56 protein-coding genes (1 of these 56 running past the window's edge) are annotated in these 55,028 nt (G+C 68.3%); 33 read left to right on the forward strand and 23 right to left on the reverse strand.

What is annotated here, in order from left to right:
* Window positions 1-169: 169 nt before the first annotated feature.
* The 3 genes from trpS to DSX2_RS15715 form a co-directional block, all read right to left on the reverse strand.
* Window positions 170-1,159: a tryptophan--tRNA ligase gene (gene trpS / locus DSX2_RS15705; RefSeq protein ID WP_020881981.1), complete on the reverse strand. Its 990-nt coding sequence runs from the start codon at window positions 1,157-1,159 to the stop codon at window positions 170-172.
* Window positions 1,160-1,170: 11 nt separating this feature from the next.
* Window positions 1,171-1,815, reverse strand: a complete 645-nt coding sequence (locus DSX2_RS15710) for a site-2 protease family protein (RefSeq protein ID WP_020881982.1) — start codon at window positions 1,813-1,815, stop codon at window positions 1,171-1,173.
* Window positions 1,816-1,918: 103 nt separating this feature from the next.
* Entirely contained in the window at window positions 1,919-2,302 is a 384-nt protein-coding gene (locus tag DSX2_RS15715) for a response regulator (protein ID WP_020881983.1), read from the reverse strand.
* Window positions 2,303-2,505: 203 nt separating this feature from the next.
* On the opposite strand from DSX2_RS15715, the gene DSX2_RS15720 reads away from it, so the two are divergent.
* Genes DSX2_RS15720 through DSX2_RS15730 form a run of 3 tightly spaced genes read left to right on the forward strand, consistent with a single transcriptional unit; the run spans window position 2,506 to window position 4,685 of the window.
* On the forward strand, window positions 2,506-2,703 hold the full coding sequence (locus DSX2_RS15720; protein ID WP_020881984.1) for a hypothetical protein: 198 nt from the start codon (window positions 2,506-2,508) through the stop codon (window positions 2,701-2,703).
* Window positions 2,704-2,717: 14 nt separating this feature from the next.
* Window positions 2,718-3,680, forward strand: coding sequence for an ATP-binding protein (locus tag DSX2_RS15725; RefSeq protein ID WP_020881985.1), 963 nt, complete (start codon window positions 2,718-2,720; stop codon window positions 3,678-3,680).
* A 3-nt stretch (window positions 3,681-3,683) separates the two neighbouring features.
* Window positions 3,684-4,685, forward strand: a complete 1,002-nt coding sequence (locus DSX2_RS15730; protein WP_020881986.1) for a bile acid:sodium symporter family protein — start codon at window positions 3,684-3,686, stop codon at window positions 4,683-4,685.
* 30 nt (window positions 4,686-4,715) lie between these two features.
* Here DSX2_RS15730 and DSX2_RS15735 read toward each other — a convergent pair whose 3' ends face one another.
* Genes DSX2_RS15735 through nth form a run of 4 tightly spaced genes read right to left on the reverse strand, consistent with a single transcriptional unit; the run spans window position 4,716 to window position 9,842 of the window.
* Complete coding sequence (locus DSX2_RS15735) at window positions 4,716-5,297, reverse strand: hypothetical protein (protein WP_020881987.1); 582 nt, start codon at window positions 5,295-5,297, stop codon at window positions 4,716-4,718.
* Window positions 5,294-7,885 carry a DNA internalization-related competence protein ComEC/Rec2 gene (locus DSX2_RS15740; protein ID WP_020881988.1) on the reverse strand — a complete coding sequence of 864 codons (2,592 nt, stop codon included), beginning with the start codon at window positions 7,883-7,885 and terminating at the stop codon, window positions 5,294-5,296. Before DSX2_RS15740 ends, DSX2_RS15735 begins: the two co-directional genes overlap by 4 nt.
* Before the next feature lie 16 nt (window positions 7,886-7,901).
* The gene (gene murA / locus DSX2_RS15745) at window positions 7,902-9,152 is read right to left on the reverse strand and encodes a UDP-N-acetylglucosamine 1-carboxyvinyltransferase (protein ID WP_020881989.1); all 1,251 of its coding nucleotides are present in this window, start codon (window positions 9,150-9,152) and stop codon (window positions 7,902-7,904) included.
* A 45-nt stretch (window positions 9,153-9,197) separates the two neighbouring features.
* On the reverse strand, window positions 9,198-9,842 hold the full coding sequence (nth, locus tag DSX2_RS15750; RefSeq protein WP_020881990.1) for an endonuclease III: 645 nt from the start codon (window positions 9,840-9,842) through the stop codon (window positions 9,198-9,200).
* Window positions 9,843-10,046: 204 nt separating this feature from the next.
* Here nth and DSX2_RS15755 point away from each other — a divergent pair, with 204 nt between their 5' ends.
* Genes DSX2_RS15755 through DSX2_RS15765 form a run of 3 tightly spaced genes read left to right on the forward strand, consistent with a single transcriptional unit; the run spans window position 10,047 to window position 11,697 of the window.
* Window positions 10,047-10,379 (forward strand): hypothetical protein, encoded by a 333-nt coding sequence (locus DSX2_RS15755; protein ID WP_236615130.1) that lies wholly within the window; start codon window positions 10,047-10,049, stop codon window positions 10,377-10,379.
* A gap of 27 nt (window positions 10,380-10,406) precedes the next feature.
* Window positions 10,407-10,748, forward strand: coding sequence for a divalent-cation tolerance protein CutA (gene cutA / locus DSX2_RS15760; RefSeq protein ID WP_020881992.1), 342 nt, complete (start codon window positions 10,407-10,409; stop codon window positions 10,746-10,748).
* 1 nt (window position 10,749) lies between these two features.
* A complete protein-coding gene (locus DSX2_RS15765) occupies window positions 10,750-11,697 on the forward strand; it encodes a carbohydrate kinase family protein (RefSeq protein ID WP_020881993.1) in 948 nt (315 codons plus the stop codon).
* Between the two features lie 338 nt (window positions 11,698-12,035).
* On the opposite strand, the gene DSX2_RS15770 is transcribed toward DSX2_RS15765, so the two are convergent.
* Window positions 12,036-12,989, reverse strand: a complete 954-nt coding sequence (locus DSX2_RS15770; protein WP_020881994.1) for an aldo/keto reductase — start codon at window positions 12,987-12,989, stop codon at window positions 12,036-12,038.
* A gap of 340 nt (window positions 12,990-13,329) precedes the next feature.
* On the opposite strand from DSX2_RS15770, the gene DSX2_RS15775 reads away from it, so the two are divergent.
* The 5 genes from DSX2_RS15775 (at window position 13,330) to DSX2_RS15795 (ending at window position 18,326) form a co-directional block, all read left to right on the forward strand.
* Window positions 13,330-14,553: an ABC transporter substrate-binding protein gene (locus DSX2_RS15775; protein WP_020881995.1), complete on the forward strand. Its 1,224-nt coding sequence runs from the start codon at window positions 13,330-13,332 to the stop codon at window positions 14,551-14,553.
* A gap of 339 nt (window positions 14,554-14,892) precedes the next feature.
* Complete coding sequence (locus DSX2_RS18640) at window positions 14,893-15,660, forward strand: alpha/beta fold hydrolase (RefSeq protein WP_020881996.1); 768 nt, start codon at window positions 14,893-14,895, stop codon at window positions 15,658-15,660.
* A gap of 52 nt (window positions 15,661-15,712) precedes the next feature.
* Window positions 15,713-16,423: an alpha/beta fold hydrolase gene (locus DSX2_RS15785; RefSeq protein ID WP_020881997.1), complete on the forward strand. Its 711-nt coding sequence runs from the start codon at window positions 15,713-15,715 to the stop codon at window positions 16,421-16,423.
* A 164-nt stretch (window positions 16,424-16,587) separates the two neighbouring features.
* A complete protein-coding gene (locus tag DSX2_RS15790) occupies window positions 16,588-17,313 on the forward strand; it encodes a GTP-binding protein (protein WP_020881998.1) in 726 nt (241 codons plus the stop codon).
* Window positions 17,310-18,326 (forward strand): ATP-binding cassette domain-containing protein, encoded by a 1,017-nt coding sequence (locus DSX2_RS15795; RefSeq protein ID WP_020881999.1) that lies wholly within the window; start codon window positions 17,310-17,312, stop codon window positions 18,324-18,326. The genes DSX2_RS15790 and DSX2_RS15795 overlap by 4 nt, the downstream gene beginning before the upstream one ends.
* A gap of 66 nt (window positions 18,327-18,392) precedes the next feature.
* Here DSX2_RS15795 and DSX2_RS15800 read toward each other — a convergent pair whose 3' ends face one another.
* A complete protein-coding gene (locus DSX2_RS15800) occupies window positions 18,393-18,839 on the reverse strand; it encodes a VOC family protein (protein ID WP_020882000.1) in 447 nt (148 codons plus the stop codon).
* Window positions 18,840-19,136: 297 nt separating this feature from the next.
* Here DSX2_RS15800 and DSX2_RS15805 point away from each other — a divergent pair, with 297 nt between their 5' ends.
* From DSX2_RS15805 to pal, 14 genes are all read left to right on the forward strand, one after another.
* Complete coding sequence (locus DSX2_RS15805) at window positions 19,137-19,562, forward strand: molybdopterin-binding protein (protein ID WP_020882001.1); 426 nt, start codon at window positions 19,137-19,139, stop codon at window positions 19,560-19,562.
* 138 nt (window positions 19,563-19,700) lie between these two features.
* On the forward strand, window positions 19,701-20,795 hold the full coding sequence (locus tag DSX2_RS15810; RefSeq protein WP_020882002.1) for a phosphotransferase family protein: 1,095 nt from the start codon (window positions 19,701-19,703) through the stop codon (window positions 20,793-20,795).
* A complete protein-coding gene (locus tag DSX2_RS15815; RefSeq protein ID WP_020882003.1) occupies window positions 20,792-21,436 on the forward strand; it encodes an adenylyl-sulfate kinase in 645 nt (214 codons plus the stop codon). Before DSX2_RS15810 ends, DSX2_RS15815 begins: the two co-directional genes overlap by 4 nt.
* Before the next feature lie 253 nt (window positions 21,437-21,689).
* Window positions 21,690-23,069, forward strand: a complete 1,380-nt coding sequence (miaB, locus tag DSX2_RS15820) for a tRNA (N6-isopentenyl adenosine(37)-C2)-methylthiotransferase MiaB (protein WP_020882004.1) — start codon at window positions 21,690-21,692, stop codon at window positions 23,067-23,069.
* Window positions 23,057-23,548, forward strand: a complete 492-nt coding sequence (locus DSX2_RS15825) for a bifunctional nuclease family protein (RefSeq protein WP_020882005.1) — start codon at window positions 23,057-23,059, stop codon at window positions 23,546-23,548. The genes miaB and DSX2_RS15825 overlap by 13 nt, the downstream gene beginning before the upstream one ends.
* A 49-nt stretch (window positions 23,549-23,597) precedes the next feature.
* Complete coding sequence (locus DSX2_RS15830; protein WP_020882006.1) at window positions 23,598-24,254, forward strand: histidinol phosphate phosphatase domain-containing protein; 657 nt, start codon at window positions 23,598-23,600, stop codon at window positions 24,252-24,254.
* A gap of 19 nt (window positions 24,255-24,273) precedes the next feature.
* Window positions 24,274-25,167 (forward strand): hypothetical protein, encoded by an 894-nt coding sequence (locus DSX2_RS15835; protein WP_020882007.1) that lies wholly within the window; start codon window positions 24,274-24,276, stop codon window positions 25,165-25,167.
* 67 nt (window positions 25,168-25,234) lie between these two features.
* The gene (locus tag DSX2_RS15840) at window positions 25,235-25,981 is read left to right on the forward strand and encodes an NAD-dependent deacylase (protein ID WP_236615131.1); all 747 of its coding nucleotides are present in this window, start codon (window positions 25,235-25,237) and stop codon (window positions 25,979-25,981) included.
* 56 nt (window positions 25,982-26,037) lie between these two features.
* A complete protein-coding gene (locus DSX2_RS15845) occupies window positions 26,038-26,721 on the forward strand; it encodes a MotA/TolQ/ExbB proton channel family protein (protein WP_020882009.1) in 684 nt (227 codons plus the stop codon).
* Between the two features lie 19 nt (window positions 26,722-26,740).
* On the forward strand, window positions 26,741-27,190 hold the full coding sequence (locus DSX2_RS15850; RefSeq protein ID WP_020882010.1) for a biopolymer transporter ExbD: 450 nt from the start codon (window positions 26,741-26,743) through the stop codon (window positions 27,188-27,190).
* Window positions 27,191-27,194: 4 nt separating this feature from the next.
* Entirely contained in the window at window positions 27,195-28,163 is a 969-nt protein-coding gene (locus DSX2_RS15855; RefSeq protein ID WP_020882011.1) for a cell envelope integrity protein TolA, read from the forward strand.
* Window positions 28,164-28,165: 2 nt separating this feature from the next.
* Window positions 28,166-28,654 carry an energy transducer TonB gene (locus DSX2_RS15860; RefSeq protein ID WP_020882012.1) on the forward strand — a complete coding sequence of 163 codons (489 nt, stop codon included), beginning with the start codon at window positions 28,166-28,168 and terminating at the stop codon, window positions 28,652-28,654.
* A 2-nt stretch (window positions 28,655-28,656) separates the two neighbouring features.
* Window positions 28,657-29,970, forward strand: coding sequence for a PD40 domain-containing protein (locus tag DSX2_RS15865; RefSeq protein WP_020882013.1), 1,314 nt, complete (start codon window positions 28,657-28,659; stop codon window positions 29,968-29,970).
* A 219-nt stretch (window positions 29,971-30,189) separates the two neighbouring features.
* On the forward strand, window positions 30,190-30,729 hold the full coding sequence (pal, locus tag DSX2_RS15870; protein ID WP_020882014.1) for a peptidoglycan-associated lipoprotein Pal: 540 nt from the start codon (window positions 30,190-30,192) through the stop codon (window positions 30,727-30,729).
* 498 nt (window positions 30,730-31,227) lie between these two features.
* On the opposite strand, the gene DSX2_RS15875 is transcribed toward pal, so the two are convergent.
* Together DSX2_RS15875 and DSX2_RS15880 are read right to left on the reverse strand one after the other, a co-directional pair.
* Window positions 31,228-31,725, reverse strand: coding sequence for a phosphatidylglycerophosphatase A (locus DSX2_RS15875; RefSeq protein WP_020882015.1), 498 nt, complete (start codon window positions 31,723-31,725; stop codon window positions 31,228-31,230).
* A gap of 104 nt (window positions 31,726-31,829) precedes the next feature.
* Complete coding sequence (locus DSX2_RS15880) at window positions 31,830-32,327, reverse strand: DinB family protein (protein WP_020882016.1); 498 nt, start codon at window positions 32,325-32,327, stop codon at window positions 31,830-31,832.
* Between the two features lie 391 nt (window positions 32,328-32,718).
* Here DSX2_RS15880 and DSX2_RS15885 point away from each other — a divergent pair, with 391 nt between their 5' ends.
* Window positions 32,719-33,711 (forward strand): hypothetical protein, encoded by a 993-nt coding sequence (locus DSX2_RS15885; protein WP_020882017.1) that lies wholly within the window; start codon window positions 32,719-32,721, stop codon window positions 33,709-33,711.
* A 263-nt stretch (window positions 33,712-33,974) separates the two neighbouring features.
* Here DSX2_RS15885 and DSX2_RS15890 read toward each other — a convergent pair whose 3' ends face one another.
* The 8 genes from DSX2_RS15890 to DSX2_RS15920 form a co-directional block, all read right to left on the reverse strand.
* Complete coding sequence (locus tag DSX2_RS15890) at window positions 33,975-34,583, reverse strand: hypothetical protein (protein ID WP_020882018.1); 609 nt, start codon at window positions 34,581-34,583, stop codon at window positions 33,975-33,977.
* 264 nt (window positions 34,584-34,847) lie between these two features.
* Window positions 34,848-35,516: a diheme cytochrome c gene (locus DSX2_RS18105; protein WP_152512993.1), complete on the reverse strand. Its 669-nt coding sequence runs from the start codon at window positions 35,514-35,516 to the stop codon at window positions 34,848-34,850.
* Window positions 35,517-35,592: 76 nt separating this feature from the next.
* Window positions 35,593-36,246, reverse strand: a complete 654-nt coding sequence (locus tag DSX2_RS15895) for a nucleoside triphosphate pyrophosphatase (RefSeq protein WP_020882019.1) — start codon at window positions 36,244-36,246, stop codon at window positions 35,593-35,595.
* Between the two features lie 249 nt (window positions 36,247-36,495).
* The gene (locus DSX2_RS15900) at window positions 36,496-37,359 is read right to left on the reverse strand and encodes an ABC transporter substrate-binding protein (RefSeq protein ID WP_236615132.1); all 864 of its coding nucleotides are present in this window, start codon (window positions 37,357-37,359) and stop codon (window positions 36,496-36,498) included.
* 193 nt (window positions 37,360-37,552) lie between these two features.
* Entirely contained in the window at window positions 37,553-39,079 is a 1,527-nt protein-coding gene (locus DSX2_RS15905; protein WP_020882021.1) for an aldehyde dehydrogenase family protein, read from the reverse strand.
* Window positions 39,076-40,740 carry a choline dehydrogenase gene (gene betA, locus DSX2_RS15910; RefSeq protein ID WP_020882022.1) on the reverse strand — a complete coding sequence of 555 codons (1,665 nt, stop codon included), beginning with the start codon at window positions 40,738-40,740 and terminating at the stop codon, window positions 39,076-39,078. The genes DSX2_RS15905 and betA overlap by 4 nt, the downstream gene beginning before the upstream one ends.
* Window positions 40,741-40,812: 72 nt before the next feature.
* On the reverse strand, window positions 40,813-41,625 hold the full coding sequence (locus DSX2_RS15915) for a FadR/GntR family transcriptional regulator (protein ID WP_052014818.1): 813 nt from the start codon (window positions 41,623-41,625) through the stop codon (window positions 40,813-40,815).
* A gap of 411 nt (window positions 41,626-42,036) precedes the next feature.
* The gene (locus tag DSX2_RS15920) at window positions 42,037-42,648 is read right to left on the reverse strand and encodes an arylesterase (protein ID WP_020882024.1); all 612 of its coding nucleotides are present in this window, start codon (window positions 42,646-42,648) and stop codon (window positions 42,037-42,039) included.
* A gap of 54 nt (window positions 42,649-42,702) precedes the next feature.
* On the opposite strand from DSX2_RS15920, the gene DSX2_RS15925 reads away from it, so the two are divergent.
* The 3 genes from DSX2_RS15925 to DSX2_RS15935 all read left to right on the forward strand — a co-directional run bounded on the left by DSX2_RS15925 (window position 42,703) and on the right by DSX2_RS15935 (window position 48,386).
* A complete protein-coding gene (locus DSX2_RS15925; protein ID WP_020882025.1) occupies window positions 42,703-43,458 on the forward strand; it encodes an ABC transporter ATP-binding protein in 756 nt (251 codons plus the stop codon).
* A 52-nt stretch (window positions 43,459-43,510) separates the two neighbouring features.
* The gene (locus DSX2_RS15930; RefSeq protein ID WP_236615133.1) at window positions 43,511-46,039 is read left to right on the forward strand and encodes an ABC transporter permease; all 2,529 of its coding nucleotides are present in this window, start codon (window positions 43,511-43,513) and stop codon (window positions 46,037-46,039) included.
* A 94-nt stretch (window positions 46,040-46,133) separates the two neighbouring features.
* Window positions 46,134-48,386 (forward strand): SpoIIE family protein phosphatase, encoded by a 2,253-nt coding sequence (locus DSX2_RS15935; RefSeq protein WP_020882027.1) that lies wholly within the window; start codon window positions 46,134-46,136, stop codon window positions 48,384-48,386.
* A gap of 136 nt (window positions 48,387-48,522) precedes the next feature.
* Here the strand turns inward: DSX2_RS15935 and DSX2_RS15940 are convergent, their stop codons facing one another.
* The 3 genes from DSX2_RS15940 to rdgC are packed head-to-tail and all read right to left on the reverse strand — an operon-like array spanning window position 48,523 to window position 49,955.
* Window positions 48,523-48,759, reverse strand: a complete 237-nt coding sequence (locus DSX2_RS15940; protein ID WP_020882028.1) for a hypothetical protein — start codon at window positions 48,757-48,759, stop codon at window positions 48,523-48,525.
* Entirely contained in the window at window positions 48,759-49,292 is a 534-nt protein-coding gene (locus DSX2_RS15945) for a hypothetical protein (protein ID WP_020882029.1), read from the reverse strand. Before DSX2_RS15945 ends, DSX2_RS15940 begins: the two co-directional genes overlap by 1 nt.
* 45 nt (window positions 49,293-49,337) lie before the next feature.
* Window positions 49,338-49,955, reverse strand: coding sequence for a recombination-associated protein RdgC (rdgC, locus tag DSX2_RS15950; RefSeq protein ID WP_020882030.1), 618 nt, complete (start codon window positions 49,953-49,955; stop codon window positions 49,338-49,340).
* 462 nt (window positions 49,956-50,417) lie between these two features.
* Here rdgC and DSX2_RS18645 point away from each other — a divergent pair, with 462 nt between their 5' ends.
* The 4 genes from DSX2_RS18645 to DSX2_RS15965 all read left to right on the forward strand — a co-directional run bounded on the left by DSX2_RS18645 (window position 50,418) and on the right by DSX2_RS15965 (window position 53,260).
* Window positions 50,418-50,582, forward strand: coding sequence for a hypothetical protein (locus tag DSX2_RS18645; RefSeq protein WP_172640032.1), 165 nt, complete (start codon window positions 50,418-50,420; stop codon window positions 50,580-50,582).
* A 46-nt stretch (window positions 50,583-50,628) separates the two neighbouring features.
* On the forward strand, window positions 50,629-51,450 hold the full coding sequence (locus DSX2_RS15955; protein WP_020882032.1) for a transporter substrate-binding domain-containing protein: 822 nt from the start codon (window positions 50,629-50,631) through the stop codon (window positions 51,448-51,450).
* A gap of 77 nt (window positions 51,451-51,527) precedes the next feature.
* On the forward strand, window positions 51,528-52,532 hold the full coding sequence (locus tag DSX2_RS15960; RefSeq protein ID WP_020882033.1) for an amino acid ABC transporter permease: 1,005 nt from the start codon (window positions 51,528-51,530) through the stop codon (window positions 52,530-52,532).
* The gene (locus DSX2_RS15965) at window positions 52,529-53,260 is read left to right on the forward strand and encodes an amino acid ABC transporter ATP-binding protein (protein ID WP_020882034.1); all 732 of its coding nucleotides are present in this window, start codon (window positions 52,529-52,531) and stop codon (window positions 53,258-53,260) included. The genes DSX2_RS15960 and DSX2_RS15965 overlap by 4 nt, the downstream gene beginning before the upstream one ends.
* 237 nt (window positions 53,261-53,497) lie before the next feature.
* On the opposite strand, the gene DSX2_RS17775 is transcribed toward DSX2_RS15965, so the two are convergent.
* Window positions 53,498-55,028: the 3' portion of an ATP-binding protein gene (locus DSX2_RS17775; RefSeq protein WP_052014819.1), read on the reverse strand. Its footprint extends 1,388 nt past the window's final position; the window shows 1,531 of its 2,919 coding nt (coding positions 1,389-2,919); its start codon lies beyond the right edge, outside the window; the stop codon is at window positions 53,498-53,500.

The raw sequence follows: 55,028 nt of genomic DNA on the forward strand, positions 1-55,028 counted from the left end.
TCCGGCCCGGCTTTTTTTTGTTTTCTACCTTCCACGCCCAGGCTTCGTCCCGTTCTTTCCCGGACGTTCGGTCGCGAAGCGGGTCAAGGGGTCACCCCTTGCGCAGGAGGGTCCAGGGAGGGGCGCGCAGCCCCTTCCTGGCCGCCGGAGGCATCTCGCCTCGTCTTTCCTAGAAGTCGAAGTTCATCAGCCTGCGCAGGTCGGCCATGGTCTCTTCGGCCAGGGCGCGGGCCTTGGCCGAGCCTTCGTTGATGATGTCCTTCAGCGTGTCCGGCCGGGTCTCGTATTCCTTGCGCCGGGCCTGGATGGGCTCCAGGAAGTCGGCCATCTTCTCGGCCAGGAGCTTCTTGCAGTCGCCGCAGCCGCGGGTGGCGGCGCGGCAGCCTTCTTCGATCTCGGGCAGGATGCCGGTGGGCGCGAGCAGCTCCAGGTAGGGAAAGAGGTTGCAGTCCTTGGGCTCGCCGGGATCCTTCAGGCGCATGCGCTTGGTGTCGGTGAGCATGCTCATGATCTTGGGCCGGACCTCGGACATGGGGTCCTTCAGGTAGATGGAGTTGCCGTAGCTCTTGGACATCTTGCGTCCGTCCAGGCCGGGCAGCTTGGGCGAGGTGGTCAGCCTGGCCTCCGGCTCGGGGAAGAAGTCGCCGTAGAGGTAGTTGAAGCGGCGCACGATCTCGCGCGTGAGCTCGAGGTGGGGCAGCTGGTCCTGGCCCACGGGCACCAGCTTCGGCTTGTACATGATGATGTCCGTGCACATGAGCACGGGGTAGCCGAGGAAGCCGTAGGTGGAGAGGTCCTTGGACGACTCCTCGCGCACTTCCTTGTAGGTGGGGTTGCGCTCGAGCCAGCCGTTGGGCGTGATCATGGAGAGCAGCAGGTGCAGCTCGGCGTGCTCCTTGACCTGGGACTGCTGGAAGAGGACGCAGCGCTCGGGGGAGAGGCCCGCGGCGAGCCAGTCGGCCACGAGTTCGGGCACGAAGGCCTTCACGTCGCGCGCCTCGGCGTAGTTGGTGGTCAGGGCGTGCCAGTCGGCCACGAAGTAGAGGCAGTCGAACTCCTCCTGCATCTGGACCCAGTTGAGCAGGACGCCGAAGTAGTGGCCGAGGTGCAGCGGCCCGGTGGGCCGCATGCCGGAGACGATGCGGTTGTTCGGTTGCATTGCGGGTTTCCTCAGAGAAGCAGTTGCGCAGCGTACATGACCGCGGGCTGGAGAATCTGCCCGAGCACGCCGGTCACGGCGAGCAGAATGATGATGATGAAGCCGTAGCGGCCGAAGGACATGTAGCGCATGGCGGTGCGCGGGGGCATGAATCCGGCCAGAATGTTGGAGCCGTCGAGCGGCGGGATGGGCAGGAGGTTGAAGAAGCCGAGCACGAGGCTGATGAGCACGCCTTCCTTGCAGATGAGGGCCAGGGGGAGGAAGAGGCGCACCTCGAGCGGCGAGGGCTGGGTGAGCAGGACGTGCGCGCAGCCCTTGAGGCAGATGGTGAAGACCACGGCGAGGACGAAGTTGGCCGCCGGACCGGCCAGGCCCACGAGCATCATGCCGCGCTGGGGGTTCTTGAAGAAGCGCGGGTCCACGGGCACGGGCTTGGCCCAGCCGATCATCCTGGTCAGCACGAGGACCAGTGTGCCGACCACGTCCAGGTGCTTGAACGGGTTCAGCGTCAGCCTGCCCGCCATCTTGGGCGTGGGGTCCCCGAGCTTGTAGGCCACGTAGCCGTGGGCCGCCTCGTGGCAGGTGATGGCCAGGAGAAAGCCCGGCAGGAGAAGGACGAGTTTCTGGATGTAGGCGAAGATGTCGAAGGATGGCATGGCAGGGGGCTAGCAGAAGCCGGGGGCCAGGGCAAGAAAAACCGGACGGCCGGGAATCCCGGCCGTCCGGCGAAGCGTCGCGAAAGTCGAGGCGCCGCGGGGATCAGCCCTGGGCCAGGGCCTTCTTCATGGCCAGGTCGACCTTGGACTTGAGCTCCGAGAGGTCCACGGATTTGACCACGTAGTAGTCGGCGGCGATGGACTTGAGATCGTGCTGGAACGAGTCGTAGGCGGTGGAGAGGATCACGGGCAGGTCCTGGTCCTTGCTGCGGATCTCCTGCAGCAGGTCGAGCCCGGAGCGATTGGCCCCGAGCTTGATGTCCAGGATGACCACCCGGGGCCGCTCCCGTTCGATGAGCTCGACGATGTCCTCTTCGCCGTTGGAGGTCACGACGGTCATGCCTTCGGACTCCAGCTCCTCTCGATAGAGCATGCGGATGTGCTTTTCGTCGTCTACGACCAGGACCTTTTTCTCCGGAGCAGCCATGGCGCGTCCTCCTCGATTGGTAATGCCGCCTGAGAGTAGTGTATGGAAGATTTTCCCCCTTCGGTCAACACCCGTTGGCCCATGGAGGTCATTTGCCCTTCAAGCGTTTTTGGGGCAAGAGCGGGGCTGCGGGGTTGATTTCATCCCACCACGCGGGTATGAAACCTCCCCCGCACACAAACCGCCGGACACGAAAAAAAACAATGATCACCGTCATCCGCGAACCGGACGGCGAGACGCTCGAAGTCCACGACGTGAAGAGCGTCAAGAGCCTCCTGAACCGCCTGGGCGAACGCTGCACCTCGGTCCTGGTCATCCGCGGCCGCGAACTCCTGACCGAGGACCGAAAACTCGTGCCCGGCGAGACGCTCGTGGTGCGCTCCGTGCGCTCGCGGGGCTAGGAGGACCGCCGCCCATGAAATGCCGCCGCTGCAAGGCCCCGGCCCAGGTCAAGCTGCCGAGCCACCACACGGGCTTCTGCCCGGACTGCTTCTTCCTCTTCTTTTCCCGCCAGGTGGCCAAGGCCGTCAAGGACCACGACATGTTCGGGCCCGACGACCGCATCCTGGTCGCGCTGTCCGGGGGCAAGGACTCCCTGGCCCTGGCCAACGAGCTCAAGGAGCAGGGCTACGACGTCACCGGCCTTCACGTCTACCTCGGCATCCCCGGCTCGTCCGACGCCTCCCTGGCGCACATCGAGGCCTTCTGCGAACCGCGGAACATTCCGCTGATCGTGGCCTCCACGCCCGAGATGGGCCTCGCCATCCCCGAGGTCAAGCGGGCGCTCACGAGCCGTCCGGTCTGCTCGGCCTGCGGCAAGATCAAGCGCCACGTCTTCAACAAGGTGGCGCGCGAGCAGGGCTTCGACGTGCTGGCCACGGGCCACAACCTGGACGACGAAACCGCGCGCCTCTTCGCCAACGTGCTGCGCTGGGACGCGGGCTACCTCTCGGACCAGGGGCCGAGCCTGCCGGACGAGGGCGGGTTCGCGCGCAAGGTGAAGCCGCTCTACCGTCTGACCGAGTTCGAGACGGCCTGCTACTCGTTCCTGAAGGGCATCGACAACGTCACCGCCCCCTGCCCTTACAGCCCGGGCGCGAGCTTCACGGGCCACAAGGAGCTGCTGGAGAACCTGGAGGCCACGCGCCCCGGGGCCAAGACCCAGTTCTACGAAAGCTTCCTGTCCAACGCCCGGCACATCTTCTCGCAGAACGCTGCGGCCAACCCCGAGCTCGCGCCCTGCACGGAGTGCGGCTCGCCCACCTCGCGCGGGCGCTGCGGCGTGTGCGGCCTGAAGGCCATGGTCCGCGCCGCGCGCGAGGCCCGGGAGTCGGAGAGCGCCGAAGCCGCCGGGAGCGCGGCCGGAGCCGGGGACTAGGCCGTGCTGCTGCGCCTGGCCGGAGCGATCGAGCGGGGCTTCCTGCCCCTGGCCGTGGGCTTCTCCGTGCTGGCCCTCGTCTGGCCGCCGCTCTTCACCTGGATCAGGCCGCACATCGCGCTGGGCCTGGGCATCATCATGTTCGGCATGGGGCTCACGCTGGAGTTCACGGATTTCCTGCGCGTGTTCAGGCAGTGGCGCATGGCGGGCACGGGCGTGCTCCTGCAGTACACGGTCATGCCCGCGGTGGCCTGGACGCTGTGCGCCGTCCTGAAGCTTCCGCCCGAGACCGCCGTGGGCGTACTCCTGGTGGGGGCCTGCCCCTCGGGCACGGCGTCCAACGTCATCAGCTATTTCGCCAAGGCGGACGTGGCCCTCTCCGTGGTCATGACGCTTTGCTCCACCCTGCTCGCTCCGCTGGCCACCCCGCTCCTGATGGAGCTTCTGGCCGGGCAGCGCATCCACGTGGAGTTCTGGCACATGGTCCGCTCGGTCTTCTGGATCGTGGCCTTCCCCCTGCTCGACGGCCTGATCATCCGCCGCCTGCTGCGCGAGCGCATCCGGCCGCTCCTGTGCATCTTCCCGTCGATCTCGGTGCTGACCATCTCGGCGGTCATCGCCTGCGTGGTGGGGCTGAACCAGAAGACCATCATGGCCTTCCCGGCCCTGGTCATGGCCGCGGTCATCCTGCACAACGCCGCGGGCTTCTGGCTCGGACACTACGGGGCCGGGCTGCTCGGCGCAAACAGGCGCGGACGCCGCACCATCTCCATCGAGGTGGGCATGCAGAACTCCGGGCTCGCCGTGGCCCTGGCCGGAGCCTTCTTCGGCCCGGCCGCGGCCCTGCCCGGGGCCATCTTCAGCCTGTGGCAGAACCTGGCGGGCGTCTTCCTGGCGCGGCTGTGGGCCAGGGACGAGGAGTCGTCCTGTCCCACGGGCCCCGACTCGGCGGGTCCGACAGGCGGGGCAGGCCCGGCCGACCGGACCGCGACGCCCAGGGCCTGAGCGCCCGAGGCCACCCCCTGGGCCTTCGGCTCACTGCTTCAGAAACGTCCCCAGATCCTTCTGGAAATCCTGGTCCGCGAAGGGATCCGCGCCGCAGCGCACGCACAGCCTGACGTCGAAGGGCCTGAAGTCGTCCGGGGCCTTGCAGACCACGCGCACCGCGCGCTCGGGCTCGGCCTCGTAGGACTCCACCGCGCCGTGCTTCGTCTCCTTGCCCGCCACCGTGACCCTGACCGGCTCCGACGTGCCGCCGCTGCCGTAGACCACCTCCAGCCTGCACTCGGCCAGCTGGTCCTTGTCGCGCCCGACGATCTCGTAGGTCGCGGGCAGGTCGCGGCAGCTCTCGGGCAGGTCGACCTTGAGCTTCCAGGGCTTGTCCTGCGGTCCGTAGAGGCCCGCCGGGCCCGACTTCCAGCCGTCCTCGCAGCGCTCGAAGTCCTGCGCGCGGGGAGCGGCCGGGGCGGCGACCGAAGAAGAAGAAGAAGAAGAAGAGGAGGAAGAAGCAGCCGGCGCGGCCTTGTCCGGCTGCTTCTCGGCGGCGCGGGCAGGCGCGGCGGGCAGGGCCAGGGCCGCGGCCAGGCAGAGGGCGGTGAGGGCGTGGGAAAGTCTCATGGCGCGGATGCCTCCGTGTCGGCTTCGGTTTCGGACGCGGCCGGTTTCGCTTTCGAAATACGCGCCTGCCGGGCCTCGGGGCAAGGCCCGAGCGGCAGGGGGGCGCCGAGGGCGGTGGCGACCACGGGCCCGGCGTCCGGCGCGTCCCAGGAGACGCGCACCGCGCCGTCGGCTGCCGTGGCGTAGAGCGGCAGGCCGAGGTCGCGCATGGCCGCGCGCGTGCGGCAGCCGGGGAAGTTCCAGCGGTTGAGCCACCCCGCCGAGGCCACGGCCAGGCGCGGGGCCACGGCCCGGTAGAAGCGGGGATTGACGCTGCCCGACGCGCCGTGGTGCGGCAGGACGAGGAGATCGGCGGCCAGGGGAGAATCCTTTTGCACCTCGGCGGCGCGCAGCATGTCGGCGATGGCGGGCTGCTCGGCGTCGCCCGGGATGAGCGCGAGCCCCCGGCCGTTCCAGGTCAGGCGCAGGACCAGGCTCAGGTCGTTCAGCCCCTCGGCCGTAAAGTCCGGCTCCGGATGCAGCGCCGTCAGCGCCACGCCGTGGCCGAGGTCCAAGGTCTCGCCCGTCTTCATGGCGTGCACGGGCACGCCCGCGGCCGCGCAGTCCGTAAGCAGCCGCTCGCCCGTCTTCGTGCCCTGCTCGAGCCCGCTCCACACGAACGAGTCCACGCGAAGCGCCCCGAGCACGGCCGGGACGCCTCCGGCATGGTCGGTGTGCGTGTGCGAGAGGAGCAGCGCGGTGAGCACGGGGTCGCGGCCGAGCGTCAGGCGCGGCACCACCACGGCCCGGCCCATGTCGAAGCCCGAGGCCGAGAGCCCGCCCGCGTCCACCAGCACGCGCCTGCCGCCCGGCGCCGTGACCAGCACGGCCTGCCCCTGCCCCACGTCCAGGACCTCCACGGCCACGCGCGGCCGCGCGTCCTCCCAGGCGTTTGCCGCGACGGGCCCGGCCAGCAGGCAGAAGGCGAGGCCCGCGAGCACGAGATCCTTCCTTCCCCCGTTCCGGTTGCGCCGCGCGAGCCACCAGACCCAGAGCAGCCAGTAGCCGAGCATGGCGGGCCAGAGCGGACGCACGCCCGTGAGCGTGCGCAAGAGCCCTGCCCCCTCCGCACGGGCGAGGAGGTCGAGCAGGAGCGACGCGGGCAGGGACGCGCAGTGCAGCAGAAAGGCCGCGGGGCCGGGAAGCCCGAGCCCCAGGGGCAGGAGGGAGAGGAGCGCCGCGGGCATGAGCCAGAACTGCATGAGCGGCAGCCAGAGCAGGTTCCAGAGGAGCCCGGCGGGCACCTCGCCGAAGACGCGAAGGGAGAGCGGCAGCAGGGCCAGGTTGGCCGCGAGGCTCACGCCCAGCAGCGAGAGCGGCCAGCGCAGCACGGGGCGCAGGCGCGGCGCGGGGATGAGCCGCTCGGCCGCGCGGCGGGCCAGGGAATCGAAGGCCGGGGCCAGGACGATGATCCCGGCCACGGCCAGGGCGGACATCTGCAGGCCGAGGTCGTAGAGCGAGAGCGGCGAGACGAGGAGGATGGCGGCCAGAGCCAGGAAGAGGCCGTCCAGGAAGGCCCCGGCCCGGCCGCGCCACAGCGCCGCGCCCCAGGCCGCGAACATGCAGGCCGCGCGCAACAGGGAGTAGCCCGCCCCGCCGAGCCAGAGATAGAGCAGCACCAGCGGCGCCCCGAGGAGCACGGAGAGGCGCGGCAGGGGGATGCGCAGGAAGAGGGAGGGCCGCGCGCGGCCGAGGAGCCAGGCGAGGATCAGGCCGAGCCCGGCGGCCATGGCCAGGTGCAGGCCGGAGAGCGCCAGGGTGTGCGACAGGGCAGCGGCGCGCATGCGCTCCACCGTGGCCCGTTCGAGGCCGGAGCGGTCGCCCGCGAGCACGGCGCGCACGAGGGCGCCGGGCTGGTCCGGCGGCGCCAGGGCGGCCAGCCTCTCCACCACCCGCGCGCGCGCCGCGGCCAGGGTCTCGCCCAGGGACGACCCGGCTCCGGATATTCCACCGCCGGGCTCGGCCCGTGCCTGCCCGGCCATGGCCCAGGCGCGCCAGAACACGCCGCGCGCGATCCAGGAAAAGGAGAAGTCGTAGCCGCCGAAATTGACCAGCCCGCCTTCGGGGTAGACGCGCGTCTGCGCCGTCACGCGCTCGCCCGGGCGGGGTGGTGTTTCGGGCTTGACCCAGGTCAGGACGAGGCGGCCGGGGAGCGTCTCCTCGCGCCCGTCGGGCAGGCGGCAGGAGACGCCGTCGAGCACCGCCCGCCAGCTCTCCTCGGGCCGCGACTCCACGTCCGCGACGCGGCCGGAGAGCACGACCCTGTCGCGCTCGAGGATCCATTGTGGGATGTGGGCGGGCGGCGCGGGCAGGCGCCGGGAGGCGAGGCCGAGCCCCAGGCCGAAGGCCGCGGCCAGGAGGAGCAGAAGGACGGGACGGAAGCGGGGTGCGTCGTAGAGGCCCAGGAACAGGACCAGGACGAGGAGGCCGACACCCGCGGGCACGGGCGCGCGAAGCGCCAGGATGCCCGCGGCGTAGGCCAGGAGCAGTATCTGCCAGGAGAAGAGGCCGCGCGCGCCTCGCGGCGGTGCCGTCCCCTCCCCTGCCAAGAGTCCTCCGGCGTCCTCAGGCCCGCACGCGGGTTATGCGCGCGCCCACCGCGGTGAGCTTGTCTTCCATCTTCTCGTAGCCGCGGTCCAGGTGGTAGATGCGCTGCACCTCGGTCTTGCCCTCGGCCACGAGGCCCGCGAGCACGAGCGAGGCGCTGGCGCGCAGGTCCGAGGCCATGACCGGGGCGCCCACGAGCTTGCGCATGCCCTTGATGATCGCGGTGTGGCCCTTGACCTTGATGTCGGCGCCCATGCGGTTCAGCTCCATGACGTGCATGAAGCGGTTCTCGAAGATGTTCTCCTCGACCATGGACAGCCCCTTGGCGCTGCACATGAGGGTCGTGATCTGGGCCTGCATGTCCGTGGGGAAGCCGGGATAGGGCATGGTCTCCACGTCCACGCCCACGAGGTCGTCGCCGCAGGCCACGCGCACGCCGCCCGCCACCTCCTCGATGCACACGCCCATCTCGCGCAGCTTGACGGCCACGGCATCGAGCTCCGGCAGGGGACAATGCTCCAGCAGCAGCTCGCCGCCGGTGAGCGGCGCGGCCATCATGAAGGTGCCCGCCTCGATGCGGTCGGACATGACGCGGTACGTGGTGCCGCGCAGCCCGTTCACGCCCTCGATGCGGATGACGCTCGTGCCCTGGCCCTCGATCCTGGCGCCGCAGGCGTTCAGGAAGTTCGCGAGGTCCGCGACCTCGGGCTCACGGGCGGCGTTCTCGATGACCGTCTCGCCCTCGGCCATGGCCGCGGCCATGATCAGGTGCTCGGTGGCGCCCACGGAGGGGAAGCGCATGACGATGTGCGCGCCCTTGAGCCCGTCCGTGCGGCCGATGATGTAGCCTTCCTCCAGCTCGAAAGTGGCGCCGAGCTGCTCGAGCCCGGTGAGGTGGATGTCCACCGGGCGGGCGCCGATGGCGCAGCCGCCGGGCATGGAGACGCGGGCCTCGCCGAGCACGGCGAGCAGCGGCCCCAGGCAGAGGACCGAGGCGCGCATGGTCTTGACCAGTTCGTAGGGCGCGTGCGGATTCAGCTGGCCGCACTCGATGACCACGGTGTTGCCCTCGAAGCTCGTGTTGCAGCCGAGGATATTCAGGAGCTTGCACGAGGTGCGGATGTCCGCCAGGCGGGGGACGTTCTGCAGCTCGATGCGGCCCGTGGGCAGGATGCAGGCCATGAGGATGGGCAGGGCGGCGTTCTTGGAGCCGCTGATGGTGACGGTGCCGCTGAGCGGCCCGGATTTTTCGACGATGAGCTTGTCCATGAAATAAACCTTCCTTGCGACGTATCGCCGGGCGCATCCTAGCGGCTAGGCCGATTTTGTCACCCCCTTTTTTGGGCAGATGTCCACCACCGCGCAGGCGGAACAGCGCGGCAGCCTTGCGATGCAGACGTTCCTGCCGTGCTGGATGAGCAGGTGGTTTATCTCGCCCCAGACCTCGCGCCTGAAGGCCGCGCAGAGGTCGCGCTCGATGACCTCGGGACGGTCGGTATCGGAGAGGCCGAGGCGCTGCGCCAGACGGCGCACGTGGGTGTCCACGGCGATGCCCTCGACCTTGCCGAAGCCCTGGGTGAGCACGATGTTCGCGGTCTTCCTGGCCACGCCGGGAAGCTGCAGGAGCCTGTCCATCTCGTCGGGCAGAACGCCGCCGAGCTCCTCGGCCACGATGCGCGCGGCCTCCTTGATGTTCCTGGCCTTGTTGCGGAAGAACCCAGTGGAGCGCACGGCCTCCTCGAGCTCGGCGATGTCCGCCGCGGCCAGGTCCTTCGGCTCGGGCCAGCGGGCGAAGAGCCCGGGCGTGACCATGTTCACGCGCTGGTCCGTGCACTGCGCGGAGAGGATGGTGGCCACGAGGAGCTGCCAGGGGGTGGTGAAGTCGAGGAAGGAACGCACCGGGGGATAGAGGGGACAGAGCCTGTCGTAGACGGAAGCGGCGCGTTGCTGTAGCGTCATCGCGAACCTCTCATGTGATGGACGGCGGCTGCCGTCGGCGCTGCATCGCGGGATGCATCGCGGGATGCGTCATCCGATGGCGCACAATGCTCCATCGGGTCCGGAAAGTACACCCGTTGCGGGTGCCGCGGTTTGCGTTTAGAAGAACCCAGGCCCCCGGCCCAGTTGCGCCCTTTCGGCGCCTCCCGCGTCCGCGCAGGACGCATGAAGATCAGCAAGGAGCGAGACGTGTCGACCATGATGAAGTTCCTCTGCCTGCTGGCCTTCGTCCTCGTCTTCATGGCCTCGGCCGAGAACCCGGGCAGAGCCACCGACACGGTGGACGCGGCCACGGGCGAAGCGCTGCTGCACCGGGCCTGCACCGTCTGCCACACGTCCGAGAACGTCTGCGCCAATCTCGGCCGCGACGAGGCATGGTGGCAGAGCACGCTGACCCGCATGCGGCAGCAGGGCGCGGCCCTCTCCGCAGACGACGTGAACAGCGAAAGCGCCTATCTGGCGGCGCAGGCCCCGGGGGCCGCGCCCATCTGCAAATAGACCCCTGACCTCACCCAAGGAGCCAGCATGTCCCTCGCAACGATCTATCTGACCGCTCCGGACAAGGAGACCGCCCTCTCGCTCGCCCGCCAGCTGCTCGAACGCCGCGCCGTGGCCTGCGTGAACGTCGTGGACAACGCAACCTCCCTGTTCTGGTGGAAAGGCAAGATCGAGCAGGAGAACGAGGCGGTCATGTTCTGCAAGACGCGCATGCGCGACGTGAACAGGGCCATCGAGATCATCAAGGAGCTGCACCCCTACGAGCTCCCCGTGATCACCACCACCCCCATCCTCAAGTCCAGCCTCGAGACCATCGAGTGGGCCGACTCGGTCCTCGACGCCGGCAGCGACGCCGAGAAGGAAGCCTAGCATGCGCATCTTCGTCAACGGTTCCCTGGCCTACGACCGCATCATGACCTTTCCGGGCCGCTTCCAGGACCACATCCTGCCCGACAAGCTGCACATCCTGAACGTCTGCTTCCTGGTGGACGGGCTGGAGGAGAAGTTCGGCGGCACCGCGGGCAACATCGCCTACTCCCTGCGCCAGCTGGACGAGGACCCGATGATCATCGGCAGCGTGGGCAAGGACTTCGACGCCTACGCCCAGTGGCTGCGCGGCCTCGGCCTGTCGCTTCGCGGCATCCACACCTTCGACTCCGAGTTCACGGCCGGGGCCTACATCACCACGGACAAGGCGGACAACCAGATCACCGGCTTCAACCCCGGGGCCATGCGCCACGGATCGCAGTTCGACTGGAACCTTGTGCCGCCCGAGGACGCCCTGGCCATCGTCTCGCCCGGCAACGTGGGCGACATGACCGAGTACCCGGCCAAGCTCAGGGAGCTGAAGATCCCCTACCTCTTCGACCCGGGCCAGCAGACCACGGCGCTCTCGCCCGAGCAGCTGCTCGGGGCCATAAACGGCGCGGCCATCCTGATCACCAACGACTACGAGCTCGAGCTGATCATGAACGTCACCGGCAAGACGCGCGAGGAACTCCTCACACTCGCCGGGGCGATCATCGTCACCCTGGGCGAGAAGGGCTCGGTGATCTACATCGGCAAGGGCGGCAAGACGCCCGGCCACGAAATCCCCATCCCGGCCGCCAAGGCGCGCAAGGTGGAGGATCCGACGGGCGCGGGCGACGCGTATCGCGCCGGGCTTCTGAAAGGCCTGGCCATGGGCAGGGAGCTCGCGGACGCGGCCCTCCTCGGCGCCACCTGCGCCAGCTTCTGCGTGGAGCACAAGGGCACCCAGGAGCACGCCTTCACCAGCGAGGAGTTCTGGGCCCGGCACAAGGAGAACTTCGGGGTGTGAGACTGCAGGCCGCTGAAAAAACGCCGTCTGTTGCGTCGCCGCGAAAGGTCCGCCCCCTCGCGTAGGAGGACTGCGCGTCGGGCCCGGACCTTTCTTGCGCCTTGCATCTGACGTCTTTTGAGCAGCCTTGGCGGATAGTTGGGATCAATCTAGGGGGAGCCCTTGAAGGGCTCCCCTTTTTTGCGTCCGTCGTGCCCCGAACATCCCGATCCCGGGCGCTCAAAAAGCGTCGGATGCAAGGAGCAAGAAAAATGCAGGCCCGACGCGTAGCTTGGCCTACGCGAGGGTCTGCATTTTTCGCAGCGACGCCGCAGACGGCGTTTTTTCAGCGCCCGGGATCAGGCGGAAGCGTCGTTCAGCCGCGCCATGTCCTCAGCGCTCAGCTCGATGCGCGCGGCCTGCAGGAAAGCCTGCACGTGCGCGGATTTGGTGGCGCTGGCGATGGGCGCGGTGACGCCCGGCCGGGCCATGAGCCAGGCCAGGGAGACGGCCGCCGGCGCGACCTCGTGGCGCGCCGCGACCTCGTCCAGGGCGGCCAGGATGCGCATGCCGCGCTCGTTCAGGTACTTCTTCACGCCGCTGCCGCGCGCGCTCTGCCCGAGGTCCTCGGCCGAGCGGTACTTGCCGGTGAGGAAACCGCTGGCCAGGGAATAGTAGGTGATGACGCCGAGCCCGTGGCGCGCGCAGACCTCGGCCGCGCCCTGCTCGAAGCCCTTGCGCTCGCAGAGGTTGTACTCCGGCTCGAAGACCTCGTAGCGCGGCAGCCCGCCCTTGGAGCTGGCCTGGATGGCCGCTTCCAGGCGCTCGGCCGGGAAGTTGGAGGCCCCGATCCAGCGGACCTTGCCCGCGCGCACGAGCTTGGCGTAGGCGGAAAGGGTCTCCTCGACCGGCGTGCTCTCGTCGTCCCAGTGCGAGAGGTAGAGATCGATGCGGTCCGTCTGCAGGCGACGCAGCGACTCCTCCACCGCCTTCATGATGTACTTCTCGCTCAGGTCCTTCTTTCCCTGCCCCATGTCCGAGCCGACCTTGGTGATCAGCACGACCTTGTCGCGATTGTTGCGGCTCTTCATCCATTTGCCGAGGATCGTCTCGGATTCGCCGCCCGAGTTGCCCGGCACCCAGCGGGAGTAGACGTCGGCGGTGTCGACGGCGTTGAAGCCCAGACGCATGAATTCGTCGAGAACGGCGAAGGACTGTCCTTCGTCCAGGGTCCAGCCGAAGACGTTTCCCCCGAACACGAGGGGGGCGATGTGCAGGTTGGTCCTGCCCAGCCGTCTTTTTTCCAGTTCCATGGATCATACTCCTTTGGCGGCGCAGGGCGCCCGCCCCCGCCGCCGGAGACACTGCCGGGCCGTTGCAGGGCCCGGACGAGGTTCACCAGATACTCCCTTTGTACTCTCCCTGGAGGACGGATTCAACCGGGCGGAGGGAAATTCCCGTCTCCCCGCGAGCCGCGCGCCGGAAATCCCCACCGGACCGCTTGGACAATCTCCGTTCGCGGGGCTAGCATGGCTTCCGGGCGGACCGTCGGGTGCGGCCGTCGGGTGCGGCTGTCGGGTGCGGCTGTCGGGTGCGGCCGTCGGCTGCGGCCCTTGCCGACACGTCGAAACGGCGACACGTAAGGAGAACGGTGTGAATCTTGCGGATATGACGCTTGCCGAGGCTCTGGCCGCCTGTCCGGGCCTCGAGGAGAAGCTCTGCGCGACGGGGCTCGAGGCCGCCTTGAACGAGCAGGGACGCCGCTTCGTGGCGCCCTACGTCCGGCTGTCCACCCTGCTGCGCTCGCGCGGCATCGATCCGGCCGCCTTCGAGGCCGGGCTTGCCGCGGGCGACGAGGGGCGCAGGGAGCTTTCCCTGCCCGGCGAACGCGTGCGGCTCAACTTCCTCGCACTCATGCCCTGCCCCCTGAAGATGCCCTTCGAGCGGGCACTCGCGGCGCACCTCGCCTCGTCGCCCGAGGCACAGGACTTCACCTGGTGCGTGGAGGGCAACGCCAACCTCCAGACCACCTACTACGACCTCGTGCCCCATTTCGCGGACGCGGACGAGCTGCCCGACCTGATCATCTCGCCGGGGGTGAACGTCTTCTTCGGCGACGACTTCCGCAGGCGCTTCGTGGACACCGGGCTGTTCACGGACGTGACGCCGGACGCGGTCAACGCGGACTTCGCCCGGGATTTCGCCGAGACGCCCTACAAGGACCCGGCGGGCAGCTACTCCATGCTGGCCATGAACCTGCTCGTTTTCCTGGTGGACGAGGCCAGGCTCGGCGGGCGTCCCGCGCCGCGCCGCTTCGCGGACCTGCTGGAGCCGGAGATGGAGGACCTGGTGGCCGTGCGCGGCCAGAAGGGCTTCTACTGCGAGACCATGCTCATGACCGTGTACCGCGAGTTCGGCATGGACGGCGTGCGGCGCCTGGCGCGCTCCGTGCTCTGCGGCCTGCACCCGGCGGAGATGGTGAAGATGGCGGGCAAGGGCCGCGCCGACGCCCCGGCCGTGAGCGTGCTGCCCTACTTCTTCGCCCGCTCCGTGCCGCGCGAGGGCTCCGTGCGCGTGGTCTGGCCCGAGGACGGCGCCCTGGTGAGCCCCGTGACCCTGCTCGCCAAGCGCGAGGCCGTCGCACGCTTCCCGGGCATCGCCTCCTTCCTGGCGGGCCCGGAGGTGGCGCGCATCTTCTCGGGCGCGCTCTTCCCCGCCCTGCACCCGGACGTGCCCACGAACCTGCCCGAGACTCCGGCGGGCTCGCGGCGCCTCAAGTGGCTCGGCTGGGACTTCCTCGCGGCCCGCGACCCCGAGGTCCTGACCCGCGAGCTGACCGAGGCCTTCATCGCCGCCCGCCCGGGCAAGCGCCCCTGAACGCGGCGCAAGCCCCGGCGCGGACGGGCACGAATATCGCCGCGTGCGTGTGACGCAAAACGACACACGCGCGCGGCATTTTCAATTCAACTCGGCATCGTTCCTCGCCTCGTGCAGTCACTTAAAAATGCACTAGAGTGACATTCGATCACTGAATGAATACTGAAAAGTGACAACGGCGACAAAAATGTCGTCTTTTTTGAAGACATCCACGACACACAACCGCGCCGGTCAGCCTTTTCCATCGCCAGAGAACACACTTTTGCGTTTGGCATGATTTGTGGTACGCAGCCGTTGCAGTCCATGCGCGAACGCCGCGTGGGATGCAGGAGACGGGCAATGGCTGACTTCGTTTTCGTGCACGATGCCTTTCAGGGCGGCTGGGTCTGGCGGCGCGCGGCCGCAGAGCTCGCGGCCGCGGGGCACCGCGTGCACGCCCCGAGCCTGACCGGCTGCGGCGAGCGCGCCCACCTGCTTCCCAGCCTGCGCGGGCTGTCCACCTGCGTGGCCGACGTGGCCAGCCTGGTCTTTCACGAGAATCTTTCCGGCGCCGTGGCCGTGGCCGCGGGCTGGGGCGCGTTTCCCGCAGCCGCGGCAGCGGCCCGGCTCGGCGGGCGCATCGCCTGCCTGGTGCTGCTCGACGGCTTCCTGCCCGAGGCCGGGGCAGGCTACGCGGACCTCGCGGGCCCGGACTTCGCCCGCTCTCTCGAGGCCGACCCCCGAGACGGCCTGGTCGCTCCGCCGCCTCCGGACGCGGCCGTGCGCTGCCGGGCCCTGCGCGGCTGGTACGCCGTGCGGCAGGTTCCCTTCCCGGAAAAGCTTTTCCATGAATCCCCGACTGTCGCGCCCGGCGCCCTGCCCGGCCGCGTGGTCCACCTGCGCAGCCGGGGCCGGACGGACGAGGCCGCGCTTCGCGCCACGCAGGCGGCGCGGCGGCTCGGACTGGAGCAGGCCGTGCTCGAGGCCGGGCCCCTGCCCATGGTCACCGCCCCGCGCGGCCTGGCCGCGGCGCTCGAACGGATCGCGCGCGCCCCGGCGCGCGGCCGGGCGCGGCGCGCGCCGGTACCGCGTCCACACGGCCCGCGGCCGCGCGACTCGCGCCTCTGAGGCCGGGCAGAAAACCGTCGCGGCGGGCAACGCCGACGACACGGGAGGAATCATGTCCACGATCATGCTGCTGCACGGAGCCTTCCAGGGCGGCTGGGTCTGGGGCCGCACGGCCGACGCCCTGCGCGCCCTGGGCCACGACGTCTACGCCCCGACCCTGACCGGCTGCGGCGAGCGCGGCCACCTGCTGCGCAAGGGGCTCACCATGGCCGACTGGATCGAGGACGTGGTCTCGGTCATGCGCCACGAGGAGCTGTGCACCGTGACCCTGGTCGGCCACAGCTGGTCCGGCCTGCTGGCGCACGCCGTGGCCGTGGAGGCCGGGCCGCGCGTGGTGGGGCTGGCCATGGTGGACGCGGTGCTGCCCGTGCAGGGCAAGTCCTTTCGCGACGTGGCCGGGCCGGAGTTCGCGCAGATGCTCGCCCGCCACACGGACGGCGACCTGGTGCGGCCCTGGCCGCTCCCGGCCTTCGGCGTGGAGGACGAGGAGACCAAGGCCTGGTTCGCGGCGCGCATCGCCTCGTTCCCCCTGTCCGGCTTCACCGAGCCCTTCGCCTGGGACGAGACCGCCGTGCCCGCGCGCCGCACCTACATCTCCTGCACGCGCACGGCCATGCCGCTCATCCGGCGCATGGCGGAAGAGGCCCCGGCCCGGGGCTTCGCCATGCGCACGCTCGACAGCGGCCACTGCCCCATGGCGACGGTCCCGGCCCCCCTGGCCGAGCTGCTGCACGAGGCAGCAAGCCTGCGGCCCACGGCCTGACGCAGCCGCCGCGCGGAACTGATCCCGGCCGGGCCGCGGATTCCCCGCCCTGCCCGCGCTTTTGCAATCGGGCGTTTTTGGGCTACCTTCCTTCGCGACGAATGCGAAACGCGGACCCCGTGGGCCTATGCCCCCCGCGCGACGAACCCCATCCCGGAGAACGCATGCGCCTCGTGACCGTGGCCGGTCCCCCTTCCAGCGGCAAGACCGCCGTCCTCATCAAGAGCCTCGAACATCTGCGCCGCGAGGGCCTTTCCGCCGCCGTGGTCAAGTTCGACTGCATCTCCAGCCGCGACCGCGAGGCCTTCGTCCGCGCGGGCATCCCGGCCGTGGTCGGCCTCTCGGGCGGCCTGTGCCCGGACCACTTCTACGTCAGCAACGTGCAGGACGCCCTGGCCTGGGGCCGCGCGGAAGGGCTTGACCTGCTGCTCTTCGAGAGCGCGGGGCTGTGCAACCGCTGCGCGCCGCACATCACCGGGGTGCTCGCCGTGTGCGTGGTGGACAACCTGAGCGGCGTGCACACGCCGCAGAAGATCGGCCCCATGCTGAAGCTCGCGGACGTGGTCGTGGTCACCAAGGGCGACATCGTCTCCCAGGCCGAGCGCGAGGTCTTCCTTTTTCGCGTGCGCCAGGTGAACCCGCGGGCCACGGCGCTGACCCTGAACGGCCTCACGGGGCAGGGGGCACGCGCCCTGGCGAGCCTCCTCTCCGGCGCGCCGGTAACCGAGAGCCTCGACGGCGCCACGCTGCGCTTCTCCATGCCCGCCGCGGTCTGCTCCTACTGCCTGGGGCAGCGCCGCGTGGGCCAGGACTTCCAGATGGGCAACGTGCGCAAGATGCGCTTCGAGAAGATCGCGCAGGAAGCGCCTGTTCCGGGGGAGGACGCATGAGTCCCGCATCCGCGCTGCCGTATGCCGACACGCCCTGCGGCGAGCTGATCGCCGCCCGCCCCCACGTGAAGGACTTCCTGGCCTCCGTCGGCGTGGCCGCGCCGCGGCCGGACCTGCCGCTGGGCGCCCTGCTGGCGGGCCTCGACGAGGACGAGCTGGCCGACCTGGGCGTGGAGAAGGCGGACCTGCCCGGGCTCTTCGCGGACTTCATGGAGTCCATGGAAAAGATCGCCGAGCCGGGCGAGGAGCGCGTGCGCTCCGTGACCGTGCGCGGCGGCCACGACAAGTCCGGGGCCGCGGAGGCCCTGGACCTGACGCTCGCGCCCGGCGACGTGGTCTGCATCGTCGGCCCCACGGGCTCGGGCAAGAGCCGCTTCCTGGCGGACATCGAGTGGCTGGCCCAGGGCGACACGCCCACGGGCCGGAGCGTCTTCCTGAACGGCCGCGCGCCCGATCCGGGCCTTCGCTTCTCCGCGCAGCGCAAGCTCGTGGCCCAGCTCTCCCAGAACATGAACTTCGTCATGGACCTCGGCGTGCGCGAATTCCTCTCCCTGCACGCCGAGAGCCGCATGATCGGGGAGCCGGAGCGGGCCGTGGAGGCCATCATCGCGCTCGGCAACGAGCTCGCGGGCGAGTCCTTCGGCCCCCACACGCCGCTCACCTCGCTCTCGGGCGGGCAGTCGCGCGCCCTGATGATCGCGGACACGGCGCTTTTGAGCGTCTCGCCCATCGTGCTCATCGACGAGATCGAGAACGCGGGCATCGACCGCCGCAAGGCGCTGAGGCTCCTCACGGACGAGAAGAAGATCGTGCTCATGGCCACGCACGACCCCATCCTGGCGCTGCTGGGCGACAGGCGCCTCGTCTTCGGCAACGGAGCGGTGCGCGCGGTCATCGAGACCAGCGGCCGCGAGCGGGAGATGCTCGCCGCCTTCGAGGACATGGACAGGCGGCTCTCGGCCGTGCGCGACGCCCTGCGCGCCGGGCAGCGGCTCGACCGGACGACCTTCTGAGGCCTCGCGAGGGCGCATCGCGGCCCTCTCGCGAAGCCCCGTCGTTCCCTGCCTGCGGTCTCCCCGCTAGCTCCCCGGCGCGGCCTCGTCCGGCCCGACCTTGCCGTTCACGAACTCCAGATTGGGCTCCATGAGATAGAAAAGGTTGCCGTACGGATCCCTGAAGCGGGCCATGCGGCCCCAGGGCATCTCGCGCGGCGAGTCCAGGAAGGAGACGCCCCGGGTCTGCCAGGACTCGTACACGGTATCGAAATCATCTACCTGGATGATGCACAGCGGGGTCCTGTCTCCCGCCGACTGCCTGCCGATGAGCGCCCACTCCTCCTCGCTCGCGGCCTTGTTCAGGACGAGGTGGCACCCCTCCCCGCCCTGCGGCGCCACGGTCAGCCAGCGGAAGCCCCCGGGCAGCGGCAGGTCCCATGTCTTTTTGAAGCCCAGCACCCCGACGTAGTACTCCAAAGCCGTGTCATGGTCGTCCACGGTCAGGAAGATGTGGGAAATTGCGGCCTGCATGCTCACCTCCAGCGTTGCAGGTTGCGACGGTCCCTTTGCGGCGCATAGCATGAAATCCGGGGCGAACGCGAGCCCGGAGGGCGCGGCCGTCCGGGGAAAAACGGCTCTCCCGCGCCTGCCCGCGCCGCGCCTGGATCGAGCCCCTGCAACGTCCCCGAGGGCAGGAAAAAGATCGGCTGTCCCCCGCGCTGACCTTGTTGCGATAATCTCACGCGGATTTATATTTACGTGACCATATGCCAGTTCTGACGCAATGCGCGCCGGACGACGCCAACCATCCAGCAAGGGAGAACCATAATGAAGACCAGCGCCCGCAACAGCTTCACCGGCACCGTGTCCCAGATCCGCACCGGCACCATCCTCTCCGAGGTCGAGGTCAAGACCGCCTCCGGCCTGGCCGTGGTCTCGGTCATCACCAACGAGAGCAAGGCCGCCCTGGGCGTGGCCGAGGGCAAGAAGCTCACGGCCATCGTCAAGGCGCCCTGGGTCATCCTGGTCAAGGATTCCGAGCTCGAGAAGACCAGCGCCCGCAACCGCTACCAGGGCACGATCACGGCCATCAACGAGGGCTCCATCTCGGCCGAGGTCATCGGCAAGCTCGAGGACGGCACCGTGATGTGCGCCCTGATCACCGACGAGAGCGTCAAGAAGCTCGGCCTCAAGGTCGGCGAGAAGACCTGGTTCCTGTTCAAGGCCTTCTCCGTGATCCTGAACGCCGAGTAGCCGTTCCACGCCCCGCGCGCCTTCCCGCCCGCAGCCCGTCCGCGGCGGGAAGGCCGCCCTGGGCCGTCGCCCTCCATCCGTCCATCTCCCTGCGCCCTTCCTCTTCCCCTTCCTCCCGCCATGCGCTAAATCGAAACAATGATCGAACTGACGCACGCGCTGATCGAGGACTACCTGCGCCGCGCCCACGGTCCCGGGACGCGGCTTCTGGCCGCGGGCTCCATAGGCAGCCTGGACGCGCAGGGCATGAAGCGCTTCGGCTACGGCAAGCCAGTGCTGGTGCGCTTCGCCGTGCGCACGCCGGGAGGTGCCGAGGAGGAGCGCGAGGCCGTCGTCTCGGTGATGAAGGGCGACGCCTACGGCCACCAGTACTACTGGGACCGCGCGGCAATCCTGCTCTTCCAGTACGAGACCGGCGGCCGCATGGAGCGCCACGTGAAGCCGCTCGGCGTCGGCTACGTGGACGGCGCGGGCAGGCTCGTGCCGCTGGACGCGCCGCAGGAGTTCTTCATCGTCAACGAGCGGCTGCCCGGCCACGACTACTTCCTGGACCTCGACCGCATCCGGAAGCAGGGCCTGGCCGAGGGCGACGAGGCCATGGCCCGTGCCTTCGCCCGCTGGCTGGCCGGAGTGCACGCCGGGAAAAAGGACGATCCGCACCTCTACCGGCGCCGCATCCGCGACCTCATCGGCTCGAGCGAGTGCATCATGGGCCTCGTGGACGAGGCCTACCCGCGCGGCTACGAGGCCTTTCCCGAGGAGAGGTTCCGCGCCCTGGAGCAGAGCCTCATCGACTGGCGCTGGCGGCTCAAGCGGTACGCGCGCAGGCTCTGCGCAGTGCACGGCGACTTCCACCCCTGGAACGTGCTCGTGGACGGAGGCGACTTCCGGGTGCTGGACCGCAGCCGGGGAGAGCACGGCGAGGCCGCGGGCGACCTGGCGGCCATGGCCGTGAACTACCTGCTCTGGGGCATCCTGGACGGGCCGCGCATGGAAGGCGCCTTCCTCACCCTCTGGACGGGCTTCTTCGAGGAGTACCTGGCCGCCACGGGCGACCGCGAGGTGCTCGAGGTCATCGGCCCCTTCTTCGCCTTCAGGGCGCTGGTCGTGGCCTCGCCGCAGTGGTACCCGGACCACCCGCCCGAGGTCCGCGCGGCCCTCTTCCGCTTCCTCGAGCGGGCGCTCTCCCGCGCGCCCTTCGACTACACGGACGTGAACGGATACCTGGCGTGAAGAACGGCGGGCGCGTGAACGGCAGGAACGGCCGCAGTGAGACGGGCGGCCCGTCCGCCGGGGAAGGCTGGGCCGTGTGGATCACGGGGCTGCCCGGATCGGGCAAGAGCACCGTGGCCCGGGCCGTGGTCGAGGGGCTGACCAGGCGCGGCTTCGCGGCCGTGCGCCTGTCCATGGACGAACGGCGCAAGCAGTATTTCCCGAATCCCGACTACTCCGCCGAGGAGCGCGAGAAGGCCTACGCCATGTTCGTGGACGAGGCGGCCTTCATGGTGCGCAGCGGCAAGGGCGTGGTCATGGACGGCACGGCCCCGCGCCTGGAGATGCGCCGCCGCGCGCGCAGGCTCATCCCCCGCTTCGCCGAGATCTTCCTGCGCTGCCCCGTGGGCACGGCCATGCGGCGCGAGGCCGCGCGGCCCGAGGGGCTGGTCATGGCCGGGCTCTACGAGAAGGCCCTGCGCCGCCAGAAGACCGGCGAGCAGGTCGCCGGACTCGGCCTCGTGCCCGGCGTGGACGTACCCTTCGAGGAGGACAGGAAGGCCGAGTGCGTCATCGACGCGGGCACCCTCTCCGAGGACGAGGTCTGCTCGCGCGCCGTGGCCTTCGTCTTCCTCTGGCTCGTGGACCATTACGGCACCTGAGCCGCCTCTCCCCCGCCCCATCCGCCATGCGGCACTTGACAAAGCGGCCGCAGACCACAATGAAGTCCTGGCCCGCGGTGCGGGTAGATGAACAGCTCAGCGATGACTAATTTCATTTGTCAGGCCGCTCAAAAAGGGCCGGATGCAAGGCGCAAGAAAAATTCGAGCCCGACGCGTATCTTCACATACGCGAGGGGTTGAATTTTTCGCAGCAACGCAGCAGATGGCCCTTTTTCAGCGGCCTGGAGACGAGATGCGATTCCACGTTATTACCTTCGGCTGCCAGATGAACGTCGGCGACTCGGACTGGCTCTCCCGCTCGCTCCTCGCCCTGGGGTGGGAGAGGGTCCCGGCCGCCGAGGCCGACGTCGTGGTGGTCAACACCTGCAGCGTGCGCAAAAAGCCGGAAGAGAAGGTCTACAGTCTGCTCGGCCGCCTGCGCGACATGATGCAGGGCCGCCCCGGAACCTTCGTGGCCGTGGGCGGCTGCCTGGCGCAGCAGGTGGGGGCCGACTTCTTCGGCCGCTTCCCCCACGTGCGCCTGGTCTTCGGCACGGACGCCACGGCCTCCGTGCCCCAGGCCCTGGCGCGCCTGGCCGCGGAGCCCAGGCTCCGCCTCTCGCTCCTGGACTTCAGCGAGGAGTACGCCCCGCGCGAGCGCCCGGACCTCGCGGGCGGCGGACAGGTCGTGCCCGACCAGGCCTTCGTGACCATCATGCAGGGCTGCGACAACTTCTGCGCCTACTGCATCGTGCCCCACGTGCGGGGACGGCAGAAGTCGCGCGCGGCGGCCGACGTGCTCGCCGAGTGCCGCGAGTGGCTTGGCGCGGGCGCGTCCGAGTTGACGCTGCTCGGCCAGAACGTCAACTCCTACGGCCAGGACGCCGCGGGCGACGGCACGAGCTTCGCGGAGCTCCTGTACCGCGTGGCCGAGCTGCCCGGACTGCGCCGCCTGCGCTTCACCACCTCGCACCCCAAGGACATCGCGCCCGAGGTCATCCGCGCCTTCGCCGAGCTGCCCGTGCTCGCCCCGCACCTGCATCTTCCGCTGCAGTCCGGCTCGGACAGGATCCTCGCCCTCATGGGCCGCAAGTACGACCGCGCGCGCTACCTCGAGATCGTGGCCGCGCTGCGCGAGGCGCGCCCCGAGCTGACGCTCTCCACCGACCTCATCGTCGGCTTCCCCACCGAGACCGAGGAGGAATTCGGCGAGACGCTCTCCGTGGTCGAGGAGGTGGGCTTCGAGTCGAGCTTCTTCTTCCTTTATAATGATCGTCCGGGCGTGCGCTCGGTGAAGATCGAGCCCAAGGTCTCCGAGGCCGTGAAGACGCGCCGCCTCCTCGAGCTGCAGGCCCTGCAGGACGGCCTGACCGAGAAGGCCTACGCCGCGCTCGTGGGCACCGAGACAGAGATCATGTACGTGGGCAGGAGCCGCGTGGACCGCGACGCCGAGGGGAGCGCCCTGGCCGAGGGGCTGACCTCCTGGGCCGGTCGCGACGCCTGGGGCCGGGTGGTCAACGTGGCGGTTTCGGGCGATGCGGATTTGACCGGCGCCTTCGCCCGTGTCAAGATCGAAAAGGCCAAGAAGCATTCCCTCACCGCCACGCAACTGGGGGCGACATGGTCGAAGTGAAGGTTTTCGGACTTGCGCTGGACGAAGATTCCCAGGTGCCCATCCTGATCCTCAAGGACATGGGCGAAGAGAAGGCGCTGCCCATATGGATCGGCGCCATGGAAGCCATGTCCATCTCCATGGCGCTGAACGACGTGGCCCTGCCGCGTCCCATGACCCACGACCTGCTGCTCTCCGTGATCCACCAGATGGGCGGCGAGATAAAGGCCGTGGAGGTCGTGGACCTGCGCGAGGGCACCTACTACGCCGAGATCGAGGTGGCCACGAACAACGACGTGCGGCGCATCGACGCGCGCCCCTCGGACGCCATCGCCCTGGCCATCCGCGCCAAGGCGCCCATCCGCGTGGCCGAGCAGGTGCTGGAGCAGGCCGCGAGCGACGGCAAGACCCCGGGCAAGCCCGTGCTGCGCGGCGAGGACGCCAACAAGTGGAACGACATCCTCGAGAAGTTCGACCCCGAGGACAAATACAAGATGTGATCCCGCCGCACACGGCGCGATATCTTCCCCTTCAGCCCAAGACACCGCGATGATCGACCTGCACACCCACTCCACCTTCTCCGACGGCGAGCTCATCCCGGCGGAACTCGTCCGCCGCGCCAAGGTCGCGGGCTACAAGGCCCTGGCCGTCACCGACCACGCCGACCTCTCGAACCTCGAGCACAACATCGCCAACGTGCTGCGCCTGACTAGGCGCTACGGCGCGTTCGCGGGCATCGACCTGCTGGCCGGGGCGGAGATCACCCACGTGCCGCCCGCGCTCATCCCCGAGACCATCGCCATGGCCCGCAAGGCCGGGGCGGAGATCGTGGTCGTGCACGGCGAGACCGTGGTCGAGCCGGTGGAGCGCGGCACCAACCTGGCGGCTATCGAGGGCGGCTGCGACGTGCTCGCCCACCCCGGCCTGATCACCCCGGAGGAGGCGGCCCTCGCCGCCGAGAAGGGGGTCTTCCTCGAGATCACCACGCGCGGCGGCCACAGCCTGTCCAACGGCCACGTGGCCGCGGTGGCCCGCGCCGCCGGCGCCCGCCTGGTCATCAACAACGACGCCCACGCCCCGCGCGACCTCGTCGGGCCGGAGCTTCGGCGCGCCGTGGCCCTGGGCGCGGGGCTCAGCCAGGCCGAATACGAGGCCTGCGAGGCCAATTCCCGCGAACTCGCCGCCCGGCTCCTGGGCCTGCGCTGAGAACTTCCCGGAGGAGACGATGAGCGACCAGGCTCGGCCCGAGCCGCGGCAGGCGGACCTCGAACGGCTGCTCATGGAGACCACGCGCGCGGCCTGCCGCCAGCAGATGCTCTCCTTCGCCAAGATCATGCGCGACCTGCTGCTGGCGAAAAAGGTGCCGCCCGCAGTGCTCAACGCGGCCATCCGCGAAGCCTTCGACGAGTACAAGGACCTCGGCGGCCTGCCCGAGGAGGCGTTCTCCGCGCTCTTGCGCGAGATCTACCTCTACGGACAGCCCGAGGGGCTGGCCGACGATCCCCTGGGCATGATCCTGGCCGAGCACGGGCTGCGCTCCGGCGGGACGCACAGGCTGCTGCACCCTGCGGGCTCGCCCAAGGACAAGGCCGCGCGCGAGGCCTACGTCAAGGGCGCGGTGCCCTGGCCGCTCGTGCGCTACCTGCTCATCGGCGTGCGCGGCACGGTGCCCCATTTCGATCCCTTCGACTCCACGCCGCTCCTCTTCGGGCCGCACAACGAGCAGCTCATCGGACTGGCAGACCGCGCCAGGGAGATGGCGGACGCCCACCGCGTGCGCTTCGCGGACGGCCGCACCGTGGTCGACTGGCAGACCCTCTACGCCAGGCCGGAATGCCTCGTCCTGGCGCGGGAGTTCATCGCCTTCGTGCTCAAGGGGCTGGACGTGCTGGGCCCCCAGCGGCTGCAGAACATCCTGGAGAACCTGCGCCACCGCGACATCCAGGCGGGCAACGAGGACGCGCTGCGCCGCCAGATTCCCGAGGACGACGCGGCCCAGCTCGTGCGCGGGCTGAAGACAGCGCTCACGCGCCTGGAAAAAGTTCCCGGACAGGACAAGCCCGCGCCCGCGCCCCGGGCGGCCGCCCGGGCGGCATCTCCCAAAACTCCGGCCCGGTAAGCTCCCCTCCCCCCCTTCCGCCCCGCAAAGACAAGTGCTATAGGGCCACCCCATGTCCGATTCCGCCATGGAATCCTTGCTCGCGCGTGCGGCGAAAGCCCTGCGCGGGGCACGCCATGCCGTCGCCTTCACGGGCGCCGGCATCTCGGTGCCGTCCGGCATCCCCGACTTCAGAAGTCCCGGCGGTCTGTGGTCCCGCTTCGATCCCGAGGAGGTCGCCTCCATCGGCGCGCTGCGCGCAAGGCCCCGCCGTGTCTGGGAGTTCCTGATCGAGGCCATGGACTTCTTCGGCCGCGCCGCGCCCAATTCCGCCCACCTGGCCCTCGCCCGGCTCGAGGAGGAGGGACGGCTCGCCGCGGTCATCACCCAGAACATCGACGGCCTGCACCAGGCCGCGGGCTCGCGCCGGGTGATCGAGTTCCACGGCGGCTGCGAGCACTTCCACTGCATGTCCTGCGCCGCGACCTACCCGGCCGCCGGGGCGAGGCGGCTCACGCGCGAGGACATCCCCTGGCGCTGCGCCGAATGCGGCGGCGTGATCCGGCCGGACGTGGTCTTCTTCGGCGAGGGCATCCCGCCGCGGGCCGTGGACGAGACCTCGCACCACGCCTCCAAGGCCGACCTGGTGATCGTCGTGGGCACCTCGGGCGAGGTCGCCCCGGCGAACCAGATTCCCCTGCGGATCAAGGCCAAGGGGGGCACCGTGATCGAGATCAACCTCGGTCCGACACTGTACCGTGACGTGACGGACATACGATTCGACGCACCGGCCGAAGATATCCTGCCGCGCCTTGCGTCCATGGTCTGTTGCTAGGCGCGCCGCAATACCGTAAAAACCAATGCTCAATTCCAAGACAAGGATGTAGCTTTATGGGTGAGATCTTTCTCAAAGTGATGCTCGAGTCCGGCATCGTCATCCAGTTCGTCATGTTCCTTCTCGTGGCCATGTCGATCATGAGCTGGACGGTCGTGTTCATGAAGATCTTCGGTCTGCTTCGCGCCCGCAAGGAGTGCAACGCGGAATACGAGGCCTTCCAGCAGGCGCACGACATCGCCGGGGCCATGAAGAACATGGACCAGCAGACCGGCGTCTACCAGGTGGGCAACTTCGCCCTGCGCGAGCTCCGCCGCCTGGAGAAGGCCGACCTCTCCCCGAGCGTCAAGGGGCGGCTAGCCATCGACAACGTGCGCCGGGCCCTGCGCCAGGGCGTGAGCGTGGAGCTGGACAAGCTGGGCACCTACCTCGTGGTCCTCTCCACCTGCACCAACATCGCCCCGTTCCTCGGCCTGTTCGGCACGGTCTGGGGCATCATGCGCGCCTTCAACGACCTGGGCATGATGAAGAGCGCCTCGCTCATCGTCGTGGGCCCCGGCATCGCGGACGCCCTGGCGACCACGGTCTTCGGCCTGGCCGTGGCCATCCCCTCGGCCATCTTCTACAACATGTTCCTCGGCATCCTCGCGGGCATCGAGACGACGCTGGTCAACTTCGCCTCGGCCTTCCTCAACCGCATCCAGCGCGAGCTCGCCTGGACCGCGGAGAACGGCGAATAACCCAGGAGGGGCCGACCACATGGCCTTCGACTACAGAAGCAACCGCAAGTTCCTCACGGAGATGAACCTCACTCCGTTGATGGACCTGGTGTTCAACCTCCTGATCATCTTCATGATCTCCGCCCCCCTGATGAACCAGGGCCTGGACGTGGACCTGCCCAAAACCAAGGCGGTGCAGGACCTGCCCACGGACAAGGACCACCTCGTGCTGACCGTGAAGAAGGACGGCAGCATCTTCGTGGACGAGTACCAGGTGAAGGCGGACGAACTGGAAAACTACCTGCAGAAGCTGGCCGTGAACCAGAAGAAGGCCCTGTACATCCGCGGCGACGCGGACGTGCCCTACGGCGTGATCATGCGCGTCATGGGCGAGGCAAAGGCCGCGGGGATCGACAAGGTGGGCATGGTGGCCGAAGAGTCCGCCATCACCCCGGCCACCCCTGCCAAGCAGCAGGAAAAGAAGAAATAAGCGAATGCGCCGCGGTTTCCTCCTCTCACTGGCCCTGCACCTGAGCGTGGTGCTGGCCGCCTGGATCATGGCCGTCTACGTGCCGCAGCCCATGGTCCGGCTCGACCTGCCCGTGGTCCAGGTGGACGTCATCGACCTGAAGAAGCTGAAGCCCGGCCCCGGCGGCCCGGCCCCGGAGGCCCCCGCGCCCAAGGTCGAGACGCCGAAGGCCGAGCCCGCGCCTGCGCCGCAGCAGGCGGAGCCAAAGCCAGCGCCCGCGCCGAAGGCCGAGCCCACGCCCGTGCCTCCGCCGCCCAAGCCCGAACCCAAGCCTGAGCCCAAGAAGGTCGAGCCGCCCAAGCCCGAGCCTCCCAAGGAAGAGGCCAAGCCCATCAGCGAGAAGGCCAAGGAGCAGCCGAAGCCGGAGCCTCCCAAGGAGGAGCCGAAGAAGCCCGAGCCGAAGAAGGAAGAGCCCAAGCCCGAGCCCAAGAAGGAGGAAGCCAAGAAGGAGCCTCCCAAGAAGCCCGAGCCCACGCCGCAGGACATCATGCGCCAGGCGCTCGATCAGGCCAAGAAGCAGAGCGCGACGGAGGCCAAGAAGGCCGAGCAGGCCGAGCGTTCGGCAGTGGCCCAGACCCTGGCCGCGGCCAAGAAGGAGGCCTCCAAGCAGCCCGCGGGCGGCGGCACCCCGGGCGGCGAGGGCACCGAGTCCGGCGTGTCCATGATCTACGCCCAGGCCGTGGTCGCGACCATCAAGCCGCACTGGCGCTATCCCGCGGTGAAGCCCGACCCGAGCCTCGCGGCCACGGTGGAGATCGCCATCGCCCAGGACGGGACCATCACCGGCTACAGGATGGTCAAGGCCTCGGGCAGGCCCGACTTCGACTCCTCGGTGCTCAAGGCCGTGGACGAGACGAAACAATTGCCTGTACCACCGACCAAGGATTTGCGTACAATCCAGGTCAACTTCAACCTTCAGGAACTCAGCCAATAGCCATGAAACGCCACGTCCTCACCATATGCTGCGTCCTCGCCGTCCTTCTGGCGACGGCGTGCGCCCCGACCGCGCGGCCGATGCTGGCGGACGCCGGGGCGACGGAGGAGCAGCAGCGGGAGGCCCTCCTCCGGTTCCTCGCCGAGGCCAGGAAGAAGGCGGCCGAACGGCCCGGCGGCGGCGTCCCGGAGAGGATGGACGGGCCCATGGACGCGGAGGGGATCTTTGCCCAGGCCGTGGTCGCGACCATCAAGCCGCACTGGCGCTATCCCGCGGTGAAGCCCGACCCGGCGCTCAAGGCCCTGATAGAGATCGCCATCGCCCGGGACGGCACGATCACCGGCTACCACATGGTCGAGTCCTCCGGCCGGGAGGATTTCGACGCTTCGACGCTCAAGGCCATCGAGGACACGAAACAATTGCCCGTACCACCGACCGAGGATTTGCGTACAATCCAGGTCAACTTCAACCTTCAGGGACTCGACCAATAGCCATGAAACGCCACGCCATCACCATATGCTGCGTCCTCGCCGCGCTCCTCTGCACGGCGCTCCCCCTGGCGGCGCAGGGCCTGTCCGTGGACATCTACGGACCGGGACAGCGCCAGCTCAACTTCGCCCAGACCGCGCCGCTGCCGCTCAAGGCCGGGCAGTCCCTGCCCGCGCTCGCGCAGAGCCTGCAGGCGCGCATCCAGCACAACCTGATGTACATGCCCTTCCTCAAGCAGATGATGGACAACGACGTGCTGGGGGGCATGACCACCGCGGGCGTGACCGGCGACAAGATCGACTTCAAGCGCTTCCAGCTCTCGCGCGCCGACCTGATCATGACCTCGGGCTGGACCTCTACCGGCGCCGAGGGCGGCGACGTGGAGCTGCGCGTCTACGAGAGCCTGTCCGGCCAGCTCCTGGTGGGCAAGGGCTACTCCGACGTCAAGCCCATGAACATCCCGGACGTGGCCGACCGCTTCTGCGCCGAGCTCATGCGCGTGCTCACCGGGCAGGGCGAGTTCTTCCTCTCCGAGATCGGCTACTCCAAGAAGGAAGGCAACAACAGCAACATCTGGCTCGTGCACAGCACCGGCCACGACACCCAGCGCCTGACCAACCTCGACGGCATCAACGAGGGCGAGGGCTTCAGCTTCAACGGCAAGCAGATGGCCTTCACGCACATCGGCATGACCGGCCACGAGCTGGGCGTGTGGACCGAGGGCGAGGGCACCAAGCTCGTCAAGCTCAAGGGCAGCACGGTCATCGGCCCCACCTTCCTGCCCGACGGGCAGATCGCTCTCAGCCTGTCCTTCTCCGGCACGTCGAGCATCTACCTGCTCGACCGCGACTACAACATCGTGAAGCCCCTGGCCCAGAGCTGGGGCATCGACGTCTCGCCGTGCTTCGACGCCGGGGACAAGACCATGGTCTTCACCTCGAGCCGGGACGGCAACCCGCACATCTTCAAGATGGACGTGGCCACCGGCCAGGTCTCCCGCGTGACCTACGACGGCAAGTACAACACCGGACCGAGCATCAGCCCGGACGGCCGCCTGCTGGTCTTCGCCCGCCTCACCCCGCAGGGACAGCGCATCTGGCTGCACGACATGCAGACCGGCGCGGAGCGGCAGATCAGCGACGGCCCGGGCGACGACGAGGATCCGTCCTTCGCGCCTGACGGCTACTATGTGGCCTTTGCGTCCAGCCGCACCGGTGAGTGGAAAATCTACCTCACCACCCGCCACGGCGATCCGGCCATTCCGGTGGACACCGGACCCGGTTCGGCCACCTCCCCCGCCTGGAGGTACAAGCGCTGAAAAACTTGTCCCACAGGGGAAAATTATGGCATTAGGAAGCGGACGCCCCGCGAGTGGCGTCCTGCTTTCATCGCCGGACTGCTTTACAAACGTTAAAAACGGGGTAGTGTTCCGGCCCGCGTCGTCCCCGGAAGGGACAAAGGCAAAAAAAGGGGCCCCCATGGAATGGACGCGCCATGACCCCTAGGAAGGATCACACTTTACTTTGAGGAGGGCTTTATGAAAGCCGTGCGTACGCTTTTCGTGGTGCTCATGATCGCGGTTATGGCCGCTGCCATGGGCTGTTCCAGCAAGCAGGCCAAGACCGAGCAGCCTGCCGTCAGCAACGACGACGCCGCGCGTCGCGCCGAAGAAGAGGCCATGCGTCAGCGTCAGCTCGAGGAGCAGCGTCGTCGTGAGGCTGCCGCCATGGCTGCCGCCCAGCAGGAAATCGGCCGCATGATCCACTTCGACTTCGACAAGTACGATCTGAAGCCGGAGGCTCGCTCCATCCTGCAGGCCAAGGCCCAGGTGCTGAAGCAGTACGCCAACCTGAAGATCGTCATCGAGGGTTACTGCGACGAGCGCGGCACCGAAGAGTACAACCTCGCCCTGGGCGAGCGTCGTGCCAAGTCCGCGTACGAGTTCCTGGTCCTGATGGGCATCCAGGGCAACCGCATGACCACGGTCAGCTACGGCAAGTCCCGTCCGCTGGATCCGGCTCACAACGAGGTCGCCTGGGCCAAGAACCGCCGCTGCGAGTTCAAGGTTGCCAACTAGCCTCGAGTCTTCCACCCGCTTAGGGTAAGAAAAGGCCGCGCCGGCAACGGTGCGGCCTTTTTTTTCGCCCTTTCAGCAGTTTCTTTTCGCGCCGAGCGTTTTTCCTCTCCGAATTCCTTCTTGCGCCCGGCTTTTCCCGCGCGAAGACGCCTTCCCCTCTCCAACTCCCCTCCTCTTCTCCTCCCCTGCGGGTGCCGAAAAGGCGTTCAGGGGAAAAAACACGCCTCCCGGCACCCCTCCGGCCCCCCCGGCGCACGAAACGAGAACGCCCCGGCCGCACGGCAGGCGGCCGTGCGGATCGAGGCGTTATTTTTTGCGATTTTTCATGTGGACAGGAAGAGGCGCTCCGGAACTGCGCCGGAGGTGCTTGGACGTGGGCTCCGGGCATGCGCCGGGTCCTCATGGAACCGGCGCGCACGCGATGTTCCGGTCCGGGGCGCGAAAAAATCACCCGGAAGTGTTTTTCCTCAGTCCCCGGGCGGACAGAAGCCGGAAGCGCTAGAGCCAGTGGCGCAGCAGGGCCATGCAGGCCAGGGCGTAGAGACCGGCCAGGACGTCGTCGAGCATGATCCCGAAGCCGTCGGGCAGCCAGCGCTCCGAGCTCTTCACGGGCCAGGGCTTGGCGATGTCGAAGAGGCGGAAGAAGCAAAAGCCCGCGCCGATCTGCCACCAGGGCAACGCGGCGAAGGGCAGGAAGGCCAGCCACTGTCCCAGGACCTCGTCGATGATCACGCAGGAGGGGTCCTTCCTGCCGAGGATCTTCTCGGCCCGGGTCGCGGCCAGCCCGCCCACGACGAAGAGCGCGGCGGCCACGGCCAGACGGCCCGCCAGGGGCAGGGAGAGGAAGAGCGTGGGGGCCACGAGCGCGGCCACCAGGGAGCCCGCCGTGCCCGGCCCCGGGCGCACGCGCCCGACGTAGCCGAGGGTGGAGAGGCTCAGGCAGAAGGCGTCGAGGCTGGTTTCGGGCCGCGGAAGTTCGGAATCGTCGTGCTGCATGTTCTCGTGTGCTCGTCTTCGCGGCGGCCGCGCCGGTGTCGCGGATGCAACTCCCCGGCACGGCCGATGATTTTCCGTTCGCGTGATTTTTTCGTTTCCAGGGGCTAGCCCGGGGAAAAATACTCGTCCCTGGTCAGCCAGAGCTCTTCCATCCTGTACATGTGCCAGTGGTCGTGCATCAGGGCGTGGCGCGCCAGGATGTAGAGGCCGTAGCGCTCGTACTCGGGATGCTCGGCTCCCCGCTGCCAGGCGGCGTCGCCGGGCCCGGGCAGGATCTCCAGCAGGGCGGCCCGGCGCTCGGCAAATTCGGCCAGGGCGGCGTTTACGTCTATCCGAGGCTTTTCCGCGGGGCACTCGTCCTCTTCCGGAAAAAACGGGACGAAGCGCGGGGTGTCCTCGGCAAGGATGCGCTGCATGCGGCCGAGCAGCATCTCCTGCACCTCGGCCAGGTGCGCCACGTGCTCGGCGATGGTCCAGCACCCCTCGCCGCGGGTGCGGAAGAGCCGCTCCTCGGGAATGGAGCGGACGAAGGATTCGAGAATCGCGGGCACGCGGGAAAGCCCGTCCAGGATGTCCGCGACGTCGTTCGCGTCAGTGTGCATGATGTCCTCGCTTTTCGCTGCGCGGCCGCCCCTTCCGGCGGCCGCCTCCCGGGCATCCTCTCACGCCTCGCCCGGCCTGACCAGCCCCTTGTCCGCCTCCCGGCCGCCTCGGGGTGGGCCGGAACTCGGCGTTGCCTCGAGCCATATCCTGAGATAAAATTTTTGATATGCTCGAACGAAAGGACCCCACGACCGTGCTCCCGCGCGTGAAGATGTTCCGTGGCGCCTGCCTCTTCGTCAGGCCGGCCGCTGGCATGTCGGTCGGCCACGGGAAGCCTTCCTCTTCAACGCTGCCGAGCACCGGCCACGGAAAGCGAACGACACTCGGGCGGCCCTCCGAGAGGCACCGCCGCACGGCCCGACACAAAGCCGAAACCTCCTGGAGAATGTAATGGAAGTCGTCTCCCTGAACATCCCCCTCCCCTGCTACCGGCAGGTCCTCGGCGGACACGGCCTCGAGGCGCATCACGTCTCCGAGCTGCAGAACCTCGTGGGCGCAAGGCCCGTGGTCATGTTCGGCGACGGGCTCACCGCCGCCTACTTCGCCTCCCTGATTCCGAACGTGCTCTGCTGCCAAACGACGAAAACCCTGCAGGTTCCCGGCAGCCTGGAATACGACACCATTTTCGTGGGCATCAGCCCCTCGCACTATGCCGATGTCGTGGACAACCTCGCCCTGCTGGCCGGAAACAGGGAGCTCAAGGTCATCCTGCCCTTTGAACGCTTCTCGCCGTCCATCGCCTGCGTGGTGGAAACGCAGCCCCGCTCCGGGACCATGTACGTCGTGAACTCCCTGATGCGCTCGCTCGGCTGCAACTACGCGACCACGCACGGCTCGGAGATCGGCACGCCGGTGTTCACGGGGTATCCCTTCGAGCACGCCGGGGTCTTCTTCGACCTGAACGACACGAGCGCGTCGCATGTCGTGATGACCCACTTCTTCACGCGGGCGCGCGCAGAACGCCGCTACCGCGACTGCAAGTACATCCGCGTGGTCGGCTATCCCTTCGACTCCTACTTCCGGTGGGCCAAGAACCTGATCGCCCGGAGCGCGGACGAGAACTACGTCCTGCGCAACACGAGCCCGGAGTGGAAGAACCTCAAGCAGCACCTGCTCGCGAACAGCCTCTGGATGGTCGAGGACACGCAGGAGCTGGTGGTGCGCTACGAGGACTTCCACCACGATTTCGAGGGCACCACCCGCAGGTTCAGGGACTATCTGCAGCGCGACGGCATCACCTTCAAGGATTTCCGGAAGGTCGATCGGATGTACTATTCCGACAACTATCGAGAGAAGATGGACAGCATCGTCTACGGGACGCTGAAGGACTTCTTCATGGACGCGATCCGGTGCCATTACCCGGAGAAGGTCGCCTCGCTCTAAGGAGCCTACCGCCGCACAGCCGGACGCCGGGCCGACCCCGCGCGCAGCCCTCCCGGGGCTGGCCGATTTGTCGGCCGTGAGTCTGGACCATGCCGAAAAGAATGGCCGAGCGGCCGCCACGCCTGCGGCTTCCTCGACGCCCGGTTTGAAAGCCGGGAGAAAAAGCGGGGAGTCAGATCAAGCGGCAGGAACGTCCCCCGGCCTGCAGCATCCGATACAACCGGGTTCCGCCGCCCCCTTCGCGCGGGGGGAGGAGCCGAGGATCAGATCAAGCCGCCGAAGCGCCCTGCCTCGCGCGTCCTGTACAGGGCCTCGTCGTCCGGATTGTTGCCCTTGCGGTGCTTTTCGTAATCGACCTCGAGCATCACGCATCCCGGGTTGTAGACCAGCGAATCCTGGTGGATGGCGATGGCGGAGAGCTCGGTGTCGCCGAAGTGGCTCTGGTAGCCGGGGAAGAAGAGGAACTTGTGGTACAGGCCCTCGAGCCACGTCCTGCGCGCCATGCCGAAGACAGCGAGGGTGCCGTGGAAGCGTCCGTCGTTGAACGCCAGGAGGCTGCCGCCCGTGGAGTCCATGGTGGCGAGGGCGGCGCGCAGCCATCCGTCGCTGGGGAAGGCGTCCTGCGCGAGGTAGCCGAAATAGCGGGACGAGGAACGGGAGCAGACGAAGTTGGCGACCTTCATGAACCCGAGCCGCTCGTCGTCCTCCACGAGCACCAGGAGCCCCGAGTGGAGAGCCCGGCGGACGAGGACGTCGGCGAGCCGATGCGCCAGCTCTCCGTCGATGAAGGGCAGCACGAAGACGGCATCCTCGTGCCGCACAGGGCCGAGGTTCGACAATTCGGAGGTCCTGGCGGTGATGATCTGCAGCATGGTGAAGACAGGCTACTTTCTCGGGCCGATCTGCGCCATCATTTTCAGAGGCAGGGGGCTGCGGCTTCCTCAGCAGCCCGCGGGGGCGATGACGCCCCAGGTTCCCAGAACCTCCACCATCTCCCCCAGGAGCAGGCCTATCCCACAGCTCAAATATTTCGAGCTGGAGCTACACGCAGTCGGTAATCTTGGCATGTCCCCGGGTGTGGCGCTGCGTGTTTTTTTCAAGGGCGATGTTTTATTCTCTCGAGCGAAGAACCTTGCTCACTCATGGGGGATGCGCACTGAATCGTCATCAAAAACTCCACGATCAGCACCGGTGTGACATGCAATGCAGTTGGAAAGACTTCCGATTGACTGCCTTGAAAGCACTTCCGCTCTTATTTTACGGTGCTCTTTTCGAATTTCAGGAACATCCGTAATACGTAAGACAACTCTGTTCCCCAAGTCTTCGGAAATATCTCTCGCCAATTCTCCCGGGGCGTTTTCCGCCGCAGATTCTTTCAGATAACGCTCAAGTTCCTGCGCGTCGTTTTCATCAAGCGAGAGTGCATTGCCGAAATGGTCGTCAGAACCATGTATCAAGGCAGACCATGATGCAGCGTTCAACAAGGCAGGTGGATACGCCATGTGGCATGAGCCGCACGTTTTTATATATAAATCATTGGCAGGAGCTGGGACAGCATCTTCTACGAGCTCTTGTCCGCGATGCCTTTCCCGATGCCTATCGTGCCTTCCATGGTCATCGGCCTCGGCGGCAAAAGGTGCAAGACTTGAAAAAAACATTGCCAGGACCATTAAGATAGACGCCCTGTACATATCGAATTTCTCGCTTTGATTAGTTTTCGTACTTTTTTGTATCTCTTTTAAATTTCCACGGAAGAAAAAAAACGACAAGAAATTTCTTTCAGACCCATCCAAATCAATTCGCACGGAGGTATTTCACTCGAGCCTCTCGGCGGGAATTCGACGGGGGCTTCGCTTAGGAAATACCGCGGATCTAAAAGCTTCAGCCTTGCCCAGGAAGGATGACGTCCCACTCCAGCAGAACCTTCACCACCTCCCCCAGCGGCAGCCCTACCACGTTGGTGTACGAGCCCTCCACCCGGGTGACCAGGAAGGCGCCTCGGCCCTGGATGGCGTAGGCGCCTGCCTTGTCCAGGGGCTCGCCCGTGGCGGCGTAGGCGGCCAGGGTCTCTGCGCTGTAGGCGCCCATGGTCACGGCCGTGGACACGGCGAAGGCCACGGGCTCGCGGCCGGGAATCGCGAGGACGCAGCCGGTGACGACCGCGTGCGTGCGCCCGGCCAGAAGCCCCAGCATGCGGCGCGCGTCGGCCTCGTCCGAGGGCTTGCCGAGGATGTGTTCGATCCCGGCATCGTGCCCGGGCCCGCCATCGTCCTCGCGCACCGCGACTACGGTGTCCGCGCCCAGGACCACGGCATGGGGAAAGCGCGCCGCGACCTCGAGAGTCTTGAGCCCGGCCATGCGCAGGGCATAGGCCGCGGGCTCCTCGCCGGGCTTCGGCGCGGGCTCCTCGGCCCGGCTCGGCTGCACCTCGAAGCGCAGCCCGAGCGAGCCCAGCAGCTCGAGCCTCCTGGGCGAGGCCGAGGCCAGGACGATGTCGCGGGTCTCCTGAAAGATGGCCGGGGGGCGTGCCGTCATGCGATGCTCCTTGTGTCCGCCCCGGCCCGCGCGGCCCGCGGGCGATCGAAGAATCCAGACATGGTACGGGGCGGAAAGTCCCGCATGGCCTAGCCCAGGCCGCATGCGAGGTCAACACGGCCCGGCGCGGCCCTCCCCTTTCCCGGTCCGCACAAAAACGCGCCCGCCGCGAACCGGCCGGAACGTGTCCGGCCGGAACGCGGCAGGCGCGCTTTTTCCGGGTGCGTGCGGCACGAGGCCGCGGCCGCGCTACTTCACGGAGGCCATGAAGCTCTCGAACACGGGCAGGGCGGGCTCGCCGTCCACCGTCTTCACGCCCTCAAGCCATCCGGCGTAGGTCTTCGGATGCTTCTTGAGCCAGGAGAGCCCGGCTTCGAGGGGCTTCAGGTCCTCGTTGTCGTGCATCGCGGTCATGATCTCGTTCATCATGGAGACCGGGAAGACCAGGTGCTTCAGGAACACCGCCACGTTGGGCCGCTGTGCGGCGAAGCCCTTGCGCAGGTTGGTGTACACGGTGGCCGTGCCGTCGTTGGGGCCGAAGGTCTTGTCCGTGCTCCCCGTGAGGTAGGTCATGTCGATCAGGGTGTTCATGTAGTGGGGAGCCCAGCCGAGGAAGACGATCCACTTGCCTTCCTTGGCGTAGGACATGACCTGGGCGAGCATTCCGGCCTCGCTCGAGGGGATGAGCTGAAAGTTGCCGAGGCCGAAGTCGTTGCGCTTGATCATCTGCTCGATGATCTCGTTGCCGTCGTTGCCTTCCTCGATGCCGTAGATCTTGTGGTCCAGCTTGTCGGCGAAGCGGGCGATGTCCGCGAAGCTCTTGAGACCGGCCTTGGCCTCGTAGCTGGGCACGGCCAGGGTGTACTTGGCCCCGGTCATGTTGGCCACGTATTTCACCACCGAGCCGTCCGCGAAATACTTCTCCGCGATACTTTTCATGGAGGGCATCCAGTTGCCCAGGAAGACGTCGGCCTCGTTCGTCGAAAGCGCGGTGTAGACGATGGGCACCGAGAGCATGGTGTTGGAGGCCTGGTAGCCGAGGGTCTGCAGGATCTTCACGGCCAGCTCGGTCTTGACCGTGACCCCGGTCCAGCCGACGCTGGCGAAGCGCACGGCAGGGGCGGACTCGCCTTTCTTTGCGGCGAAAGCGGGCGCGCCGCAGGCGAGCATCGCCGCGACCGTGACACATACGAACAAACGGTGAATTCGTGAACCGAACATCACACCTCCCTGGTTGAAGTTCTTCCGTCAGGACATCTGCCGGATGAAACAAGTCTCCGCTCTTCTCCAGTGACGTTCCCGTACCTCAAATCCCGAACCAGCGCACCGGCCGGGAGGCATGGTTGGAGAAGACGTGCTTCTGCTCCGTGTATTCCTCGAACCCCGCGCGGCCGAGCTCCCGGCCCATGCCGGACTGCTTGTAGCCGCCCCACGGGGCCTGCACGAAATAGACGTTGAAGTCGTTGATCCACACCGTGCCGAAGCGAAGCGCGCTGGAGACGCGCTGCTGCCGCGCCGCGTCGCTCGTCCAGAAGCCCGCGGACAGGCCGTAGACGGTGGAGTTCGCCCGGGCCACGGCCTCCTCCTCGCTCGCGAAGCGCTCCACGCTGATCACCGGGCCGAAGACCTCTTCCTGCACGATGCGCATGGCGTTCGTGCAGCCGGTGAGCAGCGTGGGCGTGAAGAAGAAGCCCCGTGCGAGCGCCGGATCGTCCGGGACCATGCCGCCGAGTTCGAGGCGCGCGCCCTCTTCCTGGGCCAGGGCCACATAGCGGGCGACCTTTTCGCGGTGCTCGGCCGAGATGAGCGGCCCCATCTGCGTGGCCCCGTCCATGCCGCTTCCCATGCGGATACGCGCCATGCGCTCCGCAAGCCGCGCCACGAACTCGTCGTGGATGGAGTCCTCGAGCATGAGACGCGCCCCGGCCGAGCAGATCTGCCCGGCGTGGAAGAAGACGCCGTTCAGCGCCCCCTCCAGGGCCGCGTCCAGGTCGGCGTCGGCAAAGACGATGTTCGGGTTCTTGCCGCCGAGCTCGAGCGCGATCTTCTTCACGTTGGCGCTCGCGGCCGCGATGATCTTCTTGCCGGTGACGATGCCGCCGGTGAAGGAGACGAGGTCCACGTCCGGGCTCTCGGCAAGCTCAGCGCCCACCGTGGCCCCGGGGCCGAGCACCACGTTCAGCACGCCCGCGGGAATGCCCGCCTCCGCGGCCAGCTCGGCCAGGCGCAGGGTGGTCAGCGGCGTCAGCTCGCTCGGCTTGACCGCCATGGTGCAGCCCGCGGCCAGGGCCGGGGCTATCTTCCAGGCGGCCTGCAGCAGCGGGTAGTTCCAGGGGCAGATCATGCCGCACACGCCCACGGGCTCGCGCACCACGAGGCTCGTGGTGTCCGGCAGCGGGGAGGCCACGACCTCCCCGCCCTCGCTGCCCGCGAGCCCGCCGTAGTATTTGAAGATACCCACGATGTCCTGCATGTCCCAGCGGGACTCCTCGAGGGTCTTGCCGGTGTCGATGGTCTCCAGGCGCGCCAGGTTCTCGGCGTCGCGCTCGATCAGCCCGCCCAGACGGGAGACCAACGCGCCGCGCACGGCCCCCGGCAACCCGGGCCAGTCCCCGGCGTCGAAGGCCGCGCGCGCGGCCGCGACGGCCGCCGCGGCGTCCTCGCGCCCGCCCTCCGGGGCCAGGGCCACGAGGCTCGCGTCGAAGGGATTCAGTATCCCGCGCGTCTCCCCGGACAGGGCCGGGACCGCGCGCCCGGCCACGGACATGCGCAGCCTGGGGGCAGCGCCGCCGTTCAGGACGTCGAGCGCCCCGGTCGCGTTGTCGTTCATCATTTCGGCGCCTCCCGGCCCTCGGCTCCGTGGCGGTAGAAGTCCGCGCGCGAGGGTTCCAGGGGCGTGTTGCCGAGGATCAGGTCCGAGGCCTTCTCCGCGATCATCATCACCGGCGAGTAGATGTTGCCGTTGGTGATGGCGGGCATGACCGAGGCATCCACCACGCGCAGGTTCGGCACGCCGTGCACGCGAAGCTCGGAGTCCACCACGGCCGCGTCGTCGTAGCCCATCTTGCAGGTGCAGCTCGGGTGGTAGGCGCTCTCGCCCTCGCGGGCCACGAAATCGAGTATCTCGCGGTCGCTCCGGGCCGAGGGGCCGGGCGCCAGCTCGTCGCCCCTGAACTCATCGAAGGCGGGCTGGGTCATGATGCGACGCGTGCAGCGGATGGCCTCCACCCACTCGCGCCGCTCCTGCTCCGTGGAGAGGTAGTTGAAGCGGATGGCCGGGTACTGCGCCGGGTCCGCGGACTTGAGCTTGACCGTGCCGCGCACGTCCGTGTTCATGGGGCCCACGTGGACCTGGTAGCCGTGGCCCTGCTGCGCCACCGAGCCGTCGTAGCGGATGGCGATGGGCAGGAAATGGTACTGCAGGTTCGGGTAGGCCACCTGGTCGTTGCTGCGGATGAAGCCGCCTGCCTCGAAGTGGTTGCTCGCGCCCACGCCCTTGCGGCCGAAGAGCCACTGGAAGCCGATCCACGGCTGGTTGACGGGCTTCAGCGCCGGGAAGAGGCTGACCGGCTTTTTGCAGGCATACTGCACGTAGACTTCCAGGTGGTCCTGCAGGTTCTCGCCCACGCCGGGCAGGTCGCGCACCACCGGAATGCCGAGGGCGCCGAGCTCGGCGCCGTTGCCCACGCCCGAGAGCTGCAGGAGCTGGGGCGAGTTGATGGCCCCGCCGCAGCAGATGATCTCGCCGCCGAGCGCCGTGTGCACGCGCTTGCCGCGGCGGTATTCCACGCCCACGGCGCGGCCGTTCTCGAAGAGGATGCGCGTGGCCAGGGAGCGGCAAGAGACCGTGAGGTTGCGGCGGTTCGCGACCGGGTGCACGTAGGCCCGGGCGGCGTTCAAGCGGCGGCCGCGGTACGTCGTGCGGTCGAAGCGGCCGAAGCCCTCCTGCTGCCGTCCGTTGACGTCGGAGGTCAGCGGGTAGCCCGCCTGCTGCACGGCCTCGAAAAAGGCGTCGAAGAGCGGATTGGCGCACTCCGGGGTGGTCAGGCAGAGCGGGCCGCCCGTGCCCTGGTAGGCGTCGGCCCCGGCCAGGCGGTACTCGAAGCGCTTGAAGTAGGGCAGGCAGTGGGCATAGTCCCAGTTCTCGAGCCCCTCGTTCTTGGCCCACTTCTCGTAGTCCATGGCGTTGCCGCGGATGTAGATCATGCCGTTGATGCAGCTCGACCCGCCGAGCACCTTGCCGCGCGGCTGGTAGACGCGGCGGTCGTTCATGAAGGGCTCGGGCTCTGACTCGTACCACCAGTTGTAGGTGCGTCCGGCCAGCGGATAGGTCAGCGCCGCGGGCATGTGGATGCGGAAATCGAAGCGATGGTCCACGCCGCCTGCCTCGAGCACCAGCACCTTGTGCTTGGGGTTCGCGCTCAGGCGGTTGGCGAGCACGCTGCCTGCGGAGCCGCCGCCCACGATGATGAAGTCGTACGTCTTCTTGGCCATTGTTCCTCCTGTTATCGGACTGCGGGCCAGGCCTGGCCCGCGACGGTGAACCGAAAAAGATCCCGGCCGCGCTCAGCGCCCGGAGTTCAAGGCGGCACGCGGTGCCAGGAAATCCGCGCCGCGCGGCGAAAGCCCCTTCTCCTCCACGCAGCGCCTGAGCAGCGCGTAGTGCAGCCCCACGAAGGACAGGGCTCGCAGCGGCTCGCCCGCGGCGATCTCGCGCGCCGTGTCCACCCAGTTGTCCGCAGTGCGCACCCGAAAGCCGGGGTCCGCGTACAGGGCGTGGTCCAGCGAGCTGAAGCCCAGCTGCAGGGCGTGCATGACCCACTCGAAGACCGGGTTGCCCGAAAGCTGCGCGAGCCGCATGTTCAGGCCGCGGTCCATCTCGCCCAGGGCCTCCTGGTCGGGAGCGTCGCCGTGCGCGGCCAGGGCCAGGGCCTCGGCCTCCTCGAGAAGCAGGCGCTTCTCCTCGGCGCTGCCGCGCGCGGCGGCCAGGGTGGTCAGGGTGCGGTCCATGGACTCGCGGAACTCGATGACGTGGTCCGCGCCCACGGCGTGCTGCGAGAGGAAGAGGGCCAGCGGCTCGCTGACGCTGGCCATCTCCACCTTCTTGACGAAGGCGCCGCCCTTGGCGCCCTTCCTGATCTCCACCAGGTCCTTCTGCTTGAGCGCGCGCAGCGCCTCGCGCACCACGCCGCGGCCGGTGCCGAAGCGCAGCGCCAGGTCGCGCTCGCTGGGCAGGCTCTGGCCGGGCGCGATGCGGCCTCCCACGATGGCGGCCTCGATCTGCAGCACCACGTCCTCCACCGCCCTGCCCACCCGCGCGGGCGTGAACAGGGAGGCCTCCGCGGCCGTGTCCGCGGCCTCGGCCGTTTCTTTGGTCATACTTTTCGTCATTTCAGGCATACACTTCCGCTGCGCTGCACCCTGTCTGAGTGCAGACTATCCATCTAATTTTGTGTTAAATAAAAAACTCCGCTCATTCCAAGCACGGGCGAGAGGGATATGCCCTCGCGCTGATTGGCATTACCATTAGGTGCCCCAGCCCAAGGATTATGTCAACCCCGCCCCGAAAACCGTGGCGGCAGCGGGCCGTGCCTGCAGCCGACGCGCGGGACGGGAAGCGGGACGCATGGAGACGGGCGAGTGACCTGGGGCGGAGAGCGGGCGGCGAACAGAGGAAGCGGACGATGCGACGGCCGCGTCCGGACGCGAAGGGCACGACGGATCGGGCCCTCGCGGGGCTGCGGGACGAGGCAAAAAAGGAGGAAAAAGAGGCCTGAGGCCGGGGCGGGGCTAGGGCGCCTTGGCGGCCGCCCGGTCCAGGAGCTTCTCGGCGTAGGGCAGGATGCGGCGGGCGATCTCGGTCGCGCCCCGGGCGTTGGGGTGGATGCCGTCGCCCTGGTTCAGGGCCGGGTTTGCGGCCACGCCCTCGAGCAGGAAGGGATAGAGGAGGTCGTGGTGCTTCTCGGCCAGCCTGGGGAAGACCGCCGCGAAGGACGTGGTGTAGGCGGCGCCGAGGTTCATGGGGGCCTTCATGCCCGCCAGCAGGACCGGGATCTTTTCCTGCTCGAAGCGGGCGAGGATGGCGTCCAGGTTCCGCTCCATGCGCGCCACGGGCAGGCCGCGCAGGGCGTCGTTGGCCCCGAGGCAGACGATGGCCGCGTCCGGCCGCTCGGCCAGGGTCCAGTCCAGCCGGGCCAGGCCGTCGCCCGAGGTGTCGCCCGAGACGCCTGCGTTGACCACGCGCACCTCGCGCCCGGCCTTGCGCAGCAGCCCCTCCAGCACCTCGGGGTAGCCCTTGCCCGGCCCGAGGCCGTAGCCCGCGGTCAGGCTGTCCCCGAATGCCAGGAGAACCTGCGGTCGGTCGGCGGCATGGGCGCCGTGCGTTGCAAAAAGGATCGACATCGTTAGAATGAGAGCTTGGAGCAGCAGTTTCACGCGACCACCAGAGGGATGCCCATGGCTGAAACGATACCCGGAACAGACGCCCGAAATCCCGCGGCGGATTTTGCGGCCGATTCCGCAGCGGAGCCGATAGTCGAGCTTTCCTCAGTCTCGCTGACCCTACAGGGCAGCGCAGGGAGCGTCAACATCCTGCGCGGCGTGGACCTCACGGCCCGGCCCGGCGAGACGGTCGGCATCATGGGCGCCTCGGGCGCGGGCAAGACCTCGCTGCTCATGGTCCTCTCCGGCCTCGAGCGGGCCACGGGCGGCAGCGTGCGCGTGGCCGGGCAGGACGTGCTGGCCATGGACGAGGACAGGCTGGCCCGCTTCCGCGGCAGCCACGTGGGCATCGTCTTCCAGGGCTTCCACCTCATCCCGGCCATGACCGCGCTCGAGAACGTGGCCCTGCCCCTGGAACTGGCCGGGGTGCGCGGCGCCTTCGAGCGGGCGCGCGACAGCCTGTCCGCCGTGGGCCTCTCCCACCGCCTGTCGCACTTCCCGGGCCAGCTCTCGGGCGGCGAGCAGCAGCGCGTGGCCGTGGCCCGCGCCTTTGCCTCGGCCCCGCCGCTCATCCTGGCCGACGAGCCCACCGGCAACCTGGACCACGCCACGGGCGAGAAGGTCATGCACCTGCTCTTCGACCTCTGCGCCACGCGCGGCGCCACGCTCCTGCTGGTGACCCACGACGCGGACCTGGCCGGGCGCTGCGCCCGCCACCTGGTCATGGCCGACGGCCGCCTCAGCGAAGTCGCGAAAGAGAACGCGGTCTGAGGGCGCGGCGGTGGCGATGAATTCCTCTTCCCTCCCCTCTCCCTCGGGGCCCATGTCCCTGCGCATCGCCCGGCGCGAGCTGCGCCAGGGGCTCTCGCGCTTCGGCGTGTTCGTGGCCTGCCTCGTGCTCGGCGTGGCCTGCATCGCGCTCGTGGGCAGCCTCGCGGCCGGGGTGGAGGCGGGCATCTCGCGCGACGCGCGCGCCATCCTCGGCGGCGACGTGGAGGTCAGCCAGTCGTTCCAGGTCCCGCCCCAGGCGGTGCGCGCCATGCTCGAGGCGGCCGGAAAGGTCTCCGAGGTGGCCACCATGCGCGTCATGACCCGCGCCGCGGCGCCCGGCGCGTCCGCTCCGTCCGGCGGCGAGGCCGCGCCCGTGCTGGCCGAGCTCAAAGCCGTGGACGCAAACTGGCCGCTCTACGGCCACGCCGAGCTCGCCCCCGCCATGCCGCTCGCCGCGGCGCTCGAGAAGCGCGACGGGACCTGGGGCGCGGTCTGCGAGGACGCGCTGCTCGCGCGCCTCGGCCTCGCGGTGGGCGACTTCGTCCAGGTGGGCGAGGCCAAGCTCCAGATCCGCGCCGTGCTCACGCGCGAGCCCGACCGCGCGGTCTCGGTCTTCACCCTCGGCCCCCGCCTGCTCGTCTCGCTCGACGCCCTTCCGGCCACCGGCCTCGTCCTGCCGGGCTCCCTGGTGCGCCGCGAGTACCGCGTGCGCCTGACCCCGCCGCAGGACGCCCACGCCTTCGTGCAGAAGATCGAGGACCGCTTCGCGGACGCGCCCTTCCGGGTGCGCGACTACACCTCGGCCGGGCCGAGGCTCAAGCAGTTCATCGACGCCCTGCACCTCTACCTGACCTTCGTGGGGCTCGCGGCCATCCTCGTCGGCGGCCTGGGCATGGGCAACGCCGTGGCCTCGTTCCTCGAGGACAAGCGCCCCTCCATCGCGGTCATGAAGTGCCTGGGCGCCACGCCCGGGCTCCTCTTCCGCGCCTACCTGCTGCAGATCATGGTCCTGGCCGCGGTCGGCGTGCTGCTCGGTCTGGCCCTGGGCGCGGGGTTGCCCTGGCTGCTGCGCGGCCAGCTCGCCCGGCTCCTGCCCGTGCCGCTGGCCGCGGGGCTCTATCCGCGCCCCCTGCTCACGGCCGCGGGCTTCGGCCTGCTCACGGCCCTGGCCTTCAGCCTGCGCCCCCTGCTCGCGGCGGGCACGGTTCCGGCCGCCGGGCTCTTCCGCGGCTATCTCGACGGCGGCGCCCTCTCCCGCCGGGGCCGCGCGGTCACCCTGCTCGGGGCCGTGGGGCTTGCGGCCTACGCCGTGGCCGTCACCCCGGACAGGCGCATGGCCTTCTTCTTCACCCTGGCGGCAGCGGCGGCCTTCGCGGTCTTCAAGCTGGCGGCCATGGCCATCCGCCGCGTCTCGCGCCTCGTGCGGCCGGAGAACGCGCCGCGCCTGCGCCTGGCCGCCTCGGCCCTGCACCGCCCGGGCAACGCCACGGACGCCGTGGTCTTCGCCCTGGGGCTCGGGCTGACCGTGCTCGTGGCCGTGAACCTCGCGGGCGGCAACTTCGCGCAACGCATCGCCGCGACCATTCCGGCCCACGCGCCCTCCTACTTCTTCATCGACATCCAGCCTTCCCAGGCCAAGGCCTTCGATACGCTCGTGCGCTCGCTGCCCGGCGTCCACGGCCTGACGCGCCAGCCCATGCTCAGGGCGCGCATCACGCGCATCGCGGGCAAGCCCGTGAACCCGGAGGCCATCCCCAAGGACTACCGCTGGACCGTGAACTCCGACCGCGGCGTGACCTACATGGCGACGCCGCCCGAGAACAACCCGGTGGTCGCGGGGAAGTGGTGGCCCGCGAACTACAAGGGGCCGCCGGTCATCTCCCTGACCGAGGACATCGCCCGCGCCTTCGGGGTGCACGTGGGCGACACGCTGTCCATGAACCTCATGGGGCGCGAGATAACGGCCAGGATAGCGAACCTGAGGCGCGTGGAGTGGGCCAGCCTGGCCATGAACTTCGCCATCATCTTCCCGCCCGGCGTGCTCGAGCACGCGCCGCAGACGCACATCGCCACGGTCTACGCCGACGAGGACGCCGAGGCCGGGGTGCTGAAGGCCGTGTCGGCGGCCTTCCCCAACGTCTCGGCCATCCGCATCAAGGAAGTGCTCACGCGCGTGGGCGGACTCATGCAGGACATCGCCACGGCGGGCAACGCGGTGGCGGCCGTGGCCCTGGCGGCCGGGCTGCTCGTGCTCTCGGCCACGCTGCGCGCCGCGGCGGACCGCCGCATCTACGAGGCCGTGGTGCTCAAGGTGGTGGGCGCGACCAGGGGCGACATCCTGGCCTCCCTGGCCATGGAGAACCTCTTCCTCGGCCTCGCCGCAGGCGTGGTCGCCGGGGGGCTGGGCACGGCGCTCGGCTACGCCGTGGTCACGCGGGTCATGAAGCAGGAGTGGACCTTCCTGCCCGCAACGGTGCTGCTCACCGTGCTCGGCTCCGTGGTCCTGACCCTGGCCGTGGGGCTTTTGGGCGTGCGCCGCGTGCTCGGCCAGAAGGCCGCGCCCATCCTGCGCAACGAATAGTCCCGGCCGGACTTCCGCAAAGCGTGACTTCGGGTTTCAATGCCCTGCCGCACAACGCATTGCCCCGGTCCGGCATTGTGGGCTATACGGAAGCATGCGCATCCGAACCAAGGTTCTTCTGACACTGCTGGCCATCTCGGTGGTGCCGCTGCTCCTCCTGCGCCTCGCGGGCCAGGAGGCCATGCGCTCCCTGGGCATGGACCTCGCGTTCAACATCTCTTCCACCCTCCTGGACAACGCGGAGGGCGACCTGACGCGCATGGTCGAGGACCACGCCCGCGTGCTGCACAGCGAGCGCCAGCTCATGGAGGCCATGCTGCGCACCCGCTCGGCCGAGGTCGAGAGCCTCATGGCCTCGCCGGAGAATCCGATGAACGCGTCGCTCGACTCCGAGAAGCCCGCCGTGCTTCCGCGGGGCCTGGACGAGACCTACTGCGCGCGCGACGACTCCGGCGACTGCATCTCCCTGAACCCGGACTTCGACGCCCTGACCCTGTTCCCGAGCGGCCGCGAGGCCGCAGACGGCAAGGTGGCGGACATCCCGCTGCAGCAGATCCTGCCGTACATGCGCAACCTGAGCGCCGCCATGAACGGGGCCGTCTTCTGGCAGACCATCCAGCCCAACGACGGGCCGACCATGGTCTACCCCGCCATCCGCTCGCTGCCGCGCTTCGTGCGCTTCCGCTCGCTCATGCCCATCGCCCCGCACACCTGCGAGGCGGGCACCCCGGTCTGGTCCGAGCCCACGCCCGACCCGGTCACCGGAACCCTCCTCATGACCATCTCGCGCTGCTACAACGACCTGCGCACCGGCAAGCCCGCGGGCGTGGTCAGCCTGAGCCTCCCCCTGCACGCCATACTGCGCCAGAACAAGAACGTGCGTGCCCTTTCCGGCCACACGGTGTCCATGATCGTGCGCGCGGAAAAGGGCACGGGCCGCCTGCGCATCATCGCCCGGGAGCAGAGCGCGTCCGACGGCGACCTGGACCTGGACGACCTGAAGCGCCTCGCGCGCTCGGCGCGCATGGGCGACCGCATGGACATGCGCCCGGAGGGGAGCAGGAGCCTCATGGGCGGCGCCCTGGGCAGGGGCATGGGGGGCCACCGCGCCTGGCACTGGTCCTCGGTGCCCAAGGAACTCTACGTCGAGAACGAGGACCCGGACGGCTACCTCTCCCTGGTCATGGACGTGGAAAAGGGGCGCTCCGGCGTCACGGCCATGTCCTACGAGGGCGACGAGAGCTTCTGGGCCTACGCGCCGCTCACCCCTTCGCACGGCACGGCGCTTCTGCTCATCGTGCCCAAGGGCGACGTCACCACGCAGGCCGACGACGCCAAGAACTACGTGGAGAGCCGCGTGCAGCGGCAGATCAGACTGACCGGGCTGTCCCTCTCCGGCGTGCTGGCCGCGGTCCTCATCCTGGCCTTCGTCCTGACCCGGTCGCTCACGCGGCGGGTGCAGGCCCTGAGCGAGGTGGCCACGCGCGTGGCCGCGGGCGACTTCACCGCCCGGGCGGGGCTGGACGGCAAGGACGAGATGGCCGACCTCGGCCGGACCTTCGACGCCATGATCCCGAAGCTCGAGGAGCGCCTCAAGCTCAAGCAGGCCGTGACCCTGGCCCAGGAGATCCAGCAGCACCTCCTGCCCCAGACCCCGCCCAAGCTGCCCGGCCTGGACCTGGCCGGAGCGGCGCTCTTCTGCGACGAGACGGGCGGGGACTTCTACGACTACGTGCGCTTCGCCCAGTCGCTCACCCGCATCGGCATCGTGGTGGGCGACGTCTCCGGCCACGGCGTGCCCGCCGCCCTGCTCATGGCCTCGGCCCGCGCGGCGATGCGCTCCTATCTCTTCGCCCCCGGCCGCGCCGCCAAGGCCGTATCCACGGTCAACAGCCTGGTCTCCGGCGATACCCAGGCCACGGGCCAGTTCCTGACCCTCTTCTACCTGGAGCTCGACACCGCGTCGTGCCAGGCGACCTGGGTGCGGGCGGGCCACGACCCGGCCATGCTCTACGATCCGGCCACCGGCCGCGTGGAGGAACTCGTGGGCGAGGGCACGGCGCTCGGGCTCGACGACGAGGCGGTCTACACCGCCTCGGAGCGCTCCCTCGCGCCCGGCCAGGTCATGCTGCTCGCCACGGACGGCGTCTGGGAGACGCGCTCCCCCGGGGGCGAGATGTACGGCAAGGAGCGGGTGCGCGAGCTCCTGGCGCAAAACGCCGGGCGCACGGCGGCCGAGATCATCGGCGCGGTGCTCACGGACCTCGGGCGCTTCCGGGACGGCCTGCCCCAGGAGGACGACGTGACCCTGGTCGTGCTCAAGCTGTTGGACGAATGCGGGGACTAGGCCGGAAAACGCGCGCGGACGGGAACACCCCGCGCAGGGAAACCGCAAGCGGGCGCGAAAATTCGACTCGAAAATTCGGCCCGAAAGTTCAGCCTGACGAATCCGATCTGAAAGGGATGGGGAGCGGCGGGGAGCGTCAGCTCCAGCGCACGATGACCGCGACGAGGATCACCGCGGCCACGATCCATTCGACATAGCGCAGGCGGCGCTGCGCCACGGGCCCGAGCCGGGGGCCGAGCCCCCGGCGCAGTCCCATGAGGATGTGGAAGAGGCCGAGCCACCAGGCCACCGTGATCCACAGGAACACGCCGACCACGAGCAGCACGCCGGCCAGTCCGCCCCGAAGGCGTGCGCGCCGGCTGGCCGCGTCCACTACTCGTCCTCTTTGGAGAGCCAGACGCGGAAGGCCTCGAGCTCCTCGGGCCACTTGGTGGCGGACAGGCGCAGCGCCAGGAACTCCTTGTAGATGGCGTCGAAGAACTCCACGCACTTCTCGTAGAGGTACATCTTCTCGAGGAACGCGCCGTCCGCGTCCTCGTCCTCGCCCGCCTTCTCGGTCTTGGGCGGCTTCACGGAATTGAGCGCGAAGTCCTCGGACTTCAGCTGCAGCGTCCAGCTCTCGCCGTCCTGGTCGAAGCGCAGCATGGCCTTGTTGACCTTCTTGCCGCGGCGAAGCCCGGCCTTGGCCTCGGAGAGCCGGGCGTGCGCGCCCGAGACCACGGCGGTCTCCTTGGAGTCGCCCTCGCCGCCCTGCACGGCCACGCGCTGTTCCATGTAGCAGGTGAAGTGCGCGCCCTCGGCCGTCTTGAACAGGCCGCCGCGGGCCTCGCCGGCGTACCAGAGCCAGGTCAGGAAATCCTGGCCCAGCAGGGCGCTCTCGCGGTCGGTCAACGTGTATTCGGTCATCTTTTTCTCCTCGGGAGAGGGGTTCGGAACGCGAAAAGCGCGTCCCTAGCCCGCGAAGTCGCTGGGCTCGAGGTTCTCGAGGCGGCTTACGGCCTCTTCCCCGAGCATGCGGCCGGCCAGGTAGAAGGGGGTCTGGGGCTCGAGCTGCAGCTCGAAGCTCTGCTGGAAGCAGTCCTCGAAGAGCTGGCGCACCTTGGTGTTGGTGGAGCCCAGGTAGACCGTGCGGCTCTGCATGTCCCAGACCACGTCGAAGACCGCGGGGATGGGCAGCATGCGGGCGCGCAGGCGCAGGGCCACCTGCTCCTTGATCTCCTTCTTGCGGGCCTTGGAGACGAAGCGCTTCTCGTCGTCCTTGATGGAGGCCTTGTATTCGCGGATGGCGATCTCCACGTGCTTCTTGAACACGGCCGGGGGCACGCGCCGGGTCTCCAGGCGCAGGAGCCAGACGAGGTAGTTGCCCTTTTCGGGCGGCGCGGCCTTCCACTCGGTGTCCAGCCAGTCGTCGAAGCAGGACCAGCCGAAGGAGCGTTCGTCGGCCGTGTGGTCGATGTCCTGGAATGCGTTCTTGCGCAACCGCTCGGGGATCTCGCGCCAAAGGCTCTCGGGCACGTCGCCCACGGGCAGGTAGCGGGTAAAGCTGAGGCTTGCGGACAAAAAGCCCATGCCGTCCTCCTTGATCAAAGTCGACCAGCCCTACCCCATTTGGTTCGCCCTTTCCAGCCCTCGGCCTGCACGGCCTGCCTCAGAACGATATTCGGCGGACTTCCAGGGACAGGCCGGGGTTTCCCCCGGACGCCTTGCCGGATTCCTCCGAAGCGACACGAAGGACCGTTTGGGGCAGACGCTTTCCGAGGAGACCGGCCGCCGTGTCGGCGGGATTCAGATCCGGCCGCCGTGGTGCACGCCTGGAGCCTTCGCGTGCACCGAAACGTCGAAAAATCGCAATATGCGCGCCATTGATTCATTTTAAACAATTTTGTTCAGAACGGATAATGTGGCTCTGGACGCTGCCTCCCAGCCTCCGGCATATGTCTCGGCAAACATCATTCGTGGAAAAACCCCCTTGTCAGGAGCCCGTTCTTGGGGCTATTGCTACTCGTTCTCAACATCCAGGCCGGAGGCCCCATGGGCGATGAAAGGAAAGAACGCCAAGCGATGGTCGAGGTGATCTGCCCGGTGTGCAAGCACACCGAGATCGTGCTCATTCCCAAGGAAGAAATCCCCAAATGTCCGAGATGCGGCAAGCAGATGCTGGTCAAGGAACTGCTCACCGAGGGCAAGTCCTACTAGCTCGTTGTCGCGGCAGATAACACAACCCAACGCAAAGGAGAGCACCATGCGCAAAGCGGTCAAGGTCCTCGGTCTGGTACTCATCTGCCTCTTCGTCGCGGCCCAGGCCATGGCTCAGGACATCAACCTGGCCAAGAGCTCCAGGCTCGAGAAGATCCTCCAGCGCGGCGAGTTGCGCGTCGGCTTCGAGGCGGGCTACGTGCCCTTCGAGATGACCGACAAGAACGGCAACTTCGTCGGCTTCGACATCGACATCGCCAAGGAAATGGCCAAGGCCATGGGCGTCAAGTTCGTGCCGGTCAACACCGCCTGGGACGGCATCATCCCCGCCCTGACCACGGACAAGTTCGACATCATCATGTCCGGCATGACCATCACCCAGGAACGCAACCTGAAGATCAACTTCGCCGATCCCTACATCGTGGTCGGCCAGACGATCCTCCTCTCCAAGAAGCTCGAGGGCAAGGTCAAGTCCTACAAGGACCTGAACGATCCCAAGTACGTGGTCACCTCCAAGCTCGGCACCACGGGCGAGCAGGCCGTCAAACGCATGATCCCCAAGGCCACCTACAAGTCCTTCGAGACCGAGACCGAGGCCTTCCTCGAGGTCGTGAACGGCAAGGCCGACGCCTACGTCTACGACATGCCCAACTGCGCCTTCCAGTACTCCCAGCAGGGCAAGGGCAAGGTCGTCTTCCTCGACAAGCCCTTCACCTACGAGCCCCTCGCCTGGGCCATCAACAAGGGCGACCCCGACTTCATGAACTGGCTCGACAACTTCCTGCGCCAGATCAAGAACGACGGCCGCTACGACGCCATCTACGACAAGTGGCTCAAGAACACCGATTGGGCCAAGGAAGTGCAGTAGGCGAACCCGCCTGAACCGGAGGGGCCGCAAGCGGCCCCTCCTTTTTTGCCGCACACGCGAAGCTTCGGACGAAACGCATGAGTCAGCCATCTCGGCACAGCCGCGCCTACCTCGTTTTCTGGAAGACGGCCTTCGTCGTCAGCCTGCTCCTCGTCTGCGGGGCGCTCTACTATTCCACCCAGAAGATCGACTACGTCTGGCGCTGGTACAGGCTTCCCCAGTATTTCATCGCCCACCAGGACATCGACGTCAAGACGGACATCCAGGGCGAGGTCGCGTCCATCATCTCCGAGGGCGCCAAGAGCGTCGTCGTGGTCAAGAGCGACAGCAGCAACGAGCAGGAGAAGTACACCGTCCCGACCAAGGGCCTGCGCGTCTCCAAGGGTGATGTCGTGTTCGTGGGCGACGTGCTCTCGCGCGTGCAGAAGACCGTGCCGGGCATCATGATCATGGCCACGTGGATGACGCTCTACATCAGCGCCATCTCCATCGTCATCGGCATCCTGCTCGGCATGTTCACGGGCCTCGCGCGCCTCTCGGAGAACCCGTTCCTGCGCTGGTGGTCCATCACCTACATCGAGCTCATACGCGGCTCGCCGCTGCTCGTGCAGATCTACATCTGGTATTTCGTGCTCGGTACGCTGATCAACAACCTGCTGGGCAAGGCGGGCATCCCCGAGATCCCCACGCTGTGGTTCGGCATCGCCTCCATGGCCGTGTTCAGCGGCGCCTACGTGGCGGAGATCGTGCGCGCGGGCATCCAGTCCATCCACCGGGGACAGCGCGAGGCCGCGAGAAGCCTCGGCATGAACTCCTACCAGGCCATGCGGCACATCATCCTGCCCCAGGCCTTCAGGCGTATCCTGCCCCCCCTGGCCGGACAGTTCATCAGCCTGGTCAAGGACTCCTCGCTGCTCGGCATCATCTCCATCCGCGAGCTGACCAAGGCCTCGCGCGAGGTCGTCACCGTGAGCCTGCAGCCCTTCGAGATCTTCTTCGTCTGCGCCCTGCTCTACCTCATGCTGACGTTCGGGCTCTCGCTCGCCACCAACTATCTGGAACGGAAGTTCATACAAGCATGATCAAGGCACAAAACGTCAGCAAAATCTTCTACGTGCCCCAGCGCCTGGTGGCGCTGAACAACGTCTCGGCCGAGATCGCCCGCGGCGAGGTGGTGGTCATCATCGGGCCCTCGGGCTCCGGCAAGTCCACCTTCCTGCGCTGCCTGAACCGGCTCGAGCACGCCGACGGCGGCCACATCTTCGTGGACGGCGTGGACATCCTGGACAAGAAGACCAACATCAACAAGGCGCGGGCCGAGATGGGCATGGTCTTCCAGTCCTTCAACCTCTTCCCGCACAAGACCGTGCTCGAGAACGTGACCATCGGCCAGACCGTGGTCCGGCAGCGGAACCGCCGCCAGGCAGAGGAGAAGGCCATGGCGCTCCTCACCCGCGTGGGCCTGGCCAACAAGGCCTCGGCCTACCCCGACAACCTCTCCGGCGGCCAGCAGCAGCGCGTGGCCATCGCCCGCGCCCTGGCCATGGACCCCAAGGTCATGCTCTTCGACGAGCCGACCTCGGCCCTGGACCCGGAGATGGTCGGCGAGGTGCTGGACGTCATGAAGAGCCTCGCGCGCGAGGGCATGACCATGGTCGTGGTCACGCACGAGATGGGCTTCGCCCGCGAGGTGGCGGACAGGGTGCTGTTCATGGACCAGGGGCAGATCCTGGAAGTCGGCACGCCCGAGCACTTCTTCAAGAATCCCGAGAACGACCGCACCAAGCTCTTCCTGAGCCAGATTCTCTAGCCGTCCGGCCACGCGCCCGGCCGCCCCATGAAGCGCGGCCGGGTCGGCCCGGCGCCCCGCCGGGTTCCCTTCACCTTCTCCCTGACCACGACGCAGACGAGCGAGGGCGCGAGAGGCGCACACGCGCCGATGCGCAGGCGCGTCCGCGGGTCGTCGTTCTCGGGCGTTCGGGATTCCTGCCGCAGATGACGGCAGGTGGCCGCAGATGGTTTCAGGGGAAGCCGGAAAGGCCGGGGGTCAGTCCAGGAGGTCCACGATCCGCTCGAACTCGGCGCGCAGGCGGGCGATGCCCGCGCGCAGCTCCTCGGGCGCGGCCTCAGCCGAGGTGTCCTCGACCAGCTTGGCCGCGTCGCGCACGTTCGCGGCGCCCACGGCCGCCGCCCCGCCCTTCAGCGAATGCGCAGCCTCGCGCAGCATCGGCCTGTCCATGGCTTCGGCCGCCTGCTCGAGCTCCGCGAGCTTTTGCGGCGCGTCCTCCTTGAAGACCTCGATCAGCTCGAGCAGGAAGCCCTCGTCTCCGCCGAGACGTTCCAGGGCCTCTGCCCGCTCGTAGCCGGAGGGCGGACGCTCCGCCGCGCCCGCGGCGTTCATGGAAAAGGCCCGTCCTTCCGAAGCCGCGCCGCTCGGGAACGCATTCCCGGGCGCGGCTTCCTTGGACGCATCGGTCCCGGGCAGCTGCGCGGCGCAGCGCATGCGGCGGTGCATGACGCGCATCATGGCAGTCTGCAGGAGCAGGAAATCGACGGGCTTGGGCACCACGTCGTCCATGCCCGCGGCCAGCATCTCCTCGCGGTCCATCTGGGAGACGCGGCCGGTCATGCCGATGATCGCCACGCCAGGATTGACGTGCTCGCGCCCCCCGCCGCGTATCACCCGCGTGGCAGTGAGGCCGTCCATGACCGGCATGCGCGCGTCCATGAGCACCACGTCGAAGCAGTGGCGGCCGAGCAGGTCCAGGGCCGCGGCGCCGTCGCCCACGATCATGTACCGGTGCCCGCTGCGCCCGAGGAAGGCCCCGGCCAGCTTCTGGTTGACCGGATTGTCCTCGACCACGAGCACGTTCAGCGGCTCGATCCGCTCCACGTCGCCCGGGTATGCCGGGCGCTCGACGAGCGGTCCGCCCGGGGCGAAGCGGGCGGTGAAGGTGAAGGTGCTGCCCTGCCCTGGGTCGCTGGCCACGGAGATCTCGCCTCCCATCAGGCCCACCAGCCTGCGGCAGATGGCCAGGCCGAGGCCGGTGCCGCCGTAGCGCCGGGTGATGGAGCCGTCGGCCTGGGTGAATCTCTCGAAGATGGCCTCGCTGCGCTCCCCGGGGATGCCGATGCCCGTGTCCCGGACCTCGAAGCGCAGGAGCACCCCCGGGGCGACCAGGCCCGCGCGCTTCGCGCGCACGCGCACCTCGCCCCGTTCCGTGAACTTGATGGCGTTGCCCACGAGGTTCACCAGCACCTGGCGCAGCCTGCCCGGGTCGCCGCGCAGGGAGTCCGGCACGTCGTCCGCGACCGTCGCGCCGAGGGCGAGCCCCTTGCGCTCGGCCTCCACGACGAGCCCCTTGATCACGCCCTGCACCAGGCCGCGCAGGGAGAAGTCCACGGATTCGAGCTCGAGCCCCCTGGCCTCGATCCTGGAATAGTCGAGGATGTCGTTGACGATGCGCAGGAGCGTGCGCGCCGACTCGCCGATCGTGGAGACGAAATCCCGTTGCTCCGCGCCGAGCTCGCCGTTCAGGACCAGATCGCTCATGCCGATGATGGCGTTCATGGGCGTG

Source organism: Desulfovibrio sp. X2, from assembly GCF_000422205.1.
Classification (GTDB): Bacteria; Desulfobacterota; Desulfovibrionia; order Desulfovibrionales; family Desulfovibrionaceae; genus Alkalidesulfovibrio.

Coding starts and splice junctions, on each gene's coding strand:
- trpS (WP_020881981.1), bottom strand. CDS start 1,159: ATGCAACCGAACAACCGCATCGTCTCCGGCATGCGGCCCACCGGGCCG.
- DSX2_RS15710 (WP_020881982.1), bottom strand. CDS start 1,815: ATGCCATCCTTCGACATCTTCGCCTACATCCAGAAACTCGTCCTTCTC.
- DSX2_RS15715 (WP_020881983.1), bottom strand. CDS start 2,302: ATGGCTGCTCCGGAGAAAAAGGTCCTGGTCGTAGACGACGAAAAGCAC.
- DSX2_RS15720 (WP_020881984.1), top strand. CDS start 2,506: ATGATCACCGTCATCCGCGAACCGGACGGCGAGACGCTCGAAGTCCAC.
- DSX2_RS15725 (WP_020881985.1), top strand. CDS start 2,718: ATGAAATGCCGCCGCTGCAAGGCCCCGGCCCAGGTCAAGCTGCCGAGC.
- DSX2_RS15735 (WP_020881987.1), bottom strand. CDS start 5,297: ATGAGACTTTCCCACGCCCTCACCGCCCTCTGCCTGGCCGCGGCCCTG.
- murA (WP_020881989.1), bottom strand. CDS start 9,152: ATGGACAAGCTCATCGTCGAAAAATCCGGGCCGCTCAGCGGCACCGTC.
- nth (WP_020881990.1), bottom strand. CDS start 9,842: ATGACGCTACAGCAACGCGCCGCTTCCGTCTACGACAGGCTCTGTCCC.
- DSX2_RS15755 (WP_236615130.1), top strand. CDS start 10,047: ATGAAGATCAGCAAGGAGCGAGACGTGTCGACCATGATGAAGTTCCTC.
- cutA (WP_020881992.1), top strand. CDS start 10,407: ATGTCCCTCGCAACGATCTATCTGACCGCTCCGGACAAGGAGACCGCC.
- DSX2_RS15765 (WP_020881993.1), top strand. CDS start 10,750: ATGCGCATCTTCGTCAACGGTTCCCTGGCCTACGACCGCATCATGACC.
- DSX2_RS15770 (WP_020881994.1), bottom strand. CDS start 12,989: ATGGAACTGGAAAAAAGACGGCTGGGCAGGACCAACCTGCACATCGCC.
- DSX2_RS18640 (WP_020881996.1), top strand. CDS start 14,893: ATGGCTGACTTCGTTTTCGTGCACGATGCCTTTCAGGGCGGCTGGGTC.
- DSX2_RS15785 (WP_020881997.1), top strand. CDS start 15,713: ATGTCCACGATCATGCTGCTGCACGGAGCCTTCCAGGGCGGCTGGGTC.
- DSX2_RS15790 (WP_020881998.1), top strand. CDS start 16,588: ATGCGCCTCGTGACCGTGGCCGGTCCCCCTTCCAGCGGCAAGACCGCC.
- DSX2_RS15795 (WP_020881999.1), top strand. CDS start 17,310: ATGAGTCCCGCATCCGCGCTGCCGTATGCCGACACGCCCTGCGGCGAG.
- DSX2_RS15800 (WP_020882000.1), bottom strand. CDS start 18,839: ATGCAGGCCGCAATTTCCCACATCTTCCTGACCGTGGACGACCATGAC.
- DSX2_RS15805 (WP_020882001.1), top strand. CDS start 19,137: ATGAAGACCAGCGCCCGCAACAGCTTCACCGGCACCGTGTCCCAGATC.
- DSX2_RS15810 (WP_020882002.1), top strand. CDS start 19,701: ATGATCGAACTGACGCACGCGCTGATCGAGGACTACCTGCGCCGCGCC.
- miaB (WP_020882004.1), top strand. CDS start 21,690: ATGCGATTCCACGTTATTACCTTCGGCTGCCAGATGAACGTCGGCGAC.
- DSX2_RS15825 (WP_020882005.1), top strand. CDS start 23,057: ATGGTCGAAGTGAAGGTTTTCGGACTTGCGCTGGACGAAGATTCCCAG.
- DSX2_RS15830 (WP_020882006.1), top strand. CDS start 23,598: ATGATCGACCTGCACACCCACTCCACCTTCTCCGACGGCGAGCTCATC.
- DSX2_RS15835 (WP_020882007.1), top strand. CDS start 24,274: ATGAGCGACCAGGCTCGGCCCGAGCCGCGGCAGGCGGACCTCGAACGG.
- DSX2_RS15840 (WP_236615131.1), top strand. CDS start 25,235: ATGGAATCCTTGCTCGCGCGTGCGGCGAAAGCCCTGCGCGGGGCACGC.
- DSX2_RS15845 (WP_020882009.1), top strand. CDS start 26,038: ATGGGTGAGATCTTTCTCAAAGTGATGCTCGAGTCCGGCATCGTCATC.
- DSX2_RS15850 (WP_020882010.1), top strand. CDS start 26,741: ATGGCCTTCGACTACAGAAGCAACCGCAAGTTCCTCACGGAGATGAAC.
- DSX2_RS15855 (WP_020882011.1), top strand. CDS start 27,195: ATGCGCCGCGGTTTCCTCCTCTCACTGGCCCTGCACCTGAGCGTGGTG.
- DSX2_RS15860 (WP_020882012.1), top strand. CDS start 28,166: ATGAAACGCCACGTCCTCACCATATGCTGCGTCCTCGCCGTCCTTCTG.
- DSX2_RS15865 (WP_020882013.1), top strand. CDS start 28,657: ATGAAACGCCACGCCATCACCATATGCTGCGTCCTCGCCGCGCTCCTC.
- pal (WP_020882014.1), top strand. CDS start 30,190: ATGAAAGCCGTGCGTACGCTTTTCGTGGTGCTCATGATCGCGGTTATG.
- DSX2_RS15875 (WP_020882015.1), bottom strand. CDS start 31,725: ATGCAGCACGACGATTCCGAACTTCCGCGGCCCGAAACCAGCCTCGAC.
- DSX2_RS15880 (WP_020882016.1), bottom strand. CDS start 32,327: ATGCACACTGACGCGAACGACGTCGCGGACATCCTGGACGGGCTTTCC.
- DSX2_RS15885 (WP_020882017.1), top strand. CDS start 32,719: ATGGAAGTCGTCTCCCTGAACATCCCCCTCCCCTGCTACCGGCAGGTC.
- DSX2_RS15890 (WP_020882018.1), bottom strand. CDS start 34,583: ATGCTGCAGATCATCACCGCCAGGACCTCCGAATTGTCGAACCTCGGC.
- DSX2_RS15895 (WP_020882019.1), bottom strand. CDS start 36,246: ATGACGGCACGCCCCCCGGCCATCTTTCAGGAGACCCGCGACATCGTC.
- DSX2_RS15905 (WP_020882021.1), bottom strand. CDS start 39,079: ATGATGAACGACAACGCGACCGGGGCGCTCGACGTCCTGAACGGCGGC.
- betA (WP_020882022.1), bottom strand. CDS start 40,740: ATGGCCAAGAAGACGTACGACTTCATCATCGTGGGCGGCGGCTCCGCA.
- DSX2_RS15915 (WP_052014818.1), bottom strand. CDS start 41,625: ATGACCAAAGAAACGGCCGAGGCCGCGGACACGGCCGCGGAGGCCTCC.
- DSX2_RS15920 (WP_020882024.1), bottom strand. CDS start 42,648: ATGTCGATCCTTTTTGCAACGCACGGCGCCCATGCCGCCGACCGACCG.
- DSX2_RS15925 (WP_020882025.1), top strand. CDS start 42,703: ATGGCTGAAACGATACCCGGAACAGACGCCCGAAATCCCGCGGCGGAT.
- DSX2_RS15930 (WP_236615133.1), top strand. CDS start 43,511: ATGTCCCTGCGCATCGCCCGGCGCGAGCTGCGCCAGGGGCTCTCGCGC.
- DSX2_RS15935 (WP_020882027.1), top strand. CDS start 46,134: ATGCGCATCCGAACCAAGGTTCTTCTGACACTGCTGGCCATCTCGGTG.
- DSX2_RS15945 (WP_020882029.1), bottom strand. CDS start 49,292: ATGACCGAATACACGTTGACCGACCGCGAGAGCGCCCTGCTGGGCCAG.
- rdgC (WP_020882030.1), bottom strand. CDS start 49,955: ATGGGCTTTTTGTCCGCAAGCCTCAGCTTTACCCGCTACCTGCCCGTG.
- DSX2_RS18645 (WP_172640032.1), top strand. CDS start 50,418: ATGGGCGATGAAAGGAAAGAACGCCAAGCGATGGTCGAGGTGATCTGC.
- DSX2_RS15955 (WP_020882032.1), top strand. CDS start 50,629: ATGCGCAAAGCGGTCAAGGTCCTCGGTCTGGTACTCATCTGCCTCTTC.
- DSX2_RS15960 (WP_020882033.1), top strand. CDS start 51,528: ATGAGTCAGCCATCTCGGCACAGCCGCGCCTACCTCGTTTTCTGGAAG.
- DSX2_RS15965 (WP_020882034.1), top strand. CDS start 52,529: ATGATCAAGGCACAAAACGTCAGCAAAATCTTCTACGTGCCCCAGCGC.